We start from the raw sequence: 57,671 nt of genomic DNA on the forward strand, positions 1-57,671 counted from the left end.
GAGGCGCGGCGCGAACACGGCATGAACCGGCTCGACGCCATCCTGGACGCCTGCCACAAGCGCGCGCGGCCCATCGTGATGACCACCATCGCCATGGGCGCGGGCATGCTGCCGATTGCCATCGGCTGGGGCGAGGCCGACAGCAGTTTCCGGTCACCCATGGCGGTGGCGGTGATCGGCGGCCTGATCACCTCCACATTCCTGAGCCTGCTGGTGATCCCGGCGGTGTTCACACTGGTGGACGATGTGTCACTGTGGTTCGGGCGGCTGTTTCATCGCAAGCCGGCGGACCCGGGCTTAGCCGAAACAATTCGCGCCTAGCGCTTGCCAGATATGAAAAGCCATTGCATCAATTGATAAGTTCCCGCTACAGTGCGTTACATCTAACGCTTTGGGGGGTACTTCCGTATGCGTTCTACAACTCTTCGGGTGCGGTGGCTCTACCCCGCAATCGCATGCGCGGCGTTGTCAGATGTGGGTCTGGCGCAAACCCTTCGTTGGGCATCTCAGGGCGACTTGTTGACCCTGGACCCCCACTCGCAAAACGAGTTGCTCACCAACGCCATCAACAGCCAGGTGCATGAAACCTTGGTGTCGCGCGGAAAGAAGCTTGAAATCGAGCCTGGCTTGGCGTCTGCCTGGCAGCAAATCGGTCCTCTGCACTGGCGCTTTCAGTTGCGCCCGAATGTGAAGTTTCACGATGGCAGCGTCCTGACTGCGGACGATGTGACGTATTCCATTCTGCGGGCGAAGGACCCGGCATCGGGGATTCGCGTTTATGCCAACGCGCTGGGAGAGCCGCGCAAGGTCAACGATCTCACCGTCGATTTCCTGCTGACAGAGTTCAACCCCATCTTTCTGCAGCACCTTTCGTTGGTGCACATCATGAACAAGGCGTGGTCTGCCAAGCACAACGCATTGCGGCCGCAGGACTTCAAGAATCGGGAAGAAAAACACACCGCGCTCAACGCCAACGGCACGGGCCCCTTCATGGTGGGCTCGCGCGAGGCCGATGTGAAAACCGTGTTTCGACGCCATGCCGGGTGGTGGGGCAACTTCGAAGGCAATGTGCGGGAGGTGATCTACACGCCCATCAAGAGCGATGCCACACGCTCGGCTGCTCTGGTGGCCGGGGAACTCGATTTTGTGCTCGATCCTCCGCCCCAGGACCTGGACCGACTGCGTTCAAGTCCCGGACTGAAAGTGGTTGACGGCATGGAGAATCGCATCATCTTCATTGGCATGGATCAGGGCCGCGATGAACTTCTCTACAGCACTGTCAAGGGCAAGAATCCGTTCAAGGATGTGCGCGTGCGCCGTGCACTGGCGCAAGCGGTGGACATCGAGACCCTGCGAAGCAGGCTCATGCGAGGGCAGGCCGTGCCCACGGGTGCCCTGGCGTCCACGCCTCTGAGTGTCTTCAATGACCCCGAGCTGGAAAGGCGTTTGCCTTTTGACCTGTCGCGCGCCAGGTCGCTGATGGCGGAGGCGGGCTACGAAGACGGCTTCGGCGTGACGCTGGACTGTCCCAACAACCGCTATGTCAACGACGAAAAGATCTGCGTTGCACTGGCTGCCATGTGGGCTCAGATCGGCGTCAAGGTCACGGTCAATGCGCAACCGCGCGCGATCTATTTCCCCAAGGTGGAGAAGCTGGACATCTCGATGTACCTGCTCGGCTGGGGCGGGAGCATCACCGACGCGGAAACCACGCTCACACCGCTCATGCGCAGTCGCGGCGAAGGTGGTGTGGGACAGTTCAATTTCGGCAACTTCAAGAACCCCCGGCTGGACCAATTGGCAGCTCAAAGCAGCAGAGAGACCGATCCCATCCGCCGTGAAGAGCTGATCAAGGCAGCGATGAGGGAGCACAACGAGCAGGTACACCACATAGCCTTGCACCGCCAGGTGATTCCCTGGGCCATGCGCAACAACGTGGAGGTCGTGCATCGACCGGACAATTGGCTGGAGTGGCGTTGGGTCACCGTGGGCCACTGAGACCTGCGGCCATTCCGTCATCCGTACCCTGCCATCCCCATGGGCTGCTGCGCCGGGCACGAACAACCTACCCGTTCGGGTAGGGTGCCCAATGGGTGGGTGAAGCTAGCCTTCAACCCATGCCAGCCCGCCCCTTGCCAACGCGCTATCGCCCCGTCGCCGTGCACGGATTTCCGGCGCATTGGGGCAGGCGCAGATGCTTCAACCCGCTCCGAAGCCTCAAACGGGAGGGCATCGTGGGCGACGAGTTAGGTGCAGACCTCGCACTGCAGGCCATTTCGGCCACGGTGATGTTCGTGGATGTGGTCGAGTCGGTGCGCCACATCCAGCGCGACGAAGCGGGCTCCGTGCGGCGCATGCGTGCACTGATGGCCGATGCCGCGCAGCTCGTGTTGCGGCACAAAGGGCAGGTGGTGGAACGGCTGGGCGATGGCCTCGTGCTTCGTTTCGAGCATGCACGGCACGCCGCGCAATGCGCAGTGGCGCTGCATGCACTGGCCGCGCACGCCGGTACAGCCCATTCAACCGAAGAACAGATGCACCTGCGGGCGGGCATTCACAGCTCACCGATCTGGGCCGACACCCAGGGCATGTATGGCCTTGGGGTGAATCTGGCCGCGCGTGTGGCGGCGGTGGGAGGGCCAGGCGACACCTTGCTCACCGCGCAGGCCCGCGACCAACTCGTGGTCGGTCTGGACGGGGACTTGCACGATCTCGGCACCTGCTATCTCAAACATGTCGATGAACCGCTGCGCTTGTTTCGCCTTGACGCGCAGAGCACACCGCTGCCGTCTTCGCTTCGCCAGGCCATCGCTGCGCGCATGAAAACCAGGCCCACGCTGGCGGTGCTGCCCTTCGGGTTGGCGCAATCGGCGGGACCGAGGGGGTGCCCTATCGGGGTGGCCGACATCCTGAGCGATCAGATCATTCGTCAGCTCAGTCGCTCACCCATGCTGCACGTCATTTCTGCGCTCTCGGTCAACAGCCTGCGCGGACACGGCGTTGAGTTGGAAGCGATGTACCGAACCCTGAGAGCCGACTATGTGTTGCGGGGAACGCTGCACACCCATGACCCCGCAGGCGGCCCAAATGCGCAGCTTGGTCTGGAGGTGGCGCTCTGGCGCGCGGGCGCGGGCGAGCCGGTGTACGCCGAGGTGTTTCAAGGCACGGCGCTCGATGCGCTGTCGCCAACCAGCGAGCTGCTGGGCCGTCTGGCCCATGGTGTGGGTGCGCGGATCCTGGCAGTCGAGCAGCGCGCCGCGCGTGGCGCGCAAGCATTGCCCAACCTCGCCAGCCACACCCTCTACCTCAACGCGGTGGACCTGCTGCACCGCTTCTCGCTGTCAGACTTCGAGCGCGCGCACCAGATGCTGCAAGCCCTGAGCGAGCGTGCACCCCGCCATCCCGAGCCCTTGGCCTGGCTGGCGCGCTGGCATGTGTTCAAGGTGGTTCAGGGATGGACCGACGACAGTGAGCGGGACAGCGCACAAGCGTTGGCTTTCAGCGAACGCGCGCTGGAGCGCGACCCGGAATCCGCACTGGCTTTGACCATGGCTGGATCGGTGCATGCGGGCGTCAAGCGCGACCCGGTCACCGCGCAGCAGTACTACGCCCAGGCGCTTGAACACAACCCCAACGATTCATTGGCCTGGTTGATGAGCAGCGTTGCCCATGGGTTCGTGATGGAGCGCGAACCCGCGATCGCCGCGAGTGAAATGGCCCTGGGCCTGTCGCCCATCGATCCCGCGCGCCACTTCTACGACTCTCTGGGTGCAACCGCTGCGGTCATGGCAAGGGACTACCCGCGCGGCGTGGCCTTGGCCCAACGGGCGATTCACGCCAATGCGGCCCATGGGTCCTCGTACCGTGCTCTGGCGACGGCCGAGGTCATGCTGGGCCAGATTGACCAGGCCAAGGACACCATTGCGCGTTTGCTCGCCGTCGAGCCCCAGTCCACCGTGCAGACCTACCTGGCCCGCGTGGGCCCCCCCAACGTGCAGAACCTGGAGTTTGCAGCAGCCCTGCGAACGGCAGGTTTGCCCGAGCGCTGAGTCAACCACACCAACGAGGAGACACACATGAGTGCAGCGATCTATTTGCAAGGCATGCAGGGCATGCAGGGCATGCAGGGCATGCAGGGCATGCAGGGCATGCAAGGCATGCAAGGTATGCAAGGTATGCAGGGGATGATGCTCACGCCGGGCGCCGACCCGGGCACGTCCTGGGGCCTGATCCTCAACCGCGAGGCGGTGATGCAGCCGCATGGGAAGGAGCCGCCGCTCGCTGACCTGAGGGCCGAGTTCCGCACCCCCGACGGCGACGGCTTGCCCGTGGTGGGCGATCCCTTGCGGCTGGACCGATGGTCCCTCGACGTGCGCTTCGAGAACCTCAAGGCCGAGTTGTTCCGCCCGCTGGTGCTGGTGGCCGATGCGTCCACGCGCGCCTTCAAGGTGTCTCACATGGAGTTGAACTGGGATGAGCTGGAGGACGACGCACCGAGGGTGAGCCCCATCTTCGAACTCGTGCGCCCGGGCAGGGCGGTGTTCGAGGCCCAGCTCAAGCAGGTGGCCGACTGGACCGAGCTGCGCGCCGAGCGCATGCCCGAGATCATGAGCCAGCTCGGCGTGCCGCTGCAGTACTGGAGCGCGATCGTGGACCTCAACCCCACCACGTTCCGCTACACGCTGGAGCTGCTGCACCTGGCCCTGGCCCTGGCCGCGCACCTGGTGCAACCCGCGAAGCACTACCTGGCCTGCCCACGGCCGGTGGCGTATTCGCCGGGCATCCAGCCCATCATCAACGCCGGGCGGTTCGGTGTCTTTCCCAGTGGTCACTCCACCGAGGCGTTCCTGGTGGCACGGCTGCTGCAGTTGCTGAGCGGCCATCGAAAGCGGGTCACCGTGCTCAAGCCCGATGGCACCTCCTTCGAAAAGGAGCATCCCCTGGAAGCGCAGTTGCAGCGCCTGGCCGCGCGCATTGCCAACAACCGGGTGGTCGCCGGTGTGCATTTCCCCATCGATGCACCCGGGGGGCGCATGGTGGGCGAAACGCTGGCGGAATACCTCGCATGCCGGTGCCGGTGTCGGGGCCTGTCGGGCTGGACGCCCCGGCATTTCCGGGGCGATGCGCTGGCGGCTGCCGATCCGGAGGTGCTGCGCGGCTTCAGCCGCCACGAGCCCCTGGACGCCGTACAAGCCCAGGTCCTGGGCAAGCCACTGCCGAAACATTTCGCGACCAACACGATGCCACTGGAGAGGCCCACGCTCACGCACAGTCTCGTGCTCGGCGACACCCAAGGCCTGCTGGACCACTTGTGGGACAAGGCCAGCCAGGAGTGGGCTTGACGGCCCGGGGGAGCACACCATGCCGAACCCCATACAACCGCCGGTCCTGGGCCTCTTTGATCTGTGGCGTCGGTTTTTCGCCGAGGGGCTGGGGAACAAGCCCCTCGACCCCTACACAATCTGGGCCTTGTGCACCCAGCTCCGTGCCTTGGGCGAGGGCCGGCGCGCACCTTCGGTGTTGAGCTTCTCGGTGGAACTGGATCAACCCTACGAGCCTGCCACTCACACGTTCGAGCCGTTGGCCCGCATGGGCGTGGCTGGAAGGCCGCCCCATTTCCAACATCTGCCGGTGCATGTGCCTTCGGCGTACGAGCGCGGGTCGCCCTGGGATGAAAACGCCCCGGGCCCCATGTTCGTGACGCTGCGGCTCGATGTGCATGACAGGACTTGGGAAGATATCCAGAGGGACGTCCAGGCCTTGATCACGATCCACTACGTGAAGCGGCTGCAGATCGGTCAGCAGCGCGGCGTGAACAACCCCGATCTCGGGCAGCGGGGCAAGCCCGCGCCGGACCTGCCCCGCTGGGCGCACAAGGCGACGGTACTCATCGGTGCGCTGGAAGACGCCTGCCCGTTCGCTCACCGCGCGCTGCGCCGTGCGGACGAGCCCCTGGCCACGCGGGTGGTGGAGCTCTGGGACCAGACCACGCTGAGTGATGGCATGGCGGTTGCGCCGCGACCGAACGGCTTTCCCTACGGCCGGTACTGGACAGGCGACGCGCTTGACGGCTTTCTGCTTGCCCATACTCACGCACGGGAGGTGGACGAGGCGGCGGTGTACGCCAGTGCCGAGATTGACAGCCTGCCGCTGGCGGGGCGTGCTTCGCACGCGGCGGCGGTCATGTGCCTGCTCGCGGGCGCAGGGCGCGCCGCGCCCCGCATGCCGCAGCCGATCGACGAGGGCAACGCCGCACATCCCTTCGGCGATCCCCAGGACGATGCCGCTGCGCGCGCGCCGCTGGCCGTGGTGCAACTGCCTCGGGAGCAGACGGCGGTGCGCGCAGGACGCTGGCTGGCGGTGAACGCGCTCGACGGCCTGCACCACCTCATCGACGTGGCGCGCCGGCTGGGCCAAGAGGCCGGCACGGCATCGCCTCCTCTGGTCGTCAACATGAGCTACGGCGCCATGGCCGGCCCGCACGATGGCAGTGGCATGCTGGAATCGGCCATCGACGAACTCTGCCTCGCATCGCAGGGCAAGCTCGCCGTGGTGATGGCCGCGGGCAATGCGCATGGCACCCAGCGCAACGGCGAAGATGCGCGGGGTTATCTGCCCGGCGGCCTGCATGCCCGGCAGGCACTCGAACCTGGGGGCAGTGTCAGCTTCACGCTCTTCATCCCGCCCGACAAGCAGTTCGAGACCTACCTGGAGTTCTGGTTCTCGGTGCAGGGCAAAGCGCAGGACGAGGACCAGTTCCTGTACCTCGACGCGGACGGCCGCCACGGCGAGGTGGACATCGTGGTCGAGCCCGCAGTGGGAGCCACCTGGCCTGCCTTGCCCTGCCCGGGACTGCATGTGGTGCCGCAGGGGGGGGCTTCCGCGCAGGTCGAGGCCGGTCTGTTCTTCATGCGCAGACCCACCCAGGGCCGGCACCGCTCCATGGCCCTGCTGGTGGTGGCGGCCACGCAAGTGGCCGGCTGGTACGCGGCGGCGCCGTCCGGTCGCTGGCGCATCACGCTGCGGCACAAGAAGGCCTCCAGCGACGCCGCCGCACGCTACTTTTTCGTGGACGCCTGGGTCGAGCGTGACGACACCGAGGTGGGCGCGGTGCGCCCGCAGAGCGCACGGTTGGTGGAAAACGAGGACGGCACGCCCTCCGGTCTGACCGATGCCGACACCTTCACGAGCATCGCCACAGGCAGCAAGACCTTCCGTGTTGGCGCGGTGATGGACCGGGGCGAGGGGCTCGCCACAGAGCAGGTCAGCGCCTACAGTGCCGCTGCCGTCAATTGCAAAAAAGGGCCCGAGTTTTCCGCCATCGCCGACGCGCACGCGGCGCTGCCGGGGATCCGTGTGAGTGGCTCGCAAAGTGGCATGGTGCTGCGCGCCAACGGCACCAGCATGGCGGCTCCGCAGGCCGCGCGCTACCTGACCAATCGATTGGCAGTCGGTGACACGCTGAGCACTGTGCGGGCGGAATTGGCAGCATCCATGCAGGGCACCGCAAGGCTCGGCAAGAAGACCGCATGAGCAAGAGCTCGGCGCGCGTCACGCTCCGTCAGCTGTGCCGGCTGGGCCTGCCCGCGCCACTCTTGCTGCCTTCGCTCCTGCCGGTCCTGCGCGAGCTGATTCCCGCGAGCCACGGTGCGTTTTTTTTCTGCGACGCCCGGGGCAGCATCACCAATCTGTATGCCGAACGGATGTTGGCTCCCCAGGCCATGGCCTCGTACCACGATCGGCACAACGATGAGCACTTTCGCCATCAGTACCTTCGGCGCGTGGCGGACGCCAGTCCCGTGAGTCGGCGCAGCGCGAGCTCGTCTGAAAAGGAGGGCGCGTACTTTCGCGAAGTCCTCTCGCCTCTGGGGGTGGAGCACTTCCTGTACGGCGTCGTCCGGCACCATGGCAAGGTGTTGGGCCAGCTCAGCCTCTACCGTGGCGGCGATGCTTCACCGTTTTCGTTGGCCGATGAGCAGGTGCTGCTCGGCGTGATGCACTACCTGGGGGAGGCGTTGGGGATGCCGTCTCCCGTGGCGCTGCTGGAGCTGCAGGAGCACACGGTGGAGGAGGGCCTGGCGCTGCTCGACACCCAGGCCAACGAACTGTATGCCGACGACAACTGGCCCCGCTTGATCCGGCTGGCAGAGGGCAATGCAATTTCACCGGCCACGGCCATGGCGGAGAGCGAGTCGTTGCCGCGGTTCGTGCAAGCCATGCTGGCTGCCGTGTTGAGCGCACCGCACGCGATCCATCGGGTCGATTCGGTGTGGGGCAACTTTGCATTCCGGCGCCATGCCATGGCATCGCAGCAGGGTGACCACGCCGTGGCACTGCTGGTCTCGCGCCTGGCCGCGCAACCCCTGCGCCTGACGGAGGGTGCAGCAGCCCTGGGCCTGTCTCCCCAGCAAAGGGAGGTGGCAGTCCTCATCGCCCAGGGGCACAGCAACAGCGACATTTCCCAGCATCTGGGCATCACGGTCAACACCGCCAGCTACCACGTCAAGCAGGTGTTTGCGCGGCTGAATGTGCACGATCGCAGTGCTGTCGCCAGGGTGCTGTGCGACGCAGCAGCGCGCTGACGTACCGCACGATCCGTGCTGGGCCTGCACGGCCAGATTCGGTTCCTTTTTGACTCACTCCCACCCGGTTGCGTAGTACCGGCGATGGGTTGCGGCTTCCATCATGGAAGCGCGCGGCAGGTCCGTAAAGAGACCTTGCCGCACACCCGCAATCCCACCACTTTTGAGGAGTCATTCATGAAACACTCGAACGCCTTTGTGCCCACTGCGTTGGCCAGCGCAGCCATGCTGGCTCTTGTTGCCTGCGGCGGTGGCGGCGACGATGCCCCGACCTCGCTCACCGGCATGGTGGCGGTGGATGGCCCGGTCAGAAACGCGGTGGTCTGTCTGGACCTCAATGCCAACAACGTGTGTGATTCAGGGGAACCCGCTTCGGCACCCACCGGCGCCGACGGGACTTACAGCGTCGACCCGTCAACCGTCACCGAGCAGCAGTTGGCCAGTTCGTCACTGATCGCTCCCATGGTGCCTGGCGGTCTTGCCGATCCGGGCACCACCATCGACATGGCTGACGACGAGGCAACGACCGAGACCTCCTACGTTCTGAGACAAGTGCCGGGCAAAGCCGGGCCGATCAATCCTTTGACCACCCTGGTCGCAGAAGGAGTGCGCAATGGCATGACCGAAGCGGTGGCGCGGACCAACGCTGCCGAACAGTTGGGCATTGAGGAGGCCAAGATCGACAACTACCAGGACGACCCCGCTTTCGACGACGCTGTGGTGGTCGACAACGCGCGTCTGATGGCCTCGGCTGTGGCCACCACGCTTGAAGACGGTGTGCCACTGGTGGTGGGCGATCAGAGAGCCGCCATTGCGGAGGCAGTGCAAAACGATTTGCGACTCTTGCGCTACACCGACGGCAGCAACTTCAACTACCAGGACTTCATGTTGTCCGCCAAGGCGGCAGGCGAGGCCGGCCTGTCGTTGGTGGATGGCCGAGTAGGCCAGGTTGGAGGCGTGGCCACCGATGCCAGCGTTCTCTACAACCAGGCGTACCTCACGTCCAACGGCTGGTTGCGCTGCGACAGCACGGTGCTGGTGACCGCCACACAAGGTGTCCCCAATCGCAGCACCTTTTGCAACGCGCAAACCGCGGTGAACTACCGCAAGAATGTCAGCGTGGCTGGCCGGCCCATGGCCGATGTGGTGAGCGAACTGCAATCCGATAGCGAAAACTTCATCAACACCGGCCTCTCCACGACAGGCTTGTTGGCCGCCCTCGGCGCTGCGCAGTTTCCGGCGGGCAGCAACCTGCGACCTGGACTGATGCTGACTCTGACACAACCGATCTTCATCAACAGCCTCAACACCGATGGACGCCCGCAGGCCGAGGCGACTTCGCTGGCGCAACTGATCGCGGCCAAACCGGCCGCAGGTGTGAATCTCGCCACCGCGGCCGGCAGCCTGAGCCTGGGCATTAGCAGCGACGAATCGCACAACCTGCGCGTGGCCTTCACCGACGGTAGCGACCCCACCCAAGGCTCCGTGCAGTACTACGACTGTGACCTCGCAGGGAACGTGGCGTCCAACTGTGAAGCAACCCGGACCGGCAGGTACATCGTCGAAGAATACGCCGATGGCAAGGTGAAGGTGATGAGGTTCACCGGGTTCACACCGACGGTGATGGACCACGTGCGCCACTACGTCGAAGTCAACACAAACAACCAGGTCAACGGTGTGACCGGTGGCGACTGGGTGTTCGTGGCGAGGCAACGCAAGCCGGATGTTGATTCCAACCTCAGCTCCAACAAGCGCCTCAACGGGACGGCATGGACGGCGATGAAGGCGCTGCTTGGAATCTGATGAATCCGGCGCGGCACGGGTTTGTGCAGGGGGACGTTGTCGGGATCGGGGGGGAAGGCCGCCCTCCGATCCCGCCAACCACTCAGCCCTCCAGTGCCTCCAGCAGTTCCGTCTCGATTTCGATCTGTCGCTTGTTCATCTGCAACTGCGCGCCGCTGATGAGGAAGGTGTCTTCCACCCGCTCGCCCAGCGTGGTGATCTTGGCCAGCTGCACGTTGATGTCGTAGCGCGCCAGCACGCGCGAGATGCCGTAGAGCAGACCAGCGCGATCGCTCGCCGAAACCGACAGCAGCCAGCGCTGGGCCTTCTCGTCGGGCCGCAGGTCCACCCGAGGCGTGACGGGGAAACTCTTCACCCGGCGCGAGAGCCGGCCCTTCATGGGCGCGGGCAGCGGTCCACATTCATCAATGGTTTGCGCCAGGTTGTTCTCCACCATGGCGATGAGTTCGCGGTAGTGATCGGAGAGCGTGGGCGCCACCACCTGGAAGGTGTCGAGCGCATGGCCGGTGAGCGTGGTGTGCACGCGGGCATCGAGGATGCTGAAGTTGGAGCTGTCGAAGTAGCCGCAGATGCGGGCAAACAGGTCGTGCTGGTCGGGGGCGTACACGAGCACTTGCAGGCCTTCGCCTTCGGGCGACAGGCGAGCGCGGACGATGGCACGGTCCGGGGCGTCGCCTTCGGGCACCGGTTTGCCGGCCGCCTTGGTGGCGGTCTGCGCGATCTGCCGGGTCAACACGCGCGTGTGCCAGGCGATCTCGTCGGCCTGGTGGCGCATGAAGTAGCTCACGTCCAGCGTGTCCCACAGCGCCTTGTGCGCCATGTGGGGCAGCGCGTGCAGCGCCAGCATGGACAGCGCCTCGCGCTTGCGGGCTTCGATCACGGCGCCCGGGTCGGGTGCGCGGCCGCCGAGCGCGCGCAGCGTGTAGCGGTACAGGTCTTCCAGCAGCTTGCCCTTCCAGGCGTTCCACACCTTGGGGCTGGTGCCGCGGATGTCGGCCACGGTCAGCAGGTACAGCGCGGTGAGGTAGCGCTCATTGCCCACGCGCTGGGCAAACGCCGCGATCACGTCCGGGTCGCTCAGGTCTTCCTTTTGCGCCATGCGGCTCATGGTGAGGTGCTCGGCGACGAGGAACTGGATCAGCTTCATGTCATCACGGTCGATGCCGTGCTGGTGGCAGAAGGTGCGCACGTCGCGCGCGCCCAGGTCGGAGTGGTCACCACCGCGGCCCTTGGCGATGTCGTGAAAGAGAGCTGCGATGTAGAGGATCCAGGGCTTGTCCCAACCAGCGGCCAACTGCGAGCAGAACGGGTATTCGTGCGAATGTTCGGCAATGAAGAAGCGGCGCATGTTGCGCAACACCATCAGGATGTGCTGGTCGACCGTGTAGACGTGGAACAGGTCGTGCTGCATCTGCCCCACGATGTGACGGAACACCCAGAGGTAGCGCCCGAGCACCGAGGTCTGGTTCATCATGCGCAGCGCATGGGTGATGCCCTCGGGCTCTTTCAGGATCTGCAGGAACTGAGCACGGTTGACCGGGTCGGCACGAAAGCGCGCGTTCATGACCGGGCGGGCGTTGTAGAGCGCGCGCAGCGTGCGCGCCGAAAAACCCTTGATGCCCACCGTCGTCTGGTAGATGTGAAAGGTTTCCAGGATCGCGTGCGGCTGCTGCACGTACAGGTCGTCGCTGGCCACTTCCAGCATGCCGCCCTTGTCGAAGAAGCGCGCATTCAACGGGCGCAAGCGATCCACGCCAGCCATGTCGTCCTGCAGACGCTCCTGGATGTTGAGCAACAGGATCTGGTTGAGCTGGGTCACGGCCTTGGCCGCCCAGTAGTAGCGCTTCATGAGCGCCTCGCTGGCGCGGCGTGTGCCTTTGGCCGTGGGGGCTGCGTGGGGCTGCCCTGGGGGGCCGGCGGTGATGACGGCGGGCACCTGCGCCTTGAAGCCGAACGACTCGGCCACGGCGGTCTGCAGGTCGAACACCAACCGGTCTTCGCGCCGGTTGGCCAACAGGTGCAGGCGGGCGCGGATCAGGCTGAGCAAGGCCTCGTTGGCCTTGATCTGGCGCGCCTCCAGCGGTGTGGCCAGGCCTTTGCGAGCCAGCTCGTCCCAACTGCGGCCCAGGCCAGCGGCCTTGGACACCCACAGGATGATCTGCAGGTCGCGCAGACCACCGGGCGACTCCTTGCAGTTGGGCTCCAGCGAGTAGGGGGTGTTTTCGTACTTGGTGTGGCGCTGGCGCATCTCCAGCGTCTTGGCCACGTAAAACGCCTTGGGATCCATCGCCTCGTCGAGCTGGGTCACCAGCCGGTTGAAGGCGCTCTTGCTGCCGCAGATCAGGCGGCTCTCCAGCATGGAGGTCTGCACCGTCACGTCCTTGGCCGACTCATCCACGCAGTCGGTTACCGAGCGCACGCTGGAGCCGATCTCCAGGCCCAGGTCCCAGCAGGCGCCGATGAAAGCTTCAAGCTGCTTTTTCAGTTCGGCGTCTTCATCGGGTTGCGCGCCGTCAGGCAGCAACACCAGCACGTCCACGTCGGAATAGGGAAACAGCTCGCCGCGGCCGTATCCACCCACCGCGATCAAGGAGAAGCCGGTGCCGAAGCCGGCCCGGCCCCAGAGTTCGCGAAGGGTCTGGTCCGTCAGCCGCGAGAGCTGCTGCAAGGCCTGGCGCACGCCACGGGTGGAGGCACCCTGATCGCGCAACAGCGCGAACAGGGCGGTCTTGTCGCCGCGGTATCGCTGGCGCAGCGCGCCAATGTCGCCCGCCGGCGCCAGGGGGGCGTCCATGGGCTCAGACGGCCACGGCGGCCGCTGGCTTCACGAAGGCCGGCGGAGGCAGGCTGCCGGCCGACAGGGTGAGCACCTCGTAGCCGGTCTCGGTGACCAGCACGGTGTGTTCCCACTGAGCCGAGAGCGAACGATCGCGCGTGACGATGGTCCAGCCGTCACCGGCTTCCTTGATGTCGCGCTTGCCGGCATTGATCATGGGCTCGATGGTGAAGGTCATGCCGGGTTTGAGCTCTTCGAGCGTGCCCGGGCGGCCATAGTGCAGCACCTGCGGGTCTTCGTGGAACTTCTGGCCGATGCCGTGTCCGCAGAACTCGCGCACCACCGAGAAGCCATTGCCTTCGGCAAAGGTCTGGATCGCATGGCCGATGTCGCCCAGGCGGATGCCGGGCCTGACCATCACGATGCCTTTCCACATGGCCTCATAGGTCACCTGCGTCAGCCGGCGTGCCTGCACCGAGCAGGCGGCTTCGCCTCCGATCATGTACATGCGGCTGTTGTCGCCGAACCAGCCGTCGGGTGTGATGACGGTGACGTCGACGTTGAGGATGTCGCCCTTCTTGAGTGCCTTCTCGTTCGGAATTCCATGGCAGACCACGTGGTTGATGGAGGTGCACAGGTGACCGGGGTAGGGCGGGTAACCGCTGGGCTGGTAGCCGATGGTGGCCGAGACCGTGCCCTGCTGCTTCATGAACTCGGCCGCAAGGCGGTCGATCTCGAGGGTGGTCACGCCCGGCTGGATCAGCGGCGTGAGGTAGTCCAGCACTTCGGAGGCCAGGCGGCAAGCCACCCGCATGCCTTCGATGCCCGCTTCGTCTTTGTAGGTGATGCTCATGGGCGCAGATTATCCCACCGGGCCATGCGGCGCAGGGTATCGGCGGCGATGACTGGGCGGGCCACGCGGGTAAAATCGGCGCTCCGCCCACCCCCCGGGTCTACGCACCTCAGGCTCCCAACGTGTCCCTGCACCTGCGCACTTTTGATGGCGGCAATGCCATCAGCGACTTCAAAGTCCAGCAACTCCTGCCCCGACTGGCAGCCCTCTCCGACAAGATCACCGGCCTCTCGGCCCGCTTCGTGCATCTGGCCGCCTTCGACGGCGAGCCCGACGCGGCCCTGGTGGCACGCGTGGGCGAACTGCTGACCTACGGCGAGCCCGCTACCGAGGCGCACGGCAAGCTTGAAACCGCCGGAGCGCCGGCCCTGCTGGTGATGCCGCGCCTGGGCACGGTGTCGCCCTGGGCTTCCAAAGCCACCGACATCGCGCACAACTGCGGCCTCGCCCTGCACCGGGTGGAGCGGCTGGTCGAATTCCGCCTGCAGCTCAAGAGCGGCCTGCTGGGCAAGGCCAGCCTGTCGACCGAGCAACTGCGAGCCGTGGCCGACCTGCTGCACGACCGCATGACGGAAAACGTCTCGCTCGACCGCACGCAAGCCCAGGCCCTCTTCACCGAGTTGCACGCCGCTCCCATGGAGCAGGTCGATGTGCTGGGCGGTGGACGCTCGGCCCTGGAGCGCGCCAACACCGACTGGGGACTGGCCCTGGCCGACGACGAGATCGACTATTTGGTGACCGCCTTCACTGGCCTCAAGCGCAACCCGACCGACGTCGAGCTGATGATGTTCGCGCAGGCCAACAGCGAGCACTGCCGCCACAAGATCTTCAACGCGCAGTTCACCATCGACGGCGTGGCGCAGGACAAGAGCCTGTTCGGCATGATCCGCCACACCCACCAGCTCGCGCCCCAGCACACGGTGGTCGCCTACTCGGACAACGCCTCCATCATGGAAGGCAGCGTGGTCGAGCGCTTCGTGGCGCGAGCGGGTGTGGGTGCGTCCCCGGCCTATGTGGCCGAGACGGCGACGCACCATGTGCTGATGAAGGTGGAAACGCACAACCACCCGACCGCGATTTCGCCATTCCCCGGTGCCTCCACCGGCGCGGGCGGCGAGATCCGCGACGAGGGCGCGACCGGCCGCGGCTCCAAACCCAAGGCCGGCCTGACCGGCTTCACCGTCGGCAAGCTCTGGGGCGGCCTCTCCGACCAGCCGGGCGGCAAGCCCGAGCACATCGCCAGCCCGCTGCAGATCATGACCGAAGGCCCGCTGGGCGGCGCGGCCTTCAACAACGAATTCGGCCGGCCCAACTTGCTGGGCTATTTCCGCGAATACGAACTGTCGGTGGACGGCGTGCAGCGCGGTTACCACAAGCCCATCATGATCGCCGGCGGCGTGGGCGTGATCGACGCCACCCAGACGCAGAAGATCGAGTTCCCGGCCGGCTCGCTGCTGATCCAGCTCGGTGGCCCGGGCATGAAGATCGGCATGGGCGGCAGCGCGGCCAGCTCCATGGCCAGCGGCACCAACGCCGCGTCGCTCGACTTCGATTCGGTGCAGCGCGGCAACCCCGAGATCGAACGCCGCGCGCAGGAGGTCATCAACCACTGCTGGCAACAGGGTGCGAACAACCCCATTCTGGCGATCCACGACGTGGGCGCGGGTGGCCTGTCGAACGCCTTTCCCGAACTGACCAACGACGCCGGTCGTGGTGCGCGCTTTGACCTGCGCGCCGTGCCGCTGGAGGAAAGCGGCCTGGCGCCCAAGGAAATCTGGTGCAACGAAAGCCAGGAGCGGTATGTGCTGGCGATCGCGCCCGAATCGCTGGACACCTTCAAGGCCTTCTGCGAGCGCGAGCGCTGTCCGTTTTCCGTGATCGGCGTGGCCACCGAGGAGCGCCAGCTGGTGCTGGCCGACACTCCCGTTCGCCCTGAGCTTGCCCTTCGACAAGCTCAGGAAGAACGGGAAACCACCGCTGGAGGGGCTTCGACAGGCTCAGCCCGAACGGGGATGGCAGTCGACATGCCCATGAACGTGTTGCTGGGCAAACCGCCCAAGATGCACCGCGACGTGAAGACTGTGGCCCGCACACCGACACCGCTGGACCTCACCGGTGTGGACCTGCAGAAGGCCGTGATCGACGTGCTGAGCCACCCCACCGTGGCCTCCAAGCGTTTCCTCATCACCATCGGCGACCGCACCGTGGGCGGTTTGAGCCACCGCGACCAGATGGTCGGCCCATGGCAGGTGCCGGTGGCCGACTGCGCCGTCACGCTGGCCGACTTCCAGGGCTTCGCAGGCGAGGCCATGAGCATGGGCGAGCGCACGCCGCTGGCCGCGCTCGACGCCGCCGCCTCGGGCCGCATGGCGGTGGCCGAGGCCATCACCAACCTGCTGGCCGCGCCGATCGAACTGCCGCGCGTGAAGCTCTCCGCCAACTGGATGGCCGCCTGCGGCGAACCGGGCGAAGACGCCGCGCTGTACGAGACGGTGAAAGCCGTCGGCATGGAACTCTGCCCCGCGCTGGGCATTTCGATTCCCGTGGGCAAGGACAGCCTGTCCATGCGCACGCAGTGGAAAGAGGGCGTTGACACGAAGAAGGTGACCTCGCCTGTCAGCCTGATCGTGAGCGCCTTCGCCACGCTGGCCGACGTGCGCGGCACGCTCACGCCGCAGTTGAACAACGCGCTGGAAGACACCACGCTGGTGCTCATCGACCTGGGAAAAGGCCGCCACCGCATGGGCGGCAGCGTGCTGGCCCAGGTGCTGGGGCAGGGCGGTGGTGAAGCGCCCGACCTCGACGAGGCGCAAGACCTCATCAGTCTGGTGAACGCGGTGAACGCGCTGCGCGCGCAGGGCCAGATCCTGGCCTACCATGACCGCAGCGACGGTGGTCTGCTGGCCGCTGCGGCCGAGATGGCCTTTGCCGGCCATGTGGGCGTGGCGCTCAACGTGGACCTGCTGGTGACCGAAGGCGACGGCATCAGCGACAGCCGCGCCGAGATGGGCGACGCCAAGAACTGGGCCGGCCAGGTCAGTGCGCGGCGCGAGGAACTCACGCTCAAGGCGCTGTTCAGCGAAGAGCTGGGCGTACTGCTGCAGGTCAAGACCGAAGACCGCAACGCGGTGATGCAGACCCTGCGCGAGCACGGTTTGAGCAAACACAGCCACTTCATCGGCAAGACCCGCCCGGCCAGCTCGGCCATGGACGCGGGCAAGGGCCAGCTGCAGGTCTGGCGCGACACCAAGGCCGTGTTCTCGGCCAGCCTGTTTGATTTGCACCAGGTCTGGGACAGCGTGAGCTGGAGGATCAACCAGCAGCGCGACAACCCGGTCTGCGCCGACGCCGAGCACGCGGCGGCCGGACGGCCGGACGACCCGGGTCTGCACACGAAGCTGACTTTCACCCCGACTGACGCCGTTTCCGTTCGGGCTGAGCCTGTCGAAGCCCTCGCCAGCCAGCACCTCCTGAGCCCTTCGACAGGCTCAGGGCGAACGGGAGTTTTGTTGTCCCGCCCCAAGGTCGCGATCCTGCGCGAGCAGGGTGTGAACTCGCATGTGGAGATGGCCTACGCCTTCACCCAGGCCGGCTTCGAGGCCTTCGACGTGCACATGACCGACCTGCAGACCGGCCGCGCAAAGCTCGCCGATTTCAAGGGTGTGGTGGCCTGCGGCGGCTTCAGCTACGGCGACACGTTGGGCGCGGGCATCGGCTGGGCGCGCAGCATCACCTTCAACCCGGCGCTGTCCGACCAGTTCAAGGCCTTCTTCGCCCGCACCGATACGTTTGGCCTGGGCGTGTGCAATGGCTGCCAGATGTTTGCCGAGCTGGCGGACATCATCCCCGGCGCCGAAGCCTGGCCTCGCTTCACCACCAACCAGAGCGAGCGCTTCGAAGCGCGTCTGTCGATGGTGGAAGTTCTCGAATCGCCCAGCCTGTTCCTGGCCGGCATGGCCGGCAGTCGCCTGCCGATCGCGGTGGCCCACGGCGAGGGCTATGCCAACTTCCACCACCGCGGCGACGCAGCCAAGGCGATTGCCGCGATGCGCTTCACCGACAACACGGGTGCCGCGACCGAGGCCTACCCGTTCAATCCCAATGGCAGTCCGGGCGGCCTCACGGCAGTGACCACGGCCGATGGTCGCTTCACGGCCATGATGCCGCACCCCGAGCGGGTGTTTCGCAACATCCAGATGAGCTGGACCGACCAGGACCCGGCGGCCCACAGCGCCTGGATGCAGCTTTGGCGCAACGCGCGCAAGTGGGTCAAGTGAACATCCCCCTGCGCCGCTGCGCGGCTTCCCCCCTCTCTGGCGCGCCTTCGGCGCTTGGAGGGGGGACGACAGCTTGGGCCTGCGGAGCCGTCCCTCGCTGTCTCTGGACGGGGACACTTCGCGCGTTGCGTGTCTTCACTCCCTCTCCCTCTGGGAGAGGGCTGGGGTGAGGGCGGCGGCGCCCAGCCATGTCTGATTCAAGGAGCGGAACCATGCCGCGCCCGCACAACCTCGATGCCGAAACGATCGCCGCCTACGCACACGATGGTGCCATCGTGCTGCGCGGCGTGTTCGACCAGCGCGAGCTGGCCTTGCTCGAAGAGGGCATCGAGCACAACCTGGCGCATCTGAGCCCACTTGCCCTGGAGGCCAGCGAGGCCGACGACCCGGGCCGTTTCGTCGAGGATTTCTGCACCTGGCAGAACAACCCGGACTACGAAGCGATCCTGCGCCACTCGGCGCTCCCTCACATCGCTGTGCAGCTCATGCAGAGCCGCAGCGCCCGGCTCTACCACGACCACCTGCTGGTGAAGGAGCCGGGCACGCGCCAGCCCACGCCCTGGCACCAGGACCAGCCGTACTACAACGTCAGTGGCCGCCAGAACGTGAGCTTCTGGATTCCTGTGGACCCGGTGCCACTGGCGAGCACGCTGCGCTTCGTGGCAGGCTCGCACGCCGGGACCTGGTACATGCCACGCACCTTCCGTGATCAGCAGGCCCGCTGGTTCCCGGAGGGCACGCTGGCCGAGCTGCCCGCGATCGACGCCGAGCCCGAACGTTTCCGCCAACTGGCCTGGGCGCTGGAGCCCGGCGACTGCGTGGCTTTCCACATGCTCAGCCTGCACGCCTCCAGCGGCGTTGGCCCGGTGCAGCGCCGGCGGGTGTTCTCTGCCCGCTACCTGGGTGACGATGCGCGCCACGCGCCGCGGTCCTGGCGCACCTCGCCTCCGTTTCCCGGTCTGACCGATCGCCTGGCCGATGGCGCGGTGCTCGACGATCCCCTTTTCCCATCCGTCTGGCCTGTGCGCTGACACCACCCACTCCCAAGGAATCGACCCATGGCCGGAAGCAGCTTGCTTTTGTTGATCGACGACATCGCCACCATCCTCGACGATGTGGCGGTGATGACCAAGGTCGCGGCCCGCCAGGGCATGGCGGCGGCCGATGACGTGGCCGCCATGACCCAGTTGGCCGCCAAGAAGACGGCCGGCGTGCTCGGCGACGACCTTGCGCTCAACGCACAGCAGGTCACCGGCGTGAAGGCCGATCGCGAACTGCCGGTGGTCTGGGCGGTGGCCAGGGGTTCGTTGATCAACAAGGCCATCCTGGTGCCGGCGGCACTGCTCATCAGCGTGGTGGCCCCCTGGGCGATCACGCCGCTGCTCATGCTCGGAGGTTTGTTCCTGTGCTACGAGGGCGTGGAGAAGCTCGTGCATGCGTTCGGCGCCCACAAATCCGAAGACGAGGCCGAGCACGCCAAGCTGCTGGACGCCGTGGCCGACAAAAACGTGGATCTGGTGGCCTTCGAGAAGGAGAAGATCAAGGGCGCGGTGCGCACCGATTTCATTCTCTCGGCGGAGATCATCGTGATCAGCCTGGGCACGGTGGCCGCTGCCAGCATGGGCCAACGCGTGGCCGTGCTGGTGGGCATCTCGCTGCTCATGACCGTGGGCGTGTACGGTCTGGTGGCCGGCATCGTCAAGCTCGACGACCTGGGTCTGTACCTGAACCAGCAGATACAGGGCTGGAAGCAGGCGATCGGGCGCGGCATCCTGGCCGCAGCGCCCTGGCTCATGAAGACACTGTCGGTGGTGGGCACTGCCGCGATGTTTCTGGTGGGCGGCGGTATCCTGGTGCACGGCGTGCCTGCGGTGGGTCATGGCATCGAGGACTTCGCCGCGGGCCTGGGCTGGATCGCGCCCGTGGTGACCAACCTGGCCGGCGCACTGGTCGGCGTGGTGGCCGGCGCGGTGGTGCTGCTCGTGGTGGGACTCATCGGCCGGTTGCGCGGCGGCAAGCCCAAGGCGGCTTGAGCCATATGTCCCCCCGGCTGGGGATGGCACGCGCTGGGGTAGCGTCCTAGAATGATCCGGTCGGTCCGGGCGCCTTGGCGCTTGCCGGACCACGCCGGACACCGCACCGCCTTGCGGTGACACCTGGGGTCTTCGCCACATGGACGGGATCTTCATCAGCTACCGCAGGGACGATTCGGCTGGCTACGCCGGGCGCCTGTACGACCGGTTGTCAGCCCACTTGGGAGCCGAGCGGGTGTTCATGGACGTCGAGGGCATCGAACTCGGCACCGACTTCGTCACCGCGATCGAGCAGGCGGTGGGCTCCTGCAAAGTCTTGATCGTCGTCATTGGTGACGAATGGTTGAGCACCACCGACGCTGCCGGTCGACGGCGACTCGACGATCCCCACGATTTTGTGCGCCTGGAGACCCGCGTGGCGCTGGAGCGCGAGATCCGCGTGGTGCCGGTGCTGGTGGGTGGCGCACTCATGCCGCGCGCGGACGAGCTGCCCGAAGAGCTCAAACCGCTGGCGCGACGACAAGCCATCGAGATCAGCCACAAGCAATGGGAGGCGTCCACGCGCGAATTGATTCGGGCGCTCAACATCATGCTCGGGCAGCGCGCGGACACCGGGATCACCGTGCCGGGTGACGTGCCCGATGCGCAGCGTGAACCCCTGGCGGTTGCCAGCATGGCCCAACCGGCTTCGTCGATGGCTGCATCAGCCAGGCGCGGTGGGATGCTGTGGGCGGGTGTGGGCGCCGGCGTGCTGGTGGCGGCCGTCTGGGTGGGACTGCGGGGCGAGGACGAGCCTGCGCCCACCGTGTCCTCCACAAACATGCTCACCGCGGCGGCAACGCCTCCGCCGGAAACCCCGGTGGTGGTTGCCGCCGCGACGACCACGCCAGTTCCGGCTGCCGCGGCACCGGTTCCCGTGACCGCGCCCCCTGTTGCACCGGCACCAGCACCGCCACCGGCACCAACTCCGGTGGTCGTGGCGGCGGCGCCAGTGAGATCGCCTGCGCTGGCGGCATCCCGGCCTGCAGCGCAGGTGGCCGCCGCGCGAACCCGGCCTGCAGAGCCGGAGCCGGTCGCGGTGGCCGTCGCACCTGCGCGCACCCCGGATGTTGCGAGCCCGGTCAACGCCGCCTTGCCGCGGCCGGGCGAAAGCTGGACCTACCGCACCAGCGGCAAATGGCCCACCAGCCCCCGTCGCGACATCGTGATCTCGGTGCAATCGGTGCGTGATGGCCTGGTGACGGACGCGCTGCGTGCCGATGCCGAATCGCGCATCGTGGGCGACTCCCGCCGCGCTGTGGGCAGCCGCCCGGGATTTCTCAAGTGGGATCAGCTCGGTCTTGAGTACAGCCCCTATCTGGGTGCCTTCCGTGACCTGAGCACCCTGGGCGCCCTGAGCGATTTCGCCACCCCGGACGTGGACACCTGGGGCCAGTGGTATTCACAGGCCAAGGTGTTGGGGCGGGAGACGGTGAATGTGCCGGGTGGCAGCTTCGACGCCTTCAAGGTCGAGGTGTGGAGCAGCCGCAGCGCCACTGGTGGAACCACCCTGGCCGCGATCGAACCGGTGCGCATCCACTACCTCGTCTGGTACGCGCCGCAGGTCAAGCGCTACGTGAAGATGCAGCGGCGTGTGATCAGCGCGGCCAACCGTGAAATGGAGAAAGATCTGTTCGAACTGGTGGCCCACCGCTGAACGGGCAGCGCTTGACCTGCATCAATGCGCCGGGCTGTCGTCTGCCTAGACTGGCCGCATGCGCCGGGGTTTCGCCCGGCGCGCCGACAGGAGACACCATGGCCACCCCAGCCCAACCCACGCATGGCGAGCACACGCCACTGACCACCTTCACCGACTGCCATGCCGGGATCCTCAAACGCCTCAAGGCGCTCGACGGTCTGCCAGCCCTGCTGGAGCCCGCCGCCCAGGCCCGCCAGATCGCCACGGACTCGCTGGCATTCTTTCGCGAGGCGATCTTCGAGCACCACCTCGACGAGGAGCGCGACCTGTTTCCGGCTGTGCTCGCCAGTGCCCAGGCGGGCGCCGAGCGCGACCGCGTGCAGGCCATGACCGAACGCCTCACGTGTGAGCATCGCGCGATCGAATCGCTCTGGAAGAGTCTGGAGAAGGCACTCAAACGCGTCGGCAAGGGCCAGGATGCCGACCTGGATGTGGACGAGTTGCACCAGCTCGTGGCCGCCTATGCCGCCCACGCGGGCTACGAGGAAGCAGAGTTTCTGCCGCTGTCGCAGACCATCCTCGGACGCAACAGCAACCACATGGCCGCGCTCGGCCTCTCGCTGCACATGAGACACGTACCGCAGCCGACCGCCTACATCTGACGCGCCGGCGCGCGCAGGGCAGAATCCGGTGGAATTCCCCCACCACTGGAGATTGCCCTTGACCGAAGCCACCGACCCCGCGACAACCTCCATCGTGCTCGTGCACGGGGCCTGGCATGGTGCCTGGTGCTGGAGCCGGGTGCTGCCGCTGCTGCGCAGTGCGGGTTTGGACAGCCACGCCGTCACGCTCACCGGCGTGGGTGAACGGGCCCACCTGATGTCGCCCGGCATCGATCTGCACACCCACATTCAGGACGTGATCGGATTGATCGAAGCCGAAGAACTGCGGCGCGTGGTGCTGGTGGGGCACAGCTACGCGGGCATGGTGATCACCGGCGTGGCCGACCGGCTGCAGCGGGAGCGCGGCGGCTTGCTGGCGCACCTGGTGTACCTCGATGCCGCGCTTGCGTACCCCGGCGACAGCTGGAGCAGCCACCACTCAGCCGAGACCAGGCAGGCGCGCACCGACGCGTCGATACCCAGCGGCGGTCTGAGTTTTCCGCCGCCCGATGCCGCCTTGTTCGGCCTGAACGGCGCCGATCGCGACTGGGTCAACCGGCGCCAGACACCGCAGCCCTTCAGGCTGTACCAGCAGCCGCTGGACTTCGACGCCGACCGGGTTGCAGCGCTGCCGCGCACCTTCATCGACTGCATCCAGCCGGCGCTGGCCACCATCGCGCCATCGCGCGCACGGGTGCGCAGCGAGCCGGGCTGGAACGTGGTGGAGATGGCCACCGGCCACGATCCCATGGTCAGCGAGCCCGTGGCGCTCAGCCAGATCCTGCGGAACATCCACGCTGGCGCCTGAGATCGATCGCCATGGCGCAACCGATGACACAGCGCCTGGACCGCATCGACCTGCTGCGCGCCAGCGCCATGCTGTGGATGACGGCCTACCACTTCTGCTTCGACCTGAACTTCTTTCGCCTGATCCGCGAGGATTTCTACCGCGATCCGTTCTGGACCTGGCAGCGCACCGCCATCGTGAGCCTCTTTCTGTTCACGGCGGGCTTGTCTCAGGCCGTGGCGGTGCACCAAGGGCAGATCTGGGCGCGCTTCTGGCGCCGCTGGCTGCAGGTGGCGGGTGCCGCATTGCTGGTGACTGCGGGCTCGCTGTTGGTGTTTCCCGGCAGCTTCATTTACTTCGGCGTGCTGCACGGCATCGCGGTCATGCTCATCGTCGTTCGCCTGACGGCCGGGTGGGGTGCCTGGCTGTGGCTGCTCGGGACGCTGGCCATCGGTCTGAAGTGGGCCGCACCATCGATCATGGTGGCCTGGCCCGCGCTGGAGGTGTTCAACACGCCTTGGCTGAACTGGCTGGGGGTCATCAGTCGCAAGCCCGTGACCGAAGACTACGTGCCCCTGTTGCCGTGGCTGGGTGTGATGTGGTGGGGTGTGGCGGCGGGGCGCTGGGCGTTGCGCAACCACCCGCAGTGGCTGGGCAACGATGCACCGGCCCGGGGTGTCAACAAGGCGTTGGTGCTCATGGGGCGCTGGAGCTTGAGCTACTACCTGTTGCACCAGCCGGTGCTCATGGGCCTGATCTGGCTGGGTATGCAGCTCACATGAAACAAAAAAAGCGCGGAAGACCGCGCTTTTTTTGATGGCCGAAGGCCGCCGCGTCGGGGGCTTGTGTTATTCGATCTTTGCCTTCTCGCGCAAGGATTTCTGGAACTCGGTGAGTTTTTGTTGCTGCATCTGCTGGGCAATCTGCGGCTTGATGTCTTCCATCTTGGGCAGTTCGGCCTGGCGGATGTCGTCCACTCGGATGATGTGCCAGCCGAACTGGGTCTTCACCGGCGCCTGGGTGGTCTGGCCTTTTTCAAGTTTGACCATGGCTTCGGAGAACTCGGGCACGTAGCTGGCCGCGGCGGCCCAGTCGAGGTCACCACCGTTGGCGCCGGAGCCCGGGTCCTTGGACTGCTTCTTGGCGATGTCCTCGAACTTGCCCTTGCCCTTGAGCGACGCGATGATGGCCTTGGCTTCGTCTTCCTTTTCCACCAGGATGTGGCGGGCGCGGTATTCCTTGCCTCCGTTGGCCGCGGCAAATTTGTCGTACTCGGCCTTGATGTCGGCGTCCGTCACCGGGTTCTTGGCCTGGAAGTCGGCGAAAAGCGAGCGAATCATGATGGTCTGGCGGGCGAGTTCGAGCTGGTTCTTGAACTCGTCCGTGGCACCGATGCCGCGCTTCTGGGCTTCCTGCATGAAGATCTCGCGCAGGACCACTTCTTCCTTGAGCTGGGCACGCACGGTGTCGTCCACCGGACGGCCTGTGGCGGCGATCTGCTTGGCCAGCACCTCCAGGCGCTCGGTCGGCACGGCCTTGCCGTTGACGATGGCGATGTTCTGGGCAGATGCACTGAACGCGGTGGCGATGAGCACGGCCGCGGTCAGGGCCGAGAGGGAAAATTTCATGGTGTTCCTCGGGGTGTAAAAGAGTTTGGAGCTGCGGGTGCCAATTGGGTTCAGCAGACTCGTATCAGAACGTAGTGACAGGCTGGCAAGCCGCTTCAGGCCTTGATTTCAATGGCCAACGCATGCAGTCCCGCGTCGGTGAATTTTTGCAGCGCATCATACACAAGGCGGTGCTTGGCGACCCGGCTCAGACCGGCAAAACCAGGGACCGCGATCCGCACCCGGAAGTGGGTGCCGAAGCCCAGTCCATTGGACCCCGAATGCCCCGCATGGGCGGCGCTTTCGTCCAGCACTTCCAGTTCGGTGGGGGCCAGCACGGCGCGAAGTTGCGCCTCGATCGCGGCCGCGGTGGGCGTTGCAGCTTCGCTCATGACTTTTCCACCGGGTCGTCTTTGAGGAAGCGCGAGATGTACAGGCCCTGACCGACGATGAAGACCACCGGGAAGATGTAGCCCCAGAGCTTGAAGTTGACCCAGTCTTCGGTGGAGTAGTAGGCCGCCACATAGGCGTTGATGGCTGCCATGAACAGGAAGTAGCCGACCCAGGCCACGGTGAGCCTGGACCACACGCCATCGGGCAGGCTCAACTGGCTGCCCAGCAGCAGTTTCAGGAAGTTCTTCTTCCAGATCCAGAGGGCGGCCGCCAGCACGATGGCCATGCTCGCGTACAGCACGGTGGGCTTCCACTTGATGAAGCGCTCGTCCTGCAGGAAGAGGGTGAGGGCGCCAAACACCAGAATGAGCACCAGCGTCACTTTTTGCAGCGTCTGCAGCCTGCGGTCGATGGCGTAGATGATCCCGGTCTGCACCAGCGTGGCCACCATGAGGACGGCGGTGGCGGTGTAGATGTCGGCCAACTTGTAGGCCGCCACGAACAGGGCGATGGGAAAGAAGTCGATGAGGAAACGCATCGCAGGATTATCCGCTTTGCTCCCGGCCTCCGCCTGGCGGGGTCAAGCACCCGGAACTCACGGCGCATCCGGCGGCTCCATACGGATCGCTCATTCACTTTTGGCCTCAAGGAGTTCCACCGTCATGTCCCCTCAAGAACAACAATCCATCCTCACCATCGCTTTGCTGGCGGGCTTTGCCGATGGTCACAAGGACGACACGGAGCGCGAGGCCATCCGGCGCATGGCCGAGTCGCTGGGGCAGGAAGACGCCGGCGCCGGCCTGCCACGGCTGTATCAGGATGTGCTGCTCAAGCGCGTGTCGCTGGCCGACGCGGTGTCGGGTCTGCAGGACCCTGGGCAGCGCCAGCTGGCCTATGAAATGGCGGTGTGTGTCTGCGATGCCGACGGCCGGCAGAGCGAACCCGAACGAACCTTCCTGGCGGATCTGAAGACGCGCCTGAAGCTCGATCCCGTGGAGGCGGCGGCGTTCGAGCGCGAGGCCGATGCGATCGTGGATGCGGCGGAGAAAGCCGTGCCGGTCGCGGTGCCCGCGGCAGTTGCCGCAGCTCCGGTGGTGGCGGCCACTGCGATGTCTGGGGTTGATCTCGACAAATCGATCCTGAATTACGCGCTGCTCAACGGCGCGCTGGAGTTGCTGCCGCAGTCCTGGGCGTCGATGGCCATCATTCCATTGCAGGTAAAGATGGTCTACGCCATCGGCAAGGCGCACGGCGTGGAACTGGACCAGGGCCACATTCGCGAGTTCATCGCGGCGGTGGGCGTGGGCCTGACTTCGCAGTACCTGGAGCAGTTCGGGCGCAAGTTGCTGGGCGGATTGCTGGGCAAGGTGGCGGGCCGCGCCATCGGCGGTCTGGGCGGCGCGGCCACCGGCGTGGCGTTTTCGTTTGCCACCACCTACGCACTGGGCCAGGTGGCCAGACGCTACTACGCAGGTGGGCGGGTCATGAGCACCGCGCTGCTGCAGGAAAGCTTTCAGAGCCTGCTCGGCCCCGCCAAGCAGATGCAGACGGAGTACCTGCCGCAAATCCGGCAAAAAGCGTCCACGCTGGACGCGGGACAGATCATGAAACTTGTGCGGGGAGGCTGACTTCGTGTGACGCCATCGCTTCGGCGGTGATCGTCAGCGAGCGCAAGCGCAGCGCCGGGTCGAACAGGTCGCTCACGATCATGAATTCGTCGGCCTGCGTGGCGTCGGCCAACGATTGAAGTCCTTCGCGCACCGTGTCCGGTCCACCGATCACGCCGGCGGCCAGGAAGTCGGCAATGGCGGCCTGTTCCTGCGGGTGCAGTTGCTGCATGAAGCCCTGCACCGGTGGCGGCAACTGGCCGCGCTTGCCGGTGAGGATGCCCAGCACGCGCTGGTAGGTGCTGCTGGCCAGGAATTCCGCTTCTTCATCCGTGGGCGCTGCGATCACCGGAACGCCGACGATGGCATAGGGCTTGTCCAGCGCGGCCGAGGGCTGGAAGTGGCGGCGGTACACGTCCAGCGCCTGCAGCAGCATGCGGGGTGCGAAGTGCGACGCAAACGCATACGGCAGGCCGCGCTCGGCCGCCAGCTGTGCCGAAAACAGGCTCGACCCCAGCAGCCAGATCGGCACGTTGGTGCCGGCACCCGGGTTGGCGATCAGGCGCTGACCGGGCGTGGCGGGGCCCAGCAGGTGCTGCAGCTCGGCCACGTCGCGCGGGAAATCGGCCTCGGTCTCCACGCGGTCGCGCCGCAGCGCGCGCATGGTGTGCGGGTCGGTGCCTGGCGCGCGGCCCAGGCCGAGATCGATGCGGCCGGGGTAGAGCTCGGCCAGCGTGCCGAAGGCTTCGGCCACCACCAGCGGCGCGTGGTTGGGCAGCATCACGCCGCCCGAACCCACGCGCATGCGCTTCGTGCCCCCCGCGATGTGGCCTACCAGCACGGCCGTGGCCGAGCAGGCGATGCCGCTCATGTTGTGGTGCTCGGCCAGCCAGTAGCGGGTGAAGCCCAGCGACTCGGCGTGCTGCGCGGTGCGCAGGGCCACGGCGAGGGCGTCGGCCACGGTGCCGCCTTCGCGCACGGCGACCAGGTCGAGCATGGAGAGACGGATGTCTTTGAGTTGCTTCATGCGGGGAGAAAACCTTCAATGGAGAGATAGCGCTCCCCGGTGTCGTAGTTGAAGCCCAGCACCACGGCATTGGCCGGCAGGTCGGGCAGTTTCTGTGCAATGGCCGCCAGCGTGGCACCCGAGGAAATGCCGACCAGCATGCCTTCTTCGCGCGCGCATCGGCGCGCCATCTCGCGCGCCGGCTCGGCGTCGACCTGGATCACGCCGTCGAGCACGCTGGTGTCGAGGTTGTTCGGAATGAAGCCCGCGCCGATGCCCTGGATCGGGTGGGGCGAGGGAGCGCCGCCGGAGATGACCGGCGAGGCAGTGGGCTCCACCGCGAACACTTTGAGCCTGGGCCAGCGCGCCTTGAGCACACGCGCGCAGCCGGTGATGTGTCCGCCGGTGCCCACACCGGTGATGAGCACGTCGATGCCCTCGGGGAAATCGGCTGCGATCTCTTCGGCCGTGGTCTGCACGTGCACCGCCACGTTGGCCGGGTTGTTGAACTGCTGCGGCATCCAGGCGCCTGGCGTGCTGGCCACGATTTCTTCGGCGCGTGCGATCGAGCCCTTCATGCCCTTTTCGCGCGGCGTGAGGTCGAAGCTGGCACCGTAGGCCAGCATCAACCGGCGGCGCTCGACCGACATGCTGTCCGGCATCACCAGAATGAGCTTGTAGCCCTTGACTGCGGCCACCATGGCCAGGCCGATGCCGGTGTTGCCCGAGGTGGGCTCGACGATGGTGCCGCCGGGCTGGAGTTCGCCGCTCTGTTCGGCCGCTTCCACCATGGACAGGGCGATGCGGTCCTTGATGGAGCCGCCGGGGTTGCTGCGCTCGGATTTGATCCACACCTGCTGCGTGGCCGCTCCATACAGGCGTTGCATGCGCACGTGGGGCGTGTTGCCGATGGTCTGGAGGATGCTGTTGGCCTTCATGGTGTGTCCTTGGTGGGTGAGTGCTCAAGTGAAGCCGAGTTCATGCAGTAGCGCAAGCCTGTGTCGGTGGGGCCGTCGTCGAACACGTGGCCCAGGTGGGCGCCACACTGGCTGCACACGGTCTCCACCCGCACCATGCCGTGGGTGCGGTCGGTGATTTCGGTGATGGCACCGGGCACGGCCTGCGAGAAGCTGGGCCAGCCGCAACCGGCGTCGAATTTGGTCTGGGCGTCAAAGAGCGTGTTGCCGCAGCAGATGCAGTGGTAGCTGCCATCGGCCCACAACTGTTCGTACTTGCCGGTGTAGGGCCGCTCGGTGTGGGCGTGGCGGGTCACGTCGAAGGCGCGCGGCTCGGCGCCTTTGGCGGCAAGCACCTCGCGCCACTCGGCTTCGGTTTTCTGGATGGGGAAGTTCATGTGTTCTCCTTGGTGCTCATGATGAACAACTGATTTCGATCTGGCTGGCCCAGTCCGGTGGAAAGGCGGCGAGGTCGTCGTGACCGGCAATTGCCTCAAATGGGCGCTCCAGTGCGTTTTGCAACCTGGCCAGTTCACTGAAGTCGCCTTGCTTCGCGCGCTGGATGGCGACTTCGCCGAGGTGGTTGCGCAGCACCACCTGCGGGTTGGTGCGCAGCATCCGCGCTTGCGTGGCGGAGGCGTCGAAGCCGGGCTGGCCTTGCAGGCGCTCACGCCAGCGCGTGGCCCAGGCGTCGAAGGCCTCGCGCTGCAGGAACAGGTCGCGCACTTGACCCTGTTCGCCTTGAGCTTGCCCTTCGACAAGCTCAGGACGATCGGGCAAGAGGGCTTCGACAGGCTCAGCCCGAACGGATATTTCTGCAGCCACATGGCTCAAGCGACGCCAGAAGATGGTGAAGTCCACCGCATCGGCGGCCATGAGCTTCATCAGCGACTCGGTGAGTTCGGCATCGCCGTCTTCCACCCGGTCCAGGCCCAGCTTGGCGTTCATGCGCCGCTGCAGCGCGGCCGGCATGTGGGCCTTGTAGGGTTCCAGCGCATCCAGCGCCTGCTGCTGGTCGTCCATGAGTGGCAGCAGCGCCTGGCCCAGGGCAAACAGGTTCCAGTAGGCGATGTTGGGCTGGCGGTTGTAGGCGTAGCGCCCGCCGGTGTCGCTGTGGTTGCAGACATGGCCGGGGTTGAAGGCGTCGAGGAACTGGAACGGGCCGTAGTCGATGGTCAGGCCCAGGATGCTCATGTTGTCGGTGTTCATCACGCCGTGGCAGAAACCCACGGCCTGCCACTGCGCCACCATCTCGGCGGTGCGCGCGCTCACGGCTTCCAGCAAGGCGGCGTAGGGATTGCCCGTTGCCTCGCGGCAAGCCGGGTAGAAGTGGTCGATGACGAAGTCGGCCAGGGTGCGCAGCTGGGCGTGCTGGCCACTGTGCGAGAAGTGTTCGAAGTGGCCGAAGCGGATGAAGCTGGGCGCAACGCGCGTGACCACCGCCGCGGTCTCGATCTCTTCGCGGCGCACCGGCGCGGGCGAGCCGGTCACGCACAGCGCGCGGCTGGTGGGAATGCCCAGCGCGTGCATGGCTTCGCTGCAGAGGAATTCGCGGATGGAACTGCGCAGCACGGCGCGGCCATCGCCCATGCGCGAGTATGGCGTGAGGCCGGCGCCCTTGAGTTGCACTTCCTGTGGGCCTGCAGGCGAGTCCACCTCGCCAAGCAGGATGGCGCGGCCGTCGCCCAGCTGGCCGGCCCAGTGGCCAAACTGGTGGCCGCTGTACACGCTGGCCAGGGGCTGCGCGCCAGCAATGGGAAGGTTGCCGGTGAAGGCATCGAGCGCGGCCGGGGACGCGAGCCAGGCGCGGTCCAGACCCAGCAGGTCGGCCACCGCCGGGCTCGTGCCCACCCAGTGGGGCGCAGGCAGCGCGGTGGGGGAGAGCAGGGTGTAGAAGGCTTCGCCCAGACTGGCGAAGCGGTTCTGCCAGGCCAGTCCAAGATCCAGGCTGGCGGCCATGTCGACGGGTCGGTTCATGTCCGCCATTGTCCCCATAGCGCCCGACATGGCGTGGCGCAGGGTCAATCCGGCTCGGTCAGCGGTTCGGGGAAGATGAATTCGGCGGCCCGCGGCTGCACATCGCGCCGCGTGATCCAGCGGCACAGCGTGGTCCGGCCAGTTGCGCTTCGATGCGTCACTCACCGACGCGCAGATCAACACGGTGCCGTGATTGGCCCCATTCCCACCGTTTGCCGCAATGCTGCGTTGAGGCCGAACGAAAGACCGTGTCCCGCAATGGACACCGAGGGCGTTCCTCCCGTGGAAGCCCTCGGTCACCGTGCAGAGCAAACCGCTACGATGAAGTCGATTCCCCAAAACTTCATCGACAGGAGACTTCCCATGCTGGGCCAAATGCAGAGCCAACCCCTTTTGATTTCGACACTGATCGTGCACGCCGAGCGGCACCACGCCAGCGGCGAGATCGTGTCTCGCCGTGTCGAGGGGGACATCCACCGCAGCAACTGGGGCCAGATCGCCGTGCGCTCCCGCAAGGTGGCCAACGCGCTGAACAGCCTCGACCTGGCCTTTGGCGACCGCGTGGCCACCCTGGCCTGGAACGGTTACCGCCACCTGGAGCTGTACTTCGGCGTCAGCGGCACCGGCCACGTGCTGCACACGCTCAACCCGCGCCTGCACCCCGACCAGCTCACCTGGATCGTGAACCACGCCGAAGACAAGGCCATCTGCTTCGACATGACTTTCCTGCCGCTGGTGAAGGCGGTGGCGGCCAAATGCCCAACGGTCAAGCACTGGATCGCGCTGTGCGACGCCGACAAGCTGCCCGCCGACAGTGGCTTGGCCGGCCTGCAGAGCTACGAAGCCTGGATAGCCAACCAGCCCGACACCTACCACTGGCCCACGTTCGACGAGAACTCGGCCTCCAGCATGTGCTACACGAGCGGCACCACCGGCAACCCCAAGGCCGCGCTGTACTCGCACCGCTCCACCATCCTGCACGCGTTCACCGCGGCCCTGCCCGACGCACTGAGCCTGAGCGCGCGCGACAGCGTGTTGCCCGTCGTGCCCATGTTCCACGTCAACGCCTGGGGCCTGCCGTACTCGGCCGCAGCCACCGGCTGCAAGCTGGTGTTCCCCGGCCCGGCGATGGATGGCAAGTCGATCTACGAACTGCTGGAGTCCGAGAAGGTGACCATGGCCGCAGGCGTGCCCACGGTGTGGCAGATGCTGCTGGGCCACCTGCAGGCCGGGGGCCTGAAGTTCAGCACGCTCAAGAGCACCGTGATCGGGGGCTCGGCCTGCCCACCGGCCATGATGAAAGCCTTCAACGACCAGTACGACGTGGCCGTGATCCACGCCTGGGGCATGACCGAAATGTCGCCGCTGGGCACCGTGTGCTCGCTGAAAAACGCCCAGCTGGCGCTGCCGCCCGAGGAGCAACACAAGATCCTGCTCAAGCAGGGCCGCGCGGTGTTCGGCGTGGACATGAAAATCGTCGACGACGCCGGAGAAGAACTGCCCTGGGACGGCAAGAGCTACGGCGACCTGCTGGTGCGTGGCCCGTGGATCATTTCGAGCTACTACAAGGGCGAGGGCGGTGACCCGCTGCGCTACGACGCCCAGGGTCAGGGCTGGTTCCCCACCGGCGACGTGGCCACCATCGACCCCGACGGCTTCATGCAGATCACCGATCGCAGCAAGGACGTGATCAAGTCGGGCGGCGAGTGGATCAGCTCGATCGACGTGGAAAATATCGCCATGGCCCACCCGGCCGTGGCCATGGCGGCCTGCGTGGGCATGCGTCACCCCAAGTGGGACGAGCGGCCCATCGTGGTGGTGGTGAAGAAGCCGGGTGCCGAGGTCACGCGCGAGGAATTGCTGGCGTTCTTCGAGGGCAAGACGGCGAAGTGGCAGATCCCGGACGACGTGGTGTTCGTCGACGCGATCCCGCTGGGTGCCACCGGCAAGATGCAGAAGATGACGCTGCGCCAGCAGCTCAAGGACTACGTGCTCCCGGGGATCTGAGCCCACCTTTCCGACGGGTGGGAGTCGCCACACCACCACCCTTCATCCCCCACAGTCGCCAGTGCGATAGACCCTAGGGGCTATCCCTGAGTGCTGCACCGCAGCAGGCTTGTAAGCTGCAAGCGGATTCCCAAACCAACAGGAGACAAACAATGCATTTCGCCATCAAGAGCCTCACCGCAGCTTCGCTGCTCGCCTGTGCCCTTGCCGCGCAAGCCCAGAAGGGCGAGACCGTCAAGATCGCCCTGATCGACCCGCAGACCGGCCTGATGGGTCCGGTGGGCAACAACCAGCTCAAGAGCTGGCAGTTCTTCGCCGAGAAGTTCACCCAGTCGAATCCGGCCGGTGTGAAGTTCGAGGTGATCGGCTTTGACAACAAGCTCAGCCCCGCCGAGAGCCTGAACAACTTCAAGGCCGCGCTCGACCAGGGCGTGCGCTACATCGCCCAGGGCAACGGCTCCTCGGTGGCCGGCGCGCTGATCGATGCGGTCAGCAAGCACAACGAACGCAACCCCGGCAAGGAGGTGATCTTCCTGAACTACGCCGCGGTCGACCCCGATTTCACCAACAGCAAGTGCAACTACTGGCACTTCCGCTTCGACGCAGACACGTCCATGAAGATGGAGGCCATGACCACCTTCATGAAGGACCAGCCCGACGTCAAAAACGTCTACCTGCTCAACCAGAACTACTCGCACGGCCAGCAGGTCGCGCGTTTTGCCAAGGAAAACCTCTCGCGCAAGCGCCCCGACGTGAAGATCGTCGGCGAAGACCTGCACCCGCTGGCGCAGGTGCGTGACTTCGCTCCTTACGTCGCCAAGATCAAGGCCTCGGGCGCCGACACCGTGATCACCGGCAACTGGGGCTCCGACCTCGCGCTGCTGGTGAAAGCCGCCAACGAAGGTGGCTACACCGGCAAGTTCTACACCTACTACACCGGCGTGACGGGCACCCCCACCGCGCTGGGCACCGGTGGCGAAGGCCGCGTGTACCAGGTGGCCTACCAGCACTACAACATGGGCGGCCAGATGGGCAAGTGGGCCGACGAGTTCAAGGCCAAGTACAAGGACGACATGTACACCGGCGCGATCCCGCTGGCTTACTCCGCGCTGTCTGAAGCCATGGCCAAGGCCAAGTCGACCGACCCGGTGAAGGTGGCGGTTGCCCTGGAAGGCCTGAAGTTCAAGGGCTTCAACGGCGAAGTGGAAATGCGCAAGCTTGATCACCAGTTGCAGCAGCCGCTGTTCGTTGCTGTCTGGCAGAAGGCAGGCGGCAAGTTTCCCTACAGCCCGGAAAACACCGGCATGACGCTGGCACCGGTCAAGGAGTACCCGTCCTACGTGTCCAGCACGCCGACCAGCTGCCAGATGAAGCGGCCGGGCTGATCGACAGGACCCCGCGCACGAGCCCTGTTTCGTGCGGGGTGGTCCTCATGGGTAGAACCAGCGCCGTTTCAGGCGCTGGTTTGTTTTCACCGTGCTCCGAAGGCTGACACACCAGCCACGAAAGGCGAACTTCATGGAGTTCTTCATCATCTCCATGCTCAATGGAGTCAGCTACGGCCTGTTGCTGTTCATGTTGAGCTCGGGGCTGACCCTCATCTTCAGCATGATGGGCGTCCTCAATTTCGCACACGCCAGCTTCTACATGGTGGGGGCCTACATGGGCTACACGCTGTCCAGCTGGATCGGCTTCTGGCCCGCGCTCATCGTGGCGCCCGTGCTGGTGGGTGCCATGGGGGCGCTGTTCGAGCGCCTCACGCTGCGCAAGGTGCACAAGTTCGGCCATGTGCCCGAGCTGCTGGTGACCTTCGGTTTTTCCTACATCCTGCTCGAGGTGGTGCAACTGGTCTGGGGCCGCACGGCGCTGGACTTCGCCCCGCCCGAGGCATTGCGTGGCCCGGCCTTCACGCTGGTGCACCTGGCAGACGATTCCCTGCAAATGGTCTGGGGCGCGGCGACCAGCGACGTGTGTTCGGCCGCCGGCGTGATCTGCTCGCCGTTTCCGGCCACGCGCGGTTTCATGATGCTGGTGGCCCTGCTGATGCTGCTGGCGCTGTGGTTGCTGCTCACGCGCACCCGCATCGGCCTGGTGATCCAGGCGGCGCTCACCCACCCTGAAACGGTGGAGAGCCTGGGGCACAACGTGCCGCGTGTGTTCATGCTGGTGTTTGGCGCGGGCACCGGCCTGGCGGGCCTTGCCGGGGTCATTGGCGGCAGCACCTTCGTGACCGAGCCGGCCATGGCCGCCACGGTGGGTTCGGTGATCTTCGTCGTGGTGGTGGTCGGCGGCATGGGATCGCTCTCGGGCGCCTTCCTGGCCTCCCTGCTCATCGGCGTGATCCAGACCTTCGCGGTCGCGTTCGACTACTCCTTCATCAGCCTGGCGCAACAGCTCGGGCTTGAACTCTCGGACGCCACCAAGGAGAACTCGGTGGTCAAGCTCACCCTGTCGCAGGTGGCGCCGATCCTGCCCTACCTGTTCCTGGTGCTGATCCTGATCTTCCGCCCCAAGGGTTTGCTTGGCACGCGAGAGGGCTGACCCGAGATGAGCAACATGCAACACACCACAACCGGCTTCAACAAGGGCCGCTGGACCGTCTGGTCTCTCTTTGCCGCGGTCCTGCTGGTGGCACCTTTCGTGTTCAGCAGCAACCTCGCGGTGACCATGCTGTCGCAAATGGGCATCGCCATCATTGCCTGCCTGTCCTACAACATCCTGCTGGGGCAGGGCGGCATGCTGAGCTTCGGCCACGCGGTCTACACCGGGCTGGGCTCCTATGTGGCCATGCACGCGCTCAACGCGGCGGCGGGTGGGCAGTTGCCCATTCCCGTGACGCTGCTGCCGCTGGTGGGCGGCGTGGCGGGCCTGTTCTTCGCCATCCTGTTCGGCTACGTCACCACCAAGAAGGCCGGCACCACCTTTGCCATGATCACGCTGGGCATGGCTGAGCTGGTGTTTGCAATGTCGCTCATGTTCTCCGAGTTCTTCGGTGGCGAAGCGGGCGTGTCGGGCAACCGGGTGATCGGCGAGGCCTTCATGGGGATCACCTACGGCCCGCCGCGGCAGGTGTACTACCTGATCGCGGTCTACACCTTCATCTGCGTCGGGCTCATGTTCGCCTTCACGCGCACGCCGCTGGGCCGCATCCTGAACGCCGTGCGCGACAACCCGGAGCGCGTGGAGTTCATTGGCTACAACACGCAGAAGGTGCGCTATCTGTCGTTCATGATCGCCGGCTTCTTCGCCGGCATCGCGGGCGGCCTGGGCGCGCTCAACTTCGAGATCGTCACCGCCGAGGTGGTGGGCGCCGGACGTTCGGGCGCCTACCTGCTGTTCACCTTCCTGGGCGGCGCCACCATCTTCTTCGGCCCCATCATCGGCGGCATCCTGATGGTGCTGGCCTCGGTGCTGCTGTCGGAGCTCACCAAAGCCTGGCTGCTCTACCTGGGCCTGATCTTCCTGTTCATGGTGATGTACGCGCCCGGTGGCGTGGCCAGCCTGATCATGATGAATGTGCGCGTGGCGGCATACGGTCTGCTCAAGCGCGTGCTGGGCAGTTATGCGTTGCTGGCCGTCGCGGGGCTGATCATGCTGGCCGGTGCCGGCGCCATGATCGAAATGATGTACCACCTGCAGCTCAATGCGGGGCAGGACACTGCCTTGCGCTTTCTGGGGGTGAACCTGGACGCCCGCGGCGTGACGAGCTGGGTGGGCGCGTTGGTCATGATGCTGGTGGGCCTGGGCTTGTTTGAACTGGTGCGCCGGCGCTTCATGCTCCAGTGGCACGACATCCAGGTGACGATCGAACAACACACACAACAGCGGGATGCAATATGACGACACCCGCCCTCGAACTGCGCGACCTGCGCAAGAGCTTCGGCAAGACCGACATCATTCGCGGCGTCAATCTGGTGGTGAATCCGGGTGAACGCGTGGCCATCATCGGCCCCAACGGCGCGGGCAAGTCCACGCTGTTCAACCTGATCTCGGGCCGTTTCGAGCCCAGCAGCGGCGACGTGATGCTGGGCGGCCACCGCATCAACGGCCTGAAGCCGTTCGAGATCAACCGCCTGGGCCTCTCGCGCAGCTTCCAGATCACCAACATCTTTCCCAAGCTCAGCGTGTTCGAGAACCTGCGCTGCGGCGTGCTCTGGAGCCTGGGCTACAAGTACACCTTCCTGAAGTTCCTCGCCAACCTCAAGGACGCCAACGACCGCGCCGAAGAGCTCATGCGCATGATTCGTCTGGAGCGCAAGCACGACACGCTGGCCATGAACCTCACCTACGCCGAGCAGCGCGCGCTGGAGATCGGCATCACCATCGCCGGTGGCGCGCAGGTGATCCTGCTGGACGAACCCACGGCCGGCATGAGCAAGAGCGAAACCAGCCGCTTCATCGACCTGATCCGCGAGGTGACGGTGGGCAAGACGCTGCTGACGGTGGAGCACGACATGGGCGTGGTGTTCGGCCTGGCCGACCGCATTGCGGTGGTGGTGTATGGCGAAGTGATCGCCTTCGACACACCCGAAGCCGTGCGCGCCAACCCGCGTGTGCAGGAAGCCTACCTGGGCTCGGTGCTGGCGGATCAACAGGCGGCAGGCCACTGAGGACACACCATGCTTGAGATACAAGACCTTCACGCCTACTACGGCAAGAGCCACGTGCTGCACGGCGTGCAGTTTTCGGTCGGCAAGGGCGAGATCGTGGCCCTCCTGGGCCGCAACGGCTCGGGCCGCTCGACCACTGCCAAGGCCATCATGGGCCTGGTGGAGGCCACCGGCAGCGTGGCATGGCAAGGCAAGCCCATCCTGGGCAAGAAGCCATTTGAAATCGCGCACCTGGGCATCGGCCATGTGCCCGAAAACCGCGACATCTTCCCCAAGCTCACCGTGCACCAGAACCTGCTGCTCGGCCAGAAGGGCAAGGGGCTGGGTGCCCGCTGGAGCTTTGACGACATGTACGCCATGTTCCCGCGCCTGAAGGAGCGCGAGCACACCGAAGCCGGCGTGCTCTCGGGCGGCGAGCAGCAGATGCTCACGCTGTGCCGCACCCTCATGGGCGACCCCGACCTCATCATCATCGACGAGCCCACGGAGGGCCTCGCACCCAAGATCGTGGAACTGGTGGCCGAGTACCTCCAGAAGCTCAAGGCACGCGGCGTGTCGGTGCTGCTGATCGAGCAAAAGCTCACCATTGCCCTGAGCATTTCCGACCGGGTGCTGGTCATGGGGCACGGCAGCATCGTGTTCCAAGGCACGCCCGAGACGCTTCGTGCCGACGCTCAGATCCGCAAAGAATGGCTTGAGGTCTAGACACATGGCCCCCACGCTCCGCCGCTTCGCGAGTCGCTGCCCCCCAAAGGGGCGCTCCCGGCTTGGGGCGGCCCGGCGCCGGGAGTGCGCTCCGCTACCTGACTCACTGGCGACAATTGGGTCTTGCGGCAGCGCAGCAAGTTCCTAGAATCGAACGATCGTTCTTTTTCGGGAAGAACATCACAGTCAATGCCCCTGGGCACCCGTTTCCGCCAACAACGAAGGAGATTCCATGACCGCTGAGTACCAGGTCCACGGCGATGTCGCCGTCATCGCCATGAACAACCCGCCGGTCAACGGTCTGGGTCTTTCCACGCGCCAGGGCATTGCCGCTGGCCTGGAGAAGGCGGAGGCCGATCCGGCCGTGAAGTCCATCGTGATCACCGGCGCCGGCAAGGCGTTTTCGGGCGGTGCCGACATCCGCGAATTCGGCTCGCCCAAGGCGCTGGCCGAGCCCAACCTGCTGTCGGTGATCCTCGCCGTGGAAAACACGTCCAAGCCCGTCATCGCCGCCATCCACAGCGTGTGCATGGGTGGTGGCCTGGAGCTGGCCCTGGGTTGCCACTACCGCATTGCCGCGCCCGGCACCAGCATTGCGCTGCCCGAAGTCAAGCTCGGCCTGATTCCCGGCGCCGGTGGCACGCAGCGCCTGCCGCGCGCCCTGGGTGTGGAGCCCGCGCTCAACATGATCGTGAGCGGTGAACCGGTGAAGAGCGAAATGCTGGCCATGCTGCCCGGCCAGAAGCTGTTCGACAAGATGGCCGCTTCGCCCGAAAGCCTGGCCGAAGAAGCCCTGGCGCTGGCGCGCGAGATGGCCGCCAAACACGCCGACGGCAGCGCGCTGCCCAAGGTGCGCAACCTGCCGTGCAAGCACCCGCTGGGCGACGCGTACTTTGCTTTTGCCCGCAACATGGTCAAGGGCATGTCGAAGAACTTCCCCGCGCCCGCCAAGTGCGTGGACGCGGTGGAAGCCGCCACCAAGAAGAAATTCGACGACGGCATGGCCTTCGAGCGCGAGATCTTCATCAACCTGATGTGGACGCCCGAGTGCCGCGCGCTGCGTCACCTGTTCACGGCTGAACGCGCCGCGAGCAAGATCCCCGACGTGCCCGAAGACACGCCCAAGCGCGAGATCGCGTCGGTCGCCGTCATCGGCGCCGGCACCATGGGCGGCGGTATTTCCATGAACTTTCTCAACGCCGGTATCCCGGTGAAGATCCTGGAGATGAAGCAGGACGCGCTGGACCGCGGCATCGCGACCATCCGCAAGAACTACGAGGCCCAGGTCAAGAAGGGCAAGCTCAAGCAGGACAAATACGAACAGCGCATGGCGCTCTTGAGCACCACGCTGAGCTACGACGACATCGGCTCGGCCGACCTCGTGATCGAGGCCGTGTTCGAGGAAATCGGCGTCAAGGAAGCCGTGTTCAAGGAACTCGACCGCGTGATGAAGCCCGGCGCGATCCTGGCCTCCAACACCTCGACGCTGGACGTCAACAAGATCGCCTCGTTCACCAAGCGTCCGCAGGACGTGGTGGGCCTGCATTTCTTCAGCCCGGCCAACGTGATGAAGCTGCTGGAAGTGGTGCGCGGTGAGAAAACCGCCAAGGACGTGATGGCCACCGTGATGACCGTGGCCAAGAAGATCAAGAAAACAGCCGTGGTCTCCGGCGTGTGCGACGGCTTCATCGGCAACCGCATGATCGAACAGTACGGCCGCCAGGGCGGCTTCCTGCTCGACGAAGGCTGCACGCCCGAGCAGGTCGACAAGGCGATGGAGAAGTTCGGCATGGCCATGGGCCCGTTCCGCATGGGCGACCTGGCGGGCAACGACATCGGCTGGGCGATCCGCAAGCGCCGCTACCAGGAAAAGCCGGACATGAAGTACAGCAAGACGGCCGACCTGCTGTGCGAGAAGGGCCGCTACGGCCAGAAGACCGGCGCCGGCTGGTACGACTACGTGCCGGGCAAGCGCGACGCGATCCCGAACGCCGAGGTGGTGAAGATGATCGAGGACCACCGCGCCTCGCTCGGCATCACGCCGCGCAAGATCTCCGACGAGGAGATCGTGCAGCGCCTGGTGTATTCGCTGGTGAACGAAGCCGCGCACATCCTGGAAGAGGGCATTGCCAACAAGGCCAGCGATATCGACGTGGTCTACATCTTCGGCTACGGCTTCCCCGCGCACCGCGGCGGCCCGATGATCTACGCCGACACCGTGGGCCTGTTCAACGTGGTGCAGAGCATGAAGCGCTTTGCGAAGAACCCGCTGGACGACGCGAAATTCTGGGAACCAGCCCCGCTTCTCAAACGCCTGGTCGCCGAAGGCAAGACCTTCAACTGATCCCACAGCACAAGACCGAACAGGAGAACATTTCATGACCAACGCCGTCATCGTTTCCACCGCCCGCACACCCCTGGCCAAGAGCTGGAAGGGCGCCTTCAACATGACCCACGGAGCCACCCTGGGCGGCCACGCGGTGCAGCACGCCGTTGCCCGCGCCGGCATCGAAGCCGCCGAAGTCGACGACGTCATCATGGGTTGCGCCAACCCCGAGGGCGCCACCGGCGCCAACATCGCGCGCCAGATTGCATTGCGCGCAGGCCTGCCCATCACCACCTCGGGCATGACAGTCAACCGCTTCTGCTCGTCGGGCCTGCAAACCATTGCCATGGCCGCGCAACGCATCATTGCCGGCGAGGGTGATGTGTATGTGGCCGGCGGCGTGGAGAGCATTTCTTGCGTGCAGCAGGAAATGAACACCCACATGCTGGCCGACCCATGGCTCGCGAAAAACAAGCCCGAGATCTACTGGAACATGCTGCAGACCGCGGAGCAGGTGGCCAAGCGCTACAACATCGGCCGCGATGCCATGGACGAGTACGGCGCCGCCAGCCAGCAGAAGGCCACGGCCGCGCTGGAGGCGGGCCTGTTCAAGGCCGAGATCGCCCCCATCACCGTGACCGCCGGCGTGGCCGACAAGGTCATGGGATTGACGACGAAACAGGTGACCGTGGAGAACGACGAGGGCATTCGCGCCGGCACCACGTTTGAAGGCATCCACGGCCTGCGCTCGGCCCTGCCGGGCGGCCTGGTCTCGGCCGGCAACGCCAGCCAGTTCAGCGACGGCGGCGGCGCCTGCGTGATCATGAACGAGACCATGGCGGAGAAGCGTGGCCTCACGCCCCTGGGCCGGTTCCTCGGCTTCGCAGTGGCGGGCTGCGAGCCCGATGAAATGGGCATCGGTCCGGTGTTCGCCATCCCCAAAGTGCTCGCGCGCCTGGGCCTGAAGGTGAGCGACATCGACCTGTGGGAACTCAACGAAGCTTTCGCCGTGCAGGTGATCTACTGCCGCGACAAGCTGGGCATCCCGGGCGACAAGCTCAACGTCAACGGCGGCGCCATTGCGGTGGGCCACCCCTACGGCGTGTCGGGCCAGCGCCTGACCGGCCATGCGCTGATCGAAGGCAAGCGCCGTGGCGCCAAGCGCGTCTGCGTGACGATGTGCATCGGCGGCGGCATGGGCGCCGCTGGTGTGTTCGAAGTTCTCTGACACCGGGGCGCAACATGACTCTGCGCCCGACCGTCGACTTCCTGCTGCACGACTGGCTGCACGTCGAAACGCTGCAGCAGCGCGAGCGTTTCGCGGATCACAGCCGCGAAACGTTTGATGCGGTGCTGGACACCTGCGAACGCATTGCGCGCGAGAAGTACGCGCCGTTCAACCGCCTGGTGGACACGCAGGAGCCGCACTTCGACGGCGAAAAAGTGATCCTGCCGCAGGCCACCCACGATGCGCAGAAGGCTTACGCCGGCTCGGGCATGTTGAGCGCTGCGCAGGACTACGAGGTGGGCGGCATGCAGTTGCCCTACACGGTGGAGGCCGCGGCCAACGCCTTCTTTGCCATGGCGTCGGTCAGCATCGGCAGCGGCATGCTCACCACCGGCAACGCCAACCTGCTCATGGTGCACGGCACCGAGGCGCAGAAACAGGTGTTTGCGCTCAACGAATTTTCGGGCCGCTTCTCGGGGACCATGTGCCTCTCGGAGCCGCAAGCCGGATCGAGCCTGAGCGACGTGTCCACGCGCGCCGTGCCCGATGGCGCCGACTTTGCCGATGACCCGCTCGGCCCGCGCTACCGCCTCAAGGGCAACAAGATGTGGATCTCGGCCGGCGAACACGAGCTGACCGACAACATCATCCACCTGGTGCTGGCCAAGATTCCCGATGAGCATGGCAAGCTCGTGCCCGGCACGCGTGGCATCTCGCTCTTCATCGTGCCCAAGAAAATGGTGAACGCCGCGGGTGAGTTGACCGGCGAGCGCAACGATGTGGCGCTGGCCGGCCTGAACCACAAGTGCGGCTGGCGCGGCACCACCAACACGCTGCTCAACTTCGGCGAAGGCAAGTACCCCGTTGGCGGAGAGGCGGGTGCCGTGGGCTACCTCGTGGGCCAGGCCGGCAAGGGCCTGCACTGCATGTTCCACATGATGAACGAGGCCCGCATCGGCGTGGGCATGGCCGCGACCATGCTGGGCATGGCGGGTTATCTCGCCAGCCTTGACTACGCGAAGAACCGCCCGCAGGGTCGCCCGATGGGCCCCGCCGGCAAGGACCCCGCCCAGCCACCGGTGCGCATCATCGAACACGCCGACGTGAAACGCATGCTGCTGGCGCAGAAGTCGTATTGCGAAGGCGCGCTCGCGCTCGAGCTGTATTGCGCGCGCCTGGTGGACGAACAACACACAGCCGATGCGGCCACGGCCGACGACGCGCGCCTGTTGCTGGAGGTGCTCACGCCCATCGCCAAGAGCTGGCCCAGCGAGTGGTGCCTGGAGGCGAACAGCCTCGCGATCCAGATCCACGGTGGCTACGGCTACACGCGCGATTTCCCGGTGGAACAGTACTGGCGCGACAACCGCCTGAACATGATCCACGAGGGCACGCACGGCATCCAGGCCATGGACCTGCTGGGCCGCAAGGTGCTGATGGAAGGTGGCAAAGGCCTCACGCTGCTGGCCGGGCGCATCAACGGCGCCATCCAGCGCGCGATCCACATTCCCGAATTTGCGGCCCATGCCAACGCGCTGGGCCAGGCGCTCGCGCAGGTGGGGGCTGCGACCAAGGCCGCCTGGGCCACCGGCGAACCGACCGATGCGCTGGCCAATGCCGTGCCGTATCTGCAGGCCTTTGGCCACACCGTGCTGGCCTGGGTGTGGCTGGACGTGGCGGTGGCCGCGCACGCAGCGCCCGAGTCGAACGCACGCACCGGCCGGCTGGCGGCCATGCGCTTCTTTTTCCACTACGAGCTGCCGAAAATCGGCGCCTGGCTGCAGGTGGTGAGCAGCCGCGACCAGACTTGCGCCACCCTGCCGGAGGAGGCTTTCTGATGCTGCAGCACATCGTCATGTGGAAGATCAAGGACCTGGGCGCCGAGGGCGACAAGGCCACCAACGTCGCGAAGGCCAAGGCCCTGCTCGACGCCTGCGCGCACCTGGTGCCCGGCATCGAACGCTTTGAAGTGGCCACGGCCCAGCCGGGTCTGGAGGGCACCTACGATCTGGTGCTCAACAGCAGCTTCACCGACCGCGCAGCACTCGCGGCGTACCAGACCCATCCTTCGCATGTGGCACTCAAGCCGTTCATGCGCAAGGTTGTTCAGGAGCGCCAGTGCATGGACTATGAGACATGAAACACCCCCTGCGCCGCTTTGCGGCTTCCCCCTCTCTTGCGCCTTCGGCTTGGAGGGGGACGGCACCTTGGGCCGGCAAAGCCGGACCCTCAGTGCCCCTGGCCTGTGCTGCTTCATGCGTCGTCTGACATACCCAAACCAAAGGAGAACAACATGACCCGAACCATCCACCAACTCTTCGACCTCAAGGGCAAGACCGCCCTCATCACCGGCGGCTCGCGCGGCCTGGGCCTGCAGATGGCCCACGCGCTGGGTGAAGCCGGTGCCCGCGTGGTGATCAGCTCGCGCAAGACCGAAGACCTCGAAGCGGCCACCGCCGAGCTGCAGGCCGCCAACATCGACGCCCGCTGGATCGCCGCCGACTGCTCGAAGGAAGAAGACATCCAGCGCCTGGCCGACGAGAGCCTGCAGCGCCTGGGCGACATCGACATCCTGATCAACAACGCCGGTGCCGCCTGGGGCGCCCCCGCGGAAGACCACCCGGTGGATGCCTGGGACAAGGTGATGAACCTCAACGTGCGCAGCTACTTCATCCTGAGCCAGATCGTGGCCAAGCGCAGCATGATCGCGCGCAGAACCGGCAGCATCATCAACACCGCCTCCATCGCCGGCCTGGGCGGCAACCCGCGCGACATGAAGACCATCGCCTACAACACCTCCAAGGGTGCGGTGATCAACTTCACCCGCGCGCTCGCCGCCGAGTGGGGCGCTCACGGCATCCGCGTCAACGCGATCTGCCCCGGCTTCTTTCCGAGCAAGATGACCATGGGCACGCTCAAGGCCATGGGCGAAGAGCGCCTGGCCGCGCACGCACCGCTGGGCCGCCTGGGCGATGACGAAGACTTGAAAGGCCTCACGCTGCTGTACGCGAGCGACGCCGGCAAACACATCACCGGTCAGTGGCTGGCGGTCGATGGCGGCGTCAGCATCATCACCGGCGGCTGACCACACCCATACCGTTCGGGCTGAGCTTGTCGAAGCCCTCGCACACACATTGCAAGAACCCTTCGACAAGCTCAGGGCGAACGGATATCTCTTCAAGGCCATGAAATTCAGCGTCCGCATCCCTTTCGTCGAACTGCTCGGCTTCGAACTTCAGAAGTTCGAAGGCGGTGAGGCGGAGATCGCCTTCAAGCCTTCCGATGACCACCTGAATTCCTTCGACGTGGTGCACGGTGGCGCCAGCATGACGCTGCTGGACGTGGTGATGGCGCACGCCGCGCGCTCGGTCGAGCCCGACATGGGCTGCGTCACCATCGAGATGAAGACCAGCTTCATGCGCGCGGCCAAGGGGCCGCTGCTGGCCAAGGGCAAGCTGCTGCACCGCACCGCCACCATGGCCTTCACCGAAGGCAGCATTTTTGATGCGGCGGGCAAGCTTTGCGCGCACGCCACCGGCACCTTCAAGTTCGTCGCCCGGCTACCTGTTGGCCCTGGAAGCACCCAGGCCTTCAACCGCATTTCCACAGACTGATATTTCCACAGGAGTCACACCATGCCCACCAACCACCAGATCGTGCTCGACAACCGCCCACAAGGCGAAGCCACCGTCGACAACTTCAAGCTCGTCACCACCGACACCCCCGCGCTCAAGGATGGCCAGGTGCTGGTGCGCCACCACTTCCTGAGCCTGGACCCCTACATGCGCGGGCGCATGAACGACAGCAAGAGCTACGCGGCCTCGCAGCCGCTGGGCGAGGTCATGATCGGCGGCACCGTGGGCGAGGTGGTCGAGTCCATGCACCCCAAGTTCAAGGCCGGTGACCAGGTCGTGGGCATGGGCGGCTGGCAGGAGTTCAGCGTGGTCGACGCCAACCAGGTGGGTGCCTTGCGCAAAGTGGACACGACCCACGTGCCGCTGTCGTACTACCTGGGTGCGGTCGGCATGCCCGGCGTGACCGCCTGGTACGGCCTGGTGAAGATCATCAACCCCAAGGCCGGCGACACCGTGGTGATCAGCGCGGCCACGGGCGCGGTGGGCAGTGCCTTTGGCGCACTGGCCAAGGCGCGCGGCTGCCGCGCGGTGGGCATCGCCGGGGGCCCCGACAAATGCAAGTACGCGGTGGAAGAGCTCGGCTTTGACGCCTGCATCGACTACAAGCTGCACAAGGACGCGTGGTCGCTGGCCAAGGCACTCAAGGAAGTCTGCCCCAAGGGCATCGACGGCTACTTTGAAAACGTGGGCGGCATGGTGCTCGACGCGGTGCTGCTGCGCATGAACGCCTTCGGCCGCATCGCGGTGTGCGGGATGATCGCCGGCTACGACGGGCAGCCCCTGCCGCTGACCAACCCGGCGCTGATCCTGGTGAACCGCCTGAAGATCGAAGGCTTCATCGTCAGCGAACACATGGAAGTCTGGCCCGAGGCCCTCACCGAGCTGGGCACGCTGGTGGCCACCGGCAAGCTGCGCCCGCGCGAGACCGTGGCGCAAGGTCTGGCCGCTGCGCCCGAGGCCTTCATGGGCCTGCTCAAGGGCAAAAATTTCGGCAAGCAACTGGTCAAGCTGGTGTAACCCCCCGCGCCGCCTGCGGCGTCACCCCCCAGGGGGGGCGCCACTGGCGGCCCGGCAAAGCCGGTTCCGCGGTGGCCTGGTTTGAAGGCGCCGCTCTCGTTGGAGGTGTTGTGATGAATGCGACGCATGAAGTGTTCAACCAGCCTGCGCCGCTGGTCGATACCAACCTGTTCAGTACCAACCGGGCGATGCAGTCGGCGCTGGCGTTCAACGCGCCCGCGCTCGACACCGCCCCGCTGCATGCGCTGGGCGCTGTGGTGGGCAGCGGCGAGATGCAGACCCACGCGCGGCTGGCCAATGTGCACACGCCGCAGCTCAAGACGCACAACCGCTTCGGACAGCGCGTGGACCAGGTGGAGTTCCACCCGAGCTACCACGCGCTGATGACGGAGGCTGTTGCGGCCGGGTTGCATGGTGCGGCTTGGGGCAGCCCTCACCCCAACCCCCTCCCGCCAGCGGGAGAGGGGGCCAATACCGACAACCCTTCAGGCGCGCGTGACTTGCCCCCTCTCCCGCTGGCGGGAGAGGGTTGGGGTGAGGGTGCAGCGAGTTCACACCTCCTGCGCGCCGCCGGTTTCATGCTCTTCACCGAGCTCGAGCCTTCCATCCTGTGCCCCATCTCCATGAGCTACGCGGTGGCGCCCGCGCTCAAGGACAACCCGGCCATCTACAAAGACTGGGAAGCGGGCCTCACCAGCCGCGCCTACGACCCGCAACTCAAGGTCTGGCGCGACAAGGCGGGCCTGACCATGGGCATGGGCATGACGGAGAAGCAGGGCGGCTCCGACGTGCGCGCGAACACCACGCGCGCCGAGCCCGCCGGCAGCGACGCCTGGGGCCAGCGCTTCAGCGTCACCGGCCACAAGTGGTTCTTCTCCGCGCCCATGTGCGACGCCTTCCTGATCCTCGCGCAGACCGCCAGCGGCCTGAGTTGCCTGTTCCTGCCGCGCGTGCTGCCTGACGGTTCGATGAACCAGCTCTTCATCCAGCGCCTGAAGGACAAGCTGGGCAACAAGGCCAACGCGAGTTCCGAGGTGGAATTTGTGGGTGCCAGCGCCTGGCTGGTGGGCGAGGAGGGCCGTGGCATCCCGCAGATCCTGGCCATGGGCACCATGACGCGGCTCGATTGCGCCCTGGGCACCAGCGGCCTGATGCGCCAGGCGCTGAGCATCGCGCTCAACCACACGGCACAACGCAAGGCCTTTGGCAAAACGCTCATCGACCAACCGCTGATGAAGAACGTGCTGGCCGACCTGGCGCTCGAATCCGAGGCCGCGACCGCGCTCGCGCTGCGTCTGGCGCGCAGTTTCGACCGTGCCGGCGACCCACACGAACAGGTGATGAACCGCCTGCTCACGCCCGTGGCGAAATTCTGGATCTGCAAGCGCGGCAGCCACTTCGCGCAGGAAGCCATGGAGTGCCTGGGCGGCAACGGTTATGTGGAGGAGGGCGGCGAGGGCGTGATGGCGCGCATCTACCGCGAAATGCCGCTCAATTCGATCTGGGAAGGCGCGGGCAACATCATGGCCATCGACCTGTTGCGCGCGCTGCGCAAGGCCGACGCGGCCGCCGCCCTGGCGCACGAGATCGCACCCGCCCGGGGCATGCACCCGGCGCTGGACCGGCTCGCCGCGCAACTGCCCATCCGCGTGGAAGAGATGGCCACCGAGATGGAAGCCCGCCGCCTGGCGCAAGACGTGGCGCTGGCGGTGCAGGCCGCCTTGCTGGCCCAGACCGCACCCGCCGCCGTGTTCAGCGCGTTTTGCGATTCGCGCATCGGCGGTGAGTGGGGCCACAGCTTCGGCTCGCTGGGCGCCGGTGTCGACTTCGACGCCATACTCCAGCGCGCCAGACCCTCATGACCGCCCAAGTTTCCGTTCGGGCTGAGCCTGTCGAAGCCCCCGCCAACACCTGGGCGAGCCCTTCGACAGGCTCAGGGCGAACGGACATCACATCACACGGAGAACGCTGAACCATGTCCGACCTCATCCTGCACCACTACCCCACGTCGCCGTTTTCGGAGAAGGTGCGCCTGATCCTGGGACACAAGAAGCTGGCGTGGCAGAGCGTGAACATCCCGCGCATCATGCCCAAGCCCGACGTGATTGCCCTCACCGGTGGTTACCGACGCACACCCTTCCTGCAGATCGGCGCCGACATCTATTGCGACACCGCCCTCATCTGCGACGTGCTCGAACACCGCGAGCCCGAACCCACCCTTTACCCCGAGCACCTCAAGGGCATGGCGCGCGTGTTGTCCCAGTGGGCCGACAGCACGCTGTTCTGGGCCGCCATGGGTTACAGCCTCAGCCCCAAGGGCGCCGCTGCGCTGTTCGCCGGCCAGCCGCCGGAAGCGGCCCAGGCCTTCGCGGCCGACCGTGGCGCCATGCGCGGCGGCATGACCAGCCTGCGCGCGGGGGACGCGACTTCCGCCTGCAGGAGCTACCTGCGCCGCCTCTCCACCATGGTGGAAATGCACCCCTACCTGCTGGGCGACGCGCCCTGCGTGGCCGACTTCGCGGCCTACCACCCGCTGTGGTTCAGCCGTGTGGTCAACCCCGCCATGGCCGATATTCTGGACGCCACACCACACGTCATCGAATGGATGGACCGCATGGCCGCGATCGGCCATGGCAGCTTCAGCAAACTCACGTCCGAGCAAGCCATCGCCATTGCGGCCTCCGCACAGCCCGCGCCGCACACCGACGACACCTTCCAGGACGACCACGGCATTGCGCTGGGCAGCCGCGTCACCATCAGCGCCGAGACCTTCGGCCAGGAACCCACCGAAGGCATCCTGCGCGCGGCCACGCGCACGCGCTACACGCTGGAGCGCACCGACGAACGCGCTGGCCTGCTGCACGTGCACTTTCCGCGCATCGGTTTCGTGCTGAGGGAAGTGCGCGCTTGAATTCGACCTCACTGAACTGGCGCTGCCTGCCTTTTGATGCCCTGCATGCCCGCACGCTCTATGCCCTGCTGCAACTGCGCACCGAGGTCTTCGTGATGGAACAGAACTGCGTGTTCCAGGACATGGACGGCGCCGACGCGCGGTGTTTCCACCTGCTGGGCGAAACGGCGGACCAGACCTTGGTCGCCTACGCCCGCCTGGTGCCGGCCGGCCTGAAATTCAACGAGGCCAGCATCGGCCGCGTGGTCACGCTGCCGGCGGCGCGCGGTGGTGGCCTGGGCCATGTGCTGATGCGCGAAGCGGTGCAGGCCCTGCACGGCCTGTGGGGTGTGCAGCCCATCCGCATCGGCGCGCAGGCGCGGCTGGAAGCCTTCTACCGGCAACACGGCTTCGAGCCCATTGGCCCGATCTACATCGAAGACGGCATCGACCACATCGAAATGCTGCGCCCGGCCTGATTTTTTGACATACGCAAAAAGGAGACACAAATGATTCAGGACTTCAAAGGTAAAACCGCGGTGCTCACTGGCGCCGGTTCGGGCTTCGGTCTGGAGTGCGCGCGCATCGGTGCGAAGCTGGGCATGAACCTGGTGCTGGTGGACGTGCAGCAGGATGCGCTGGACGCGGCCACGGCCGAGATCGAGGCCACCGGCGTGAAGGTGCTGTCGCGCAAGGTCGACGTGTCCAGCCAGACACAGATGGAAGCGCTGGCCGCCGATGTGGAGAAGACCTTCGGCGCGCCACATTTCGTGTTCAACAACGCCGGTGTGGGCTCGGGCGGCCTGATCTGGGAAAACTCGGTGAAGGATTGGGAGTGGGTGCTGGGCGTGAACCTGTGGGGCGTGGTGCACGGCGTGCGCCTGTTCACGCCCATGATGCTCTCCGCCGCCAAGAAGGACCCGGCCTGGCGCGGCCACATCGTGAACACCGCGAGCATGGCCGGCTTGCTCACGCCACCCAACATGGGCATCTACAACGTGAGCAAACACGCCGTGGTGAGCCTCACCGAAACGCTCTACCAGGACTTGAAGCTGGTGAGCGACCAGATCAGCGCCAGCGTGCTCTGCCCGTACTTCGTGCCCACCGGCATCAGCCAGAGCCACCGCAACAAGCCCGCCGAGCTGGCTGACGAAAAGGCCACGCAAAGCCAGCTGATCGGCCAGGCCATGAGCGACAAGGCGGTGGGCTCGGGCAAGGTCACGGCGGCCCAGGTGGCGCAGCTGGTGTTCGACGCGATTTCAGCTGACCGCTTCTACATCTTCAGCCACCCACGCGCGCTGGGCAATGTGCGCGCGCGCATGGAGGGCATCGTGAACATCACCAACCCGGCCGACCCCTTCCTCGAGCGTCCCGAGATCGGCGAGGGTTTGCGCGCGGCGCTGCGCGCCGTGTGAGATCGAGATGGCCATGGGCGAGGGCGGCCACACCCTGTTCGACACCGCCATCGGTGTCTGCGGCATCGCCTGGGGCGCGGCGGGTGTGGTGGCGGTGCAGTTGCCCGAGGCCGACGCGGCCCGCACCCGTGCGCGGCTGCTGAAGGGTTTTCCGCCACTGCCCGAGGTCGCTCAGCCGCCGGCGCCGGTGCAGACGGCCATCGAGGGTGTTCAGGCTTTGCTGGAGGGCCGGTCGCGCAGCGATCTGCGCGAGATCGAACTCGACATGTCCCGCCTTACGCCGTTCCAGCGCGAGGTCTATGCGATGGCCCGCGCGATACCGCCCGGCCAGACCCGCACCTACGGCGAGATGGCCCAGGCCCTGGGCGATGCCGGCCTGGCCCGTGCCGTGGGGCAGGCCATGGGCCACAACCCGTTTGCCCCCATCGTTCCCTGCCACCGCGTGCTCGCGGCGGGCAGCCGCTCGGGCGGTTTTTCCGCCGCCGGCGGCGTGGCGACCAAGCTGCGCATGCTGCAGATTGAATGCGCGCAAATCGGCAGCGAGCCCGGCCTGTTCGATGGAGACGGCAGATGATCACTGCCACCGAACTGCTGTCTGGCGCCATCCGGGTGGTGGACTACCGCTGCAGCGCCGGCCCGGCCGAGAAGCCGTTCACCGAGGTGCACACAGGCCACTCGGTCTCCTACGTGCGCAAGGGCACCTTTGGCTACCGGGTGCGGGGCGCGTCGTATGAACTGGTGGCCGGCTCGGTGCTGGTGGGCCACCCGGGTGACGAGTTCATGTGCACGCACGACCACCACGTCTGCGGCGACGAATGCCTCGCGTTTCACCTCTCGCCAGGTTTCGTGGAGCTGGTCGGCGGCGACAAATGCACCTGGCGCACCGGCGGCCTCCCGCCGCTGCCCGAACTCATGGTGCTGGGCGAACTCGCGCAGTCGGTGGCCAATGGCCGCAGCGATGCCGGCCTGGACGAAGTGGGCCTGTGGTTCGCGTCCCGTTTCGTCGACGTCGTGACGGGCCGCAACCTCGCGCCGCAGAGCACGAGCGAGCGCGACCGCCGCCGCGCCGTGGAGGCCGCGATGTGGATTGCCGCCCATTCGCACGAGGACATCGACCTGGACCGGGCCGCTGGCGAAGTGGCCCTGAGCCCGTTCCATTTCCTGCGGCTGTTCTCGCGCGTGCTCGGCGTCACGCCGCACCAGTACCTGGTGCGTTCGCGGCTGCGCCACGCGGCACGGCTGCTGGCCGACAGCGAGCAACCGGTGACCGACGTGGCCCTGGAGGTGGGCTTTGCCGACCTCAGCAACTTCGTGCGCACCTTCCACCGCGCGGCCGGCGTGTCGCCGCGCGGCTTTCGCCAGGCCGCCCGAACGGGCCCGAAAAATGACCGCAAGATTCTCCAAGACCGCTTGAGCGCTTTGATCGACGATGACCGCCTGATCCACCCATCGAGCAGGAAGTCATCACCATGTACGACCACATCGGACTGAAAGTCAAAGACCTCACCGCAAGCCGCCGCTTCTACGAAGCAGCGCTCGCACCCCTCGGCCACGTGCTGGGTGCCCACGACGACACCTACGCCGGTCTGGGCCCGAAGGGCGCGCCGGCGCTCTGGCTCTACGCGACGAAGGGCTCAGAAGGCCCGGGCACGCACGTCGCCTTCCGCGCCGCCGACCACAAGGCGGTGGACGCGTTCTACAAGGCTGGTCTGAAAGCGGGCGCCCAGGACAACGGTGGCCCCGGCCCGCGCCCCGACTACAGTCCGACCTATTACGCGGCCTTCCTGATCGACCCCGACGGCAACAACGTCGAGGCTGTCTGCCCCTGAACAGGAGAAGCAGCATGGCCACCATCCACCACGAGATCGTCATTGAAGCCGGCCTGGACCAGGTCTGGGACGCGCTGCGCGACTTCAACGCCGTGCACCAGCGTCTGGCACCCGGCTTCGTGACCGACTGCCGCGCCGAGGAGGGCACCCGCGTCGTGAGCTTCGCCAACGGCATGGTCGCGCGCGAGCGCTTCGTGGGACTCGACGAAAAAATCCATCGCCTGAGTTACGCCATCGCCGGTGGCCAGCTCACGCACCACAACGCGTCGGCGCAACTGTTCGCGCAAGGCCCACAGCGCACCCGCTTCGTCTGGATCACCGATGTGCTTCCGCACGAGATGGCAGATTTCATTGGCGCCATGATGGCGCAGGGAGCGGTCGCGATGAAGCGGACGCTGGAAGTTGAAGCCCGACCCTGACTGAATCTTCAAGCGGGTTCTTGCGCTACCGGATGTGCGGCGGCCTTCTTCACCTGATTGCCCAGCACCAGCGCGCGTCCGGCAAAGATGCCACCGGCAGCTTCCATGTCCATGCGCTCGGCGTCGCGCCGGCGCAAGTGCTCCATCACCTCGTCGGCTTCTTCTTCGGCGGCGCCCAGGGTCAGGATGGCCTGGCGGCCCATGGCCATGGCGGACTCGAAGGTTTCGCGCACGAGGTAGCCCACATCGGCCTTCTTGCGCAGCTCCAGCACGTGTTCGCGGTCGAAGGCCCGCACCAGCAGCTCGGCCTGGGGAAACTCGGTTTGGGCCAGTTCGGCGAGGCGCGTGGCGGCTTCCTTGTTGTCCACACACACCAGGATGGCGCTGGCCGAGTGCGCGCCGGCCGCATGCAGCACGTCGGCGCGGCAGCCGTCGCCGTAGTACACCTTGAAGCCGTAGGCCTCGGCGTCGCGGATCATCTGCACGTTGTTGTCGATGATGGTGATGCTGGCGCCGCGCGCGATCACGCCCTGGCTGGCGATCTGCCCGAAGCGGCCGAAGCCGACCACCAGCACGCTGGCGGCCTGACCGTCGACGGCCTCGATGCCGTCCATGGACACACCCGGCTTGGTGGCCAGGCGCCGGTGCACCAGCACCACCAGCGGGGTGAGCGCCATCGAGAGCACCACGATGGCGGTCATGTTGGCGTTGACCACCGGGTCGATCACTTTCGCGCCGAGGGCCGCCGCGAACAGCACGAAGGCAAATTCACCGCCCTGGGCCATCAGCACGGCGCGGTCCAGCGCGTCGGCGTGTGAGCTCCTGGCAAAGCGCGCCACACCGTAGATGCACAGCGCCTTGACCAGCATCATGGCCACCACGCCGGCCACGATGATGGGCCAGTTGCTGGCCACCGCGGCCAGATCGAGCGACATGCCCACACTCAGGAAGAACAGGCCGAGCAGCAGACCGCGGAAAGGCTCGATGTCGGCTTCAAGTTGATGGCGGAAGGTGGATTCGGACAGCAGCACGCCGGCCAGAAAGGCCCCCATGGCCATGGACAGGCCGCCCACCTGCATGAGCAGGGCCGCGCCCAGCACCACCAGGAGGGCGGCGGCGGTCATGACCTCGCGCGCCTTGGCGTTGGCCAGCACGCGGAACAGCGGATTGAGCAGCCACACGCCAGCCGCGACCAAGGCCACCAGTGAGCCCAGGGCCAGGCCGATGGTGCCCCAGCGCGACGACGTGGCTGCCGCGGTTCCGGCCAGGTCGGGCGGCGCCATGAAGGTCACCACGGCCAGCAGCGGCACGATCAGCAGGTCTTCAAACAGCAGGATGGCGACGATCTTCTGGCCCCGTGGCTGGGCCATGTCGCCGCGCTCGCCGAGCAGCTGCATCACCACGGCGGTGGAGGTGAGCACGAAACCCATGGCGCTCACAAAGGACACGCCCAGCGGAAAACCGAAGGCCAGGCCCACGCCGGTGAGCAACAGGCCGCACACCACCACCTGCAGGCTGCCCAGGCCGAAGATCGCGCGGCGCAGGCTCCACAGGTGCGAGGGCTGCATCTCCAGCCCGATGACGAAGAGGTACATGACCACGCCGAGTTCGGCCGTGTGCAGGATGGTGGCCGGGTCGCTGAAGAGGCCCATGCCGAACGGCCCGATGGCCAGCCCGGCGGCCAGGTAACCCAGCACCGAGCCCAGGCCCAGGCGCTTGAACAGGGGCACGGCAACGACCGCTGCGCCCAGCAGGGTCACGACTTTGAGCAGATCGCCTGCGCTGCCTTCAACGGCCATGGGGTTTCTCCAGTGAAATGAACGGGGCTCGCGGTGGCGAAATTGTGACGCACGCGCACGACCTCGCGCCAGCGCGGCCATTCGCGTCTGACGACAATCGCAGGGATGTTCTTCACTCGCTACCTCAAGATGGCCCTGATCCTGGGCCTGCTCTCCGCCATCGGCCCCTTCGCCATCGACATGTACCTGCCGGCATTGCCCGACATCGGCCGCAGTCTGGGCGCCGAGGTCGGTCCCGTGCAGTTCAGCCTGACCGCCTTCTTCCTCGCGCTCGGTGTGGGCCAGTTGCTCTACGGGCCCGTGTCCGACATGGTCGGCCGCAAGCCGCCGCTGTACTTCGGCCTGGGCCTGTTCACGCTGGCCAGCATCGGCTGTGCGCTGGCCACCGACATTCAGACCCTGGTGGCGCTGCGATTCCTGCAGGGCCTGGGCGCGGCCGCCGGCATGGCGATCCCACGCGCCGTGGTGCGCGACCTGCACACCGGCGCCGACGCGGCGCGCCTGATGTCGCTGCTGATGCTGGTGTTCAGCGTTTCGCCCATCCTCGCGCCGCTGGCGGGCAGCGGCGTGATCGCGCTCACCGGCTGGCGCGGCGTGTTCTGGGCCGTGGCCCTGGCCTCGGTGGCTGGCCTGGCCCTGGTCTACGGAGCGCTGCAGGAAACCCGGACCGAGGCCGAGCGCGTGGAAAGCAGCTTGGGTAGCGCACTGCGCGCCTACGGTCTGCTGCTGCGCGACTGGCACTACCTGGGTCTGGTGGGCATAGGCGCCACGGCCATGGCTGGCTTCTTCGTCTACCTGGCGGGTTCGCCCTTCGTGCTCATCAACCACTACGGCCTCACGCCCGTGCAGTACAGCCTGGCGTTCTCGTTCAACGCCATCGCCTTCATCGGGGCTTCGCAGTTCACCGGCATGCTGGGTCACCGCTTCGGGCTGGTTCGGCTGGTGAAGGTCGCGGCCACGGCGTCGGGCCTGACGATGACCGCGATGCTGGTGTACTACCTCATGGGCGGCGACCAGCTCGCGGTGCTGATCGCGCTGTATTTCGTGGCCAGCGGCTTCATGGGCCTGGTGATCCCCACCACCTCGGTGTTGGCGCTGGAGAAGCACGGCGCCATTGCCGGTACCGCATCGGCGCTGCTGGGCACGCTGCAGATGCTGGGCGGTGCGGCCGCCATGGGCATCGTGAGCCTGTTCGCCACCGGCAAGCCGCTGCCCATGGTGGTCGGCATGGCTTCGGGCGCGCTGATCGGTGTGGCGCTCACCTGGATCACCCTCTCGGGCGATGCGCAAAGGCATCTGGCCGCCGAGGCGCACGGGTGACGGTCCCGGACGGTCTGCCTTCGCCCCAGCGCGGCAAGGCCGTGCTGGTGATCGTGCTGGGCATCGCCATGGCGGTGATGGACGGCAGCATCGTCAACCTCGCGCTACCGGGCATTGCGCGCGAACTGAACGCCGGTGCCTCGCAGGCCATCTGGGTCGTCAACGCTTACCAGATCGCTTCGCTGGTGATGCTGCTGCCGCTGGCCGCGCTGGGCGACCGCCTGGGCTACCGGCGCGTCTACCTTGTGGGCATGTCGCTGTTCGTGCTGTCGTCGATCGCGGCCATGCTCGCGACCTCGCTGCCCATGCTTACCGCGGCGCGTGCGCTGCAGGGCCTGGGCGCGGCCGGCATCATGGCCGTGAACACCGCACTGGTGCGCCTGATCTACCCGAGCTCGCGCCTGGGGCGCGGCATCGCGATCAACTCCATGGTGGTGGCTACCTCGACCATGGCAGGGCCGGCGGTGGCCGCGGCCATCCTCTCGGTCGCGTCGTGGCCCTGGCTGTTCGCGTTGAACGTGCCGCTGGGCCTGCTCACGCTCTGGATGGGTCGCCGCGCGCTCCCCACCAACCCGCCGCGCACCGAGGCGGCGCCGCAGTTCTCGCTCATCGACGTGCTGCTCAACGTGCTCATGTTCGCGCTGGTGTTCATCGGCGCCGACTACCTGGGCGTGCGCAGCGGCGCGGTCCACAGCGCCCCGGTGTTGGGCTGGGCTTTGCTGGCCGCCGGGGTGGCGGTGGGCATGGTATACATGCGCCGCCAATGGCACCTGGCCGCGCCGCTGTTCCCGCTGGACCTGCTGCGCATTCCGGTGTTCGCGCTGTCCATGGGCTCGTCACTGGGCGCGTTCTGCGCGCAGATGCTGGCTTTTCTCTCCTTGCCTTTCCTGTTGCTCGAAGTGCAGGGCCGTTCGCACATGGAGGCCGGCCTGATCATGACGGCCTGGCCGCTGGCCACCGTGCTGGTGGCGCCGATCGCGGGGCGCCTGATCGGGCGCTATCCCGCAGGCTGGCTGGGCGGCATCGGCATGGTGGTGTTCGCCACCGGCCTGCTGCTGGTGGGCCTGCGGCCCGAACAGACCACCGTGCTGGACATGGGCTGGCGCCTGGCGCTGTGCGGCGCGGGCTTCGCGCTGTTCCAGTCACCCAACAACCACACCATCGTGACCACGGCGCCGCTGCACCGCAGTGGCGCGGCCAGCGGCATGCTGGGCACAGCAAGGCTCACCGGCCAGACCTTGGGCGCGGTGATGCTGGCGGCGATCTATGCGGTGTGGAACCAGCACGATGGGCGGGGTGAGACGATTGCGCTGTGCCTGGCGGCGGGTTGCGCCTTGCTGGCGGGTGTCAGCAGTTCGCTGCGCGTCAGGCACTGAGCGCATGGGCAGCTCATGGGATTGCCATGGACGGGGGTGCCTCCACGGCCGTTGAGCGTGGTCCTGCTTCGACTACGATGTCTCTAATCGGCCAGAAG

At 66.2% G+C, this 57,671-nt stretch carries 48 protein-coding genes (1 of these 48 cut by a window edge); 38 read left to right on the plus strand and 10 right to left on the minus strand.

What is annotated here, in order from left to right:
* The 7 genes from ASE11_RS03275 to ASE11_RS03305 all read left to right on the plus strand — a co-directional run.
* Positions 1–321: the 3' end of an efflux RND transporter permease subunit gene (locus tag ASE11_RS03275; protein WP_056266018.1), read on the plus strand. Its footprint begins 2,835 nt before the window's first position; the window shows 321 of its 3,156 coding nt (coding positions 2,836–3,156); its start codon lies off the left edge, out of view; it ends in the stop codon at positions 319–321.
* Between the two features lie 87 nt (positions 322–408).
* Positions 409–1,998, plus strand: a complete 1,590-nt coding sequence (locus tag ASE11_RS03280) for an ABC transporter substrate-binding protein (protein WP_056266023.1) — start codon at positions 409–411, stop codon at positions 1,996–1,998.
* Positions 1,999–2,234: 236 nt separating this feature from the next.
* The gene (locus ASE11_RS03285) at positions 2,235–4,049 is read left to right on the plus strand and encodes an adenylate/guanylate cyclase domain-containing protein (protein WP_056266028.1); all 1,815 of its coding nucleotides are present in this window, start codon (positions 2,235–2,237) and stop codon (positions 4,047–4,049) included.
* Between the two features lie 27 nt (positions 4,050–4,076).
* Complete coding sequence (locus ASE11_RS26095; RefSeq protein ID WP_056266030.1) at positions 4,077–5,342, plus strand: phosphatase PAP2 family protein; 1,266 nt, start codon at positions 4,077–4,079, stop codon at positions 5,340–5,342.
* A gap of 127 nt (positions 5,343–5,469) precedes the next feature.
* The gene (locus tag ASE11_RS03295) at positions 5,470–7,533 is read left to right on the plus strand and encodes a S8 family serine peptidase (protein WP_162258020.1); all 2,064 of its coding nucleotides are present in this window, start codon (positions 5,470–5,472) and stop codon (positions 7,531–7,533) included.
* Positions 7,530–8,582 (plus strand): helix-turn-helix transcriptional regulator, encoded by a 1,053-nt coding sequence (locus ASE11_RS03300; RefSeq protein WP_056266038.1) that lies wholly within the window; start codon positions 7,530–7,532, stop codon positions 8,580–8,582. Before ASE11_RS03295 ends, ASE11_RS03300 begins: the two co-directional genes overlap by 4 nt.
* Before the next feature lie 177 nt (positions 8,583–8,759).
* Entirely contained in the window at positions 8,760–10,385 is a 1,626-nt protein-coding gene (locus ASE11_RS03305; protein WP_056266042.1) for a hypothetical protein, read from the plus strand.
* An 82-nt stretch (positions 10,386–10,467) separates the two neighbouring features.
* On the opposite strand, the gene ASE11_RS03310 is transcribed toward ASE11_RS03305, so the two are convergent.
* Entirely contained in the window at positions 10,468–13,179 is a 2,712-nt protein-coding gene (locus ASE11_RS03310; protein ID WP_056266047.1) for a [protein-PII] uridylyltransferase, read from the minus strand.
* A gap of 4 nt (positions 13,180–13,183) precedes the next feature.
* Positions 13,184–14,014: a type I methionyl aminopeptidase gene (map, locus tag ASE11_RS03315; protein WP_056266052.1), complete on the minus strand. Its 831-nt coding sequence runs from the start codon at positions 14,012–14,014 to the stop codon at positions 13,184–13,186.
* Positions 14,015–14,136: 122 nt separating this feature from the next.
* On the opposite strand from map, the gene purL reads away from it, so the two are divergent.
* From purL to ASE11_RS03350, 7 genes are all read left to right on the plus strand, one after another.
* Entirely contained in the window at positions 14,137–18,291 is a 4,155-nt protein-coding gene (gene purL, locus ASE11_RS03320; protein ID WP_056266057.1) for a phosphoribosylformylglycinamidine synthase, read from the plus strand.
* A 212-nt stretch (positions 18,292–18,503) separates the two neighbouring features.
* Positions 18,504–19,322: a phytanoyl-CoA dioxygenase family protein gene (locus tag ASE11_RS03325; RefSeq protein ID WP_056266060.1), complete on the plus strand. Its 819-nt coding sequence runs from the start codon at positions 18,504–18,506 to the stop codon at positions 19,320–19,322.
* Positions 19,323–19,349: 27 nt separating this feature from the next.
* Entirely contained in the window at positions 19,350–20,324 is a 975-nt protein-coding gene (locus ASE11_RS03330) for a DUF808 domain-containing protein (protein ID WP_056266064.1), read from the plus strand.
* 139 nt (positions 20,325–20,463) lie between these two features.
* Positions 20,464–22,020, plus strand: a complete 1,557-nt coding sequence (locus ASE11_RS03335) for a toll/interleukin-1 receptor domain-containing protein (RefSeq protein WP_056266068.1) — start codon at positions 20,464–20,466, stop codon at positions 22,018–22,020.
* Positions 22,021–22,118: 98 nt separating this feature from the next.
* On the plus strand, positions 22,119–22,664 hold the full coding sequence (locus ASE11_RS03340) for a hemerythrin domain-containing protein (protein WP_056266070.1): 546 nt from the start codon (positions 22,119–22,121) through the stop codon (positions 22,662–22,664).
* 58 nt (positions 22,665–22,722) lie between these two features.
* The gene (locus tag ASE11_RS03345; RefSeq protein WP_056266074.1) at positions 22,723–23,472 is read left to right on the plus strand and encodes an alpha/beta hydrolase; all 750 of its coding nucleotides are present in this window, start codon (positions 22,723–22,725) and stop codon (positions 23,470–23,472) included.
* An 11-nt stretch (positions 23,473–23,483) separates the two neighbouring features.
* On the plus strand, positions 23,484–24,233 hold the full coding sequence (locus ASE11_RS03350) for a DUF1624 domain-containing protein (protein WP_056266077.1): 750 nt from the start codon (positions 23,484–23,486) through the stop codon (positions 24,231–24,233).
* A 66-nt stretch (positions 24,234–24,299) separates the two neighbouring features.
* Here the strand turns inward: ASE11_RS03350 and ASE11_RS03355 are convergent, their stop codons facing one another.
* From ASE11_RS03355 to ASE11_RS03365, 3 genes are all read right to left on the minus strand, one after another.
* Positions 24,300–25,079 (minus strand): peptidylprolyl isomerase, encoded by a 780-nt coding sequence (locus tag ASE11_RS03355; RefSeq protein ID WP_056266080.1) that lies wholly within the window; start codon positions 25,077–25,079, stop codon positions 24,300–24,302.
* A gap of 95 nt (positions 25,080–25,174) precedes the next feature.
* A complete protein-coding gene (locus ASE11_RS03360) occupies positions 25,175–25,450 on the minus strand; it encodes a BolA family protein (RefSeq protein WP_056266084.1) in 276 nt (91 codons plus the stop codon).
* A complete protein-coding gene (locus ASE11_RS03365) occupies positions 25,447–25,989 on the minus strand; it encodes a septation protein A (RefSeq protein WP_056266088.1) in 543 nt (180 codons plus the stop codon). Before ASE11_RS03365 ends, ASE11_RS03360 begins: the two co-directional genes overlap by 4 nt.
* A 124-nt stretch (positions 25,990–26,113) precedes the next feature.
* On the opposite strand from ASE11_RS03365, the gene ASE11_RS03370 reads away from it, so the two are divergent.
* The gene (locus tag ASE11_RS03370) at positions 26,114–27,079 is read left to right on the plus strand and encodes a YcjF family protein (RefSeq protein WP_056266092.1); all 966 of its coding nucleotides are present in this window, start codon (positions 26,114–26,116) and stop codon (positions 27,077–27,079) included.
* Here the strand turns inward: ASE11_RS03370 and ASE11_RS03375 are convergent.
* From ASE11_RS03375 to ASE11_RS03390, 4 genes are read right to left on the minus strand one after another with little or no spacing between them, the layout of a single operon-like run.
* The gene (locus tag ASE11_RS03375; RefSeq protein WP_056266095.1) at positions 27,054–28,085 is read right to left on the minus strand and encodes an LLM class flavin-dependent oxidoreductase; all 1,032 of its coding nucleotides are present in this window, start codon (positions 28,083–28,085) and stop codon (positions 27,054–27,056) included. The genes ASE11_RS03370 and ASE11_RS03375 overlap by 26 nt on opposite strands.
* The gene (gene cysK / locus ASE11_RS03380) at positions 28,082–29,002 is read right to left on the minus strand and encodes a cysteine synthase A (protein WP_056266099.1); all 921 of its coding nucleotides are present in this window, start codon (positions 29,000–29,002) and stop codon (positions 28,082–28,084) included. The genes ASE11_RS03375 and cysK overlap by 4 nt, the downstream gene beginning before the upstream one ends.
* The gene (msrB, locus tag ASE11_RS03385; RefSeq protein WP_056266102.1) at positions 28,999–29,418 is read right to left on the minus strand and encodes a peptide-methionine (R)-S-oxide reductase MsrB; all 420 of its coding nucleotides are present in this window, start codon (positions 29,416–29,418) and stop codon (positions 28,999–29,001) included. Before msrB ends, cysK begins: the two co-directional genes overlap by 4 nt.
* Before the next feature lie 16 nt (positions 29,419–29,434).
* A complete protein-coding gene (locus ASE11_RS03390; protein WP_056266267.1) occupies positions 29,435–30,997 on the minus strand; it encodes a protein adenylyltransferase SelO in 1,563 nt (520 codons plus the stop codon).
* A 363-nt stretch (positions 30,998–31,360) separates the two neighbouring features.
* Between ASE11_RS03390 and ASE11_RS03395 the strand changes: the two genes are divergently transcribed.
* The 21 genes from ASE11_RS03395 to ASE11_RS03495 all read left to right on the plus strand — a co-directional run bounded on the left by ASE11_RS03395 (position 31,361) and on the right by ASE11_RS03495 (position 53,078).
* Positions 31,361–33,004 carry a 3-(methylthio)propionyl-CoA ligase gene (locus ASE11_RS03395; RefSeq protein ID WP_056266106.1) on the plus strand — a complete coding sequence of 548 codons (1,644 nt, stop codon included), beginning with the start codon at positions 31,361–31,363 and terminating at the stop codon, positions 33,002–33,004.
* A 152-nt stretch (positions 33,005–33,156) separates the two neighbouring features.
* Positions 33,157–34,389 (plus strand): branched-chain amino acid ABC transporter substrate-binding protein, encoded by a 1,233-nt coding sequence (locus ASE11_RS03400; protein WP_056266109.1) that lies wholly within the window; start codon positions 33,157–33,159, stop codon positions 34,387–34,389.
* A 133-nt stretch (positions 34,390–34,522) separates the two neighbouring features.
* A complete protein-coding gene (locus ASE11_RS03405) occupies positions 34,523–35,545 on the plus strand; it encodes a branched-chain amino acid ABC transporter permease (protein WP_056266112.1) in 1,023 nt (340 codons plus the stop codon).
* 6 nt (positions 35,546–35,551) lie between these two features.
* Positions 35,552–36,844, plus strand: a complete 1,293-nt coding sequence (locus tag ASE11_RS03410) for a branched-chain amino acid ABC transporter permease (RefSeq protein WP_082585488.1) — start codon at positions 35,552–35,554, stop codon at positions 36,842–36,844.
* Positions 36,841–37,614 (plus strand): ABC transporter ATP-binding protein, encoded by a 774-nt coding sequence (locus ASE11_RS03415; RefSeq protein ID WP_056266115.1) that lies wholly within the window; start codon positions 36,841–36,843, stop codon positions 37,612–37,614. The genes ASE11_RS03410 and ASE11_RS03415 overlap by 4 nt, the downstream gene beginning before the upstream one ends.
* A gap of 9 nt (positions 37,615–37,623) precedes the next feature.
* Positions 37,624–38,319: an ABC transporter ATP-binding protein gene (locus ASE11_RS03420; protein WP_056266118.1), complete on the plus strand. Its 696-nt coding sequence runs from the start codon at positions 37,624–37,626 to the stop codon at positions 38,317–38,319.
* A 232-nt stretch (positions 38,320–38,551) separates the two neighbouring features.
* On the plus strand, positions 38,552–40,663 hold the full coding sequence (locus ASE11_RS03425; protein ID WP_056266122.1) for a 3-hydroxyacyl-CoA dehydrogenase NAD-binding domain-containing protein: 2,112 nt from the start codon (positions 38,552–38,554) through the stop codon (positions 40,661–40,663).
* Positions 40,664–40,697: 34 nt separating this feature from the next.
* On the plus strand, positions 40,698–41,873 hold the full coding sequence (locus ASE11_RS03430) for an acetyl-CoA C-acyltransferase (RefSeq protein WP_056266125.1): 1,176 nt from the start codon (positions 40,698–40,700) through the stop codon (positions 41,871–41,873).
* Positions 41,874–41,887: 14 nt separating this feature from the next.
* A complete protein-coding gene (locus ASE11_RS03435) occupies positions 41,888–43,711 on the plus strand; it encodes an acyl-CoA dehydrogenase (RefSeq protein ID WP_056266127.1) in 1,824 nt (607 codons plus the stop codon).
* Positions 43,711–44,013 (plus strand): Dabb family protein, encoded by a 303-nt coding sequence (locus ASE11_RS03440; RefSeq protein ID WP_056266130.1) that lies wholly within the window; start codon positions 43,711–43,713, stop codon positions 44,011–44,013. Before ASE11_RS03435 ends, ASE11_RS03440 begins: the two co-directional genes overlap by 1 nt.
* 153 nt (positions 44,014–44,166) lie before the next feature.
* Positions 44,167–44,958 (plus strand): SDR family oxidoreductase, encoded by a 792-nt coding sequence (locus tag ASE11_RS03445; protein ID WP_056266133.1) that lies wholly within the window; start codon positions 44,167–44,169, stop codon positions 44,956–44,958.
* A 100-nt stretch (positions 44,959–45,058) separates the two neighbouring features.
* A complete protein-coding gene (locus tag ASE11_RS03450; RefSeq protein ID WP_056266274.1) occupies positions 45,059–45,487 on the plus strand; it encodes a PaaI family thioesterase in 429 nt (142 codons plus the stop codon).
* A 21-nt stretch (positions 45,488–45,508) separates the two neighbouring features.
* A complete protein-coding gene (locus ASE11_RS03455) occupies positions 45,509–46,525 on the plus strand; it encodes an NADP-dependent oxidoreductase (protein ID WP_056266137.1) in 1,017 nt (338 codons plus the stop codon).
* Between the two features lie 113 nt (positions 46,526–46,638).
* A complete protein-coding gene (locus ASE11_RS03460; protein ID WP_056266140.1) occupies positions 46,639–48,387 on the plus strand; it encodes an acyl-CoA dehydrogenase family protein in 1,749 nt (582 codons plus the stop codon).
* Between the two features lie 113 nt (positions 48,388–48,500).
* Positions 48,501–49,436: a glutathione S-transferase family protein gene (locus ASE11_RS03465; protein ID WP_056266143.1), complete on the plus strand. Its 936-nt coding sequence runs from the start codon at positions 48,501–48,503 to the stop codon at positions 49,434–49,436.
* A complete protein-coding gene (locus ASE11_RS03470) occupies positions 49,433–49,894 on the plus strand; it encodes a GNAT family N-acetyltransferase (RefSeq protein WP_056266147.1) in 462 nt (153 codons plus the stop codon). The genes ASE11_RS03465 and ASE11_RS03470 overlap by 4 nt, the downstream gene beginning before the upstream one ends.
* 30 nt (positions 49,895–49,924) lie before the next feature.
* Positions 49,925–50,830 carry an SDR family oxidoreductase gene (locus ASE11_RS03475; protein WP_056266150.1) on the plus strand — a complete coding sequence of 302 codons (906 nt, stop codon included), beginning with the start codon at positions 49,925–49,927 and terminating at the stop codon, positions 50,828–50,830.
* A 7-nt stretch (positions 50,831–50,837) separates the two neighbouring features.
* Positions 50,838–51,404, plus strand: a complete 567-nt coding sequence (locus ASE11_RS03480) for a methylated-DNA--[protein]-cysteine S-methyltransferase (RefSeq protein WP_056266154.1) — start codon at positions 50,838–50,840, stop codon at positions 51,402–51,404.
* The gene (locus ASE11_RS03485; protein ID WP_056266158.1) at positions 51,401–52,321 is read left to right on the plus strand and encodes a helix-turn-helix domain-containing protein; all 921 of its coding nucleotides are present in this window, start codon (positions 51,401–51,403) and stop codon (positions 52,319–52,321) included. Before ASE11_RS03480 ends, ASE11_RS03485 begins: the two co-directional genes overlap by 4 nt.
* Positions 52,300–52,659, plus strand: coding sequence for a VOC family protein (locus tag ASE11_RS03490; RefSeq protein ID WP_056266161.1), 360 nt, complete (start codon positions 52,300–52,302; stop codon positions 52,657–52,659). The genes ASE11_RS03485 and ASE11_RS03490 overlap by 22 nt, the downstream gene beginning before the upstream one ends.
* A 14-nt stretch (positions 52,660–52,673) precedes the next feature.
* Positions 52,674–53,078, plus strand: a complete 405-nt coding sequence (locus ASE11_RS03495) for an SRPBCC family protein (protein WP_056266164.1) — start codon at positions 52,674–52,676, stop codon at positions 53,076–53,078.
* Positions 53,079–53,086: 8 nt separating this feature from the next.
* Here ASE11_RS03495 and ASE11_RS03500 read toward each other — a convergent pair whose 3' ends face one another.
* Positions 53,087–54,877 (minus strand): monovalent cation:proton antiporter-2 (CPA2) family protein, encoded by a 1,791-nt coding sequence (locus ASE11_RS03500; protein WP_056266169.1) that lies wholly within the window; start codon positions 54,875–54,877, stop codon positions 53,087–53,089.
* A 105-nt stretch (positions 54,878–54,982) separates the two neighbouring features.
* On the opposite strand from ASE11_RS03500, the gene ASE11_RS03505 reads away from it, so the two are divergent.
* Positions 54,983–56,197, plus strand: a complete 1,215-nt coding sequence (locus tag ASE11_RS03505) for a multidrug effflux MFS transporter (protein WP_056266172.1) — start codon at positions 54,983–54,985, stop codon at positions 56,195–56,197.
* Entirely contained in the window at positions 56,194–57,573 is a 1,380-nt protein-coding gene (locus ASE11_RS03510; RefSeq protein WP_056266176.1) for an MFS transporter, read from the plus strand. Before ASE11_RS03505 ends, ASE11_RS03510 begins: the two co-directional genes overlap by 4 nt.
* Positions 57,574–57,671: the final 98 nt, after the last annotated feature.

The sequence above is a fragment of the Hydrogenophaga sp. Root209 genome (genome assembly GCF_001428625.1).
GTDB lineage: Bacteria > Pseudomonadota > Gammaproteobacteria > Burkholderiales > Burkholderiaceae_C > Hydrogenophaga.

What these genes read in the sequence shown, in the direction of transcription:
- ASE11_RS03335 (WP_056266068.1), top strand. Translation starts at nt 20,464, where the DNA reads ATGGACGGGATCTTCATCAGCTACCGCAGGGACGATTCGGCTGGCTAC.
- ASE11_RS03460 (WP_056266140.1), top strand. Translation starts at nt 46,639, where the DNA reads ATGAATGCGACGCATGAAGTGTTCAACCAGCCTGCGCCGCTGGTCGAT.
- ASE11_RS03375 (WP_056266095.1), bottom strand. Translation starts at nt 28,085, where the DNA reads ATGAAGCAACTCAAAGACATCCGTCTCTCCATGCTCGACCTGGTCGCC.
- map (WP_056266052.1), bottom strand. Translation starts at nt 14,014, where the DNA reads ATGAGCATCACCTACAAAGACGAAGCGGGCATCGAAGGCATGCGGGTG.
- ASE11_RS03330 (WP_056266064.1), top strand. Translation starts at nt 19,350, where the DNA reads ATGGCCGGAAGCAGCTTGCTTTTGTTGATCGACGACATCGCCACCATC.
- ASE11_RS03435 (WP_056266127.1), top strand. Translation starts at nt 41,888, where the DNA reads ATGACTCTGCGCCCGACCGTCGACTTCCTGCTGCACGACTGGCTGCAC.
- ASE11_RS03475 (WP_056266150.1), top strand. Translation starts at nt 49,925, where the DNA reads ATGATTCAGGACTTCAAAGGTAAAACCGCGGTGCTCACTGGCGCCGGT.
- ASE11_RS03455 (WP_056266137.1), top strand. Translation starts at nt 45,509, where the DNA reads ATGCCCACCAACCACCAGATCGTGCTCGACAACCGCCCACAAGGCGAA.
- ASE11_RS03280 (WP_056266023.1), top strand. Translation starts at nt 409, where the DNA reads ATGCGTTCTACAACTCTTCGGGTGCGGTGGCTCTACCCCGCAATCGCA.
- ASE11_RS03310 (WP_056266047.1), bottom strand. Translation starts at nt 13,179, where the DNA reads ATGGACGCCCCCCTGGCGCCGGCGGGCGACATTGGCGCGCTGCGCCAG.
- ASE11_RS03500 (WP_056266169.1), bottom strand. Translation starts at nt 54,877, where the DNA reads ATGGCCGTTGAAGGCAGCGCAGGCGATCTGCTCAAAGTCGTGACCCTG.
- ASE11_RS03325 (WP_056266060.1), top strand. Translation starts at nt 18,504, where the DNA reads ATGCCGCGCCCGCACAACCTCGATGCCGAAACGATCGCCGCCTACGCA.
- ASE11_RS03495 (WP_056266164.1), top strand. Translation starts at nt 52,674, where the DNA reads ATGGCCACCATCCACCACGAGATCGTCATTGAAGCCGGCCTGGACCAG.
- ASE11_RS03370 (WP_056266092.1), top strand. Translation starts at nt 26,114, where the DNA reads ATGTCCCCTCAAGAACAACAATCCATCCTCACCATCGCTTTGCTGGCG.
- ASE11_RS03445 (WP_056266133.1), top strand. Translation starts at nt 44,167, where the DNA reads ATGACCCGAACCATCCACCAACTCTTCGACCTCAAGGGCAAGACCGCC.
- ASE11_RS03305 (WP_056266042.1), top strand. Translation starts at nt 8,760, where the DNA reads ATGAAACACTCGAACGCCTTTGTGCCCACTGCGTTGGCCAGCGCAGCC.
- ASE11_RS03410 (WP_082585488.1), top strand. Translation starts at nt 35,552, where the DNA reads ATGAGCAACATGCAACACACCACAACCGGCTTCAACAAGGGCCGCTGG.
- ASE11_RS03450 (WP_056266274.1), top strand. Translation starts at nt 45,059, where the DNA reads ATGAAATTCAGCGTCCGCATCCCTTTCGTCGAACTGCTCGGCTTCGAA.
- ASE11_RS03440 (WP_056266130.1), top strand. Translation starts at nt 43,711, where the DNA reads ATGCTGCAGCACATCGTCATGTGGAAGATCAAGGACCTGGGCGCCGAG.
- ASE11_RS03360 (WP_056266084.1), bottom strand. Translation starts at nt 25,450, where the DNA reads ATGAGCGAAGCTGCAACGCCCACCGCGGCCGCGATCGAGGCGCAACTT.
- ASE11_RS03465 (WP_056266143.1), top strand. Translation starts at nt 48,501, where the DNA reads ATGTCCGACCTCATCCTGCACCACTACCCCACGTCGCCGTTTTCGGAG.
- ASE11_RS03420 (WP_056266118.1), top strand. Translation starts at nt 37,624, where the DNA reads ATGCTTGAGATACAAGACCTTCACGCCTACTACGGCAAGAGCCACGTG.
- ASE11_RS03480 (WP_056266154.1), top strand. Translation starts at nt 50,838, where the DNA reads ATGGCCATGGGCGAGGGCGGCCACACCCTGTTCGACACCGCCATCGGT.
- ASE11_RS03505 (WP_056266172.1), top strand. Translation starts at nt 54,983, where the DNA reads ATGTTCTTCACTCGCTACCTCAAGATGGCCCTGATCCTGGGCCTGCTC.
- ASE11_RS03340 (WP_056266070.1), top strand. Translation starts at nt 22,119, where the DNA reads ATGGCCACCCCAGCCCAACCCACGCATGGCGAGCACACGCCACTGACC.
- ASE11_RS03405 (WP_056266112.1), top strand. Translation starts at nt 34,523, where the DNA reads ATGGAGTTCTTCATCATCTCCATGCTCAATGGAGTCAGCTACGGCCTG.
- cysK (WP_056266099.1), bottom strand. Translation starts at nt 29,002, where the DNA reads ATGAAGGCCAACAGCATCCTCCAGACCATCGGCAACACGCCCCACGTG.
- ASE11_RS03390 (WP_056266267.1), bottom strand. Translation starts at nt 30,997, where the DNA reads ATGAACCGACCCGTCGACATGGCCGCCAGCCTGGATCTTGGACTGGCC.
- ASE11_RS03395 (WP_056266106.1), top strand. Translation starts at nt 31,361, where the DNA reads ATGCTGGGCCAAATGCAGAGCCAACCCCTTTTGATTTCGACACTGATC.
- msrB (WP_056266102.1), bottom strand. Translation starts at nt 29,418, where the DNA reads ATGAACTTCCCCATCCAGAAAACCGAAGCCGAGTGGCGCGAGGTGCTT.
- ASE11_RS03355 (WP_056266080.1), bottom strand. Translation starts at nt 25,079, where the DNA reads ATGAAATTTTCCCTCTCGGCCCTGACCGCGGCCGTGCTCATCGCCACC.
- ASE11_RS03490 (WP_056266161.1), top strand. Translation starts at nt 52,300, where the DNA reads ATGTACGACCACATCGGACTGAAAGTCAAAGACCTCACCGCAAGCCGC.
- ASE11_RS03400 (WP_056266109.1), top strand. Translation starts at nt 33,157, where the DNA reads ATGCATTTCGCCATCAAGAGCCTCACCGCAGCTTCGCTGCTCGCCTGT.
- ASE11_RS03415 (WP_056266115.1), top strand. Translation starts at nt 36,841, where the DNA reads ATGACGACACCCGCCCTCGAACTGCGCGACCTGCGCAAGAGCTTCGGC.
- ASE11_RS03365 (WP_056266088.1), bottom strand. Translation starts at nt 25,989, where the DNA reads ATGCGTTTCCTCATCGACTTCTTTCCCATCGCCCTGTTCGTGGCGGCC.
- ASE11_RS03430 (WP_056266125.1), top strand. Translation starts at nt 40,698, where the DNA reads ATGACCAACGCCGTCATCGTTTCCACCGCCCGCACACCCCTGGCCAAG.
- ASE11_RS03425 (WP_056266122.1), top strand. Translation starts at nt 38,552, where the DNA reads ATGACCGCTGAGTACCAGGTCCACGGCGATGTCGCCGTCATCGCCATG.
- ASE11_RS03300 (WP_056266038.1), top strand. Translation starts at nt 7,530, where the DNA reads ATGAGCAAGAGCTCGGCGCGCGTCACGCTCCGTCAGCTGTGCCGGCTG.
- ASE11_RS26095 (WP_056266030.1), top strand. Translation starts at nt 4,077, where the DNA reads ATGAGTGCAGCGATCTATTTGCAAGGCATGCAGGGCATGCAGGGCATG.
- ASE11_RS03350 (WP_056266077.1), top strand. Translation starts at nt 23,484, where the DNA reads ATGGCGCAACCGATGACACAGCGCCTGGACCGCATCGACCTGCTGCGC.
- ASE11_RS03485 (WP_056266158.1), top strand. Translation starts at nt 51,401, where the DNA reads ATGATCACTGCCACCGAACTGCTGTCTGGCGCCATCCGGGTGGTGGAC.